The organism is Peribacillus sp. YIM B13472 (assembly GCF_042788005.1).
GTDB classification, from domain to species: Bacteria; Bacillota; Bacilli; order Bacillales; family DSM-1321; genus Peribacillus; species Peribacillus simplex_E.
On sequence record NZ_JBHZPG010000014.1, the window covers coordinates 57672 to 115342 of the forward strand.

58 protein-coding genes, 1 other RNA gene and 1 other annotated feature (1 of these 60 only partly in view) are annotated in these 57671 nt (G+C 40.6%); of the genes, 15 read left to right on the forward strand and 44 right to left on the reverse strand.

Annotated elements, in window-relative coordinates; translation table 11 throughout:
* From ACFX4I_RS12935 to ACFX4I_RS12975, 9 genes are all read right to left on the reverse strand, one after another.
* Positions 1-801, reverse strand: the 5' portion of a protein-coding gene (locus ACFX4I_RS12935; RefSeq protein ID WP_377421072.1) for an O-antigen ligase family protein. It extends 531 nt beyond the left edge of the window; 801 of the gene's 1332 nt are visible here — the first part of the coding sequence; its start codon is at positions 799-801; its stop codon lies off the left edge, out of view.
* A 364-nt stretch (positions 802-1165) separates the two neighbouring features.
* Positions 1166-2224: a glycosyltransferase family 4 protein gene (locus ACFX4I_RS12940; protein WP_377421074.1), complete on the reverse strand. Its 1059-nt coding sequence runs from the start codon at positions 2222-2224 to the stop codon at positions 1166-1168.
* A 48-nt stretch (positions 2225-2272) separates the two neighbouring features.
* Positions 2273-2758, reverse strand: a complete 486-nt coding sequence (pssE, locus tag ACFX4I_RS12945) for a PssE/Cps14G family polysaccharide biosynthesis glycosyltransferase (protein ID WP_377421076.1) — start codon at positions 2756-2758, stop codon at positions 2273-2275.
* Positions 2755-3210: a PssD/Cps14F family polysaccharide biosynthesis glycosyltransferase gene (gene pssD, locus ACFX4I_RS12950; RefSeq protein WP_053347094.1), complete on the reverse strand. Its 456-nt coding sequence runs from the start codon at positions 3208-3210 to the stop codon at positions 2755-2757. Before pssD ends, pssE begins: the two co-directional genes overlap by 4 nt.
* Positions 3211-3276: 66 nt before the next feature.
* Entirely contained in the window at positions 3277-3930 is a 654-nt protein-coding gene (locus ACFX4I_RS12955) for a sugar transferase (protein WP_377421130.1), read from the reverse strand.
* A gap of 49 nt (positions 3931-3979) precedes the next feature.
* Complete coding sequence (galU, locus tag ACFX4I_RS12960; RefSeq protein WP_377421078.1) at positions 3980-4861, reverse strand: UTP--glucose-1-phosphate uridylyltransferase GalU; 882 nt, start codon at positions 4859-4861, stop codon at positions 3980-3982.
* A 110-nt stretch (positions 4862-4971) separates the two neighbouring features.
* A complete protein-coding gene (locus tag ACFX4I_RS12965) occupies positions 4972-5736 on the reverse strand; it encodes a tyrosine-protein phosphatase (protein WP_377421080.1) in 765 nt (254 codons plus the stop codon).
* 142 nt (positions 5737-5878) lie between these two features.
* Positions 5879-6556 carry a CpsD/CapB family tyrosine-protein kinase gene (locus tag ACFX4I_RS12970; protein ID WP_377421082.1) on the reverse strand — a complete coding sequence of 226 codons (678 nt, stop codon included), beginning with the start codon at positions 6554-6556 and terminating at the stop codon, positions 5879-5881.
* A 37-nt stretch (positions 6557-6593) separates the two neighbouring features.
* Positions 6594-7274 (reverse strand): YveK family protein, encoded by a 681-nt coding sequence (locus ACFX4I_RS12975; protein WP_377421084.1) that lies wholly within the window; start codon positions 7272-7274, stop codon positions 6594-6596.
* Positions 7275-7752: 478 nt separating this feature from the next.
* Between ACFX4I_RS12975 and ACFX4I_RS12980 the strand changes: the two genes are divergently transcribed.
* The 3 genes from ACFX4I_RS12980 to ACFX4I_RS12990 all read left to right on the forward strand — a co-directional run bounded on the left by ACFX4I_RS12980 (position 7753) and on the right by ACFX4I_RS12990 (position 11066).
* Positions 7753-8064: a helix-turn-helix domain-containing protein gene (locus tag ACFX4I_RS12980; protein WP_377421086.1), complete on the forward strand. Its 312-nt coding sequence runs from the start codon at positions 7753-7755 to the stop codon at positions 8062-8064.
* A 647-nt stretch (positions 8065-8711) separates the two neighbouring features.
* Complete coding sequence (locus ACFX4I_RS12985; RefSeq protein ID WP_377421088.1) at positions 8712-8900, forward strand: hypothetical protein; 189 nt, start codon at positions 8712-8714, stop codon at positions 8898-8900.
* A 705-nt stretch (positions 8901-9605) separates the two neighbouring features.
* Complete coding sequence (locus ACFX4I_RS12990) at positions 9606-11066, forward strand: right-handed parallel beta-helix repeat-containing protein (protein ID WP_377421090.1); 1461 nt, start codon at positions 9606-9608, stop codon at positions 11064-11066.
* Between the two features lie 76 nt (positions 11067-11142).
* On the opposite strand, the gene ACFX4I_RS12995 is transcribed toward ACFX4I_RS12990, so the two are convergent.
* Positions 11143-12228, reverse strand: a complete 1086-nt coding sequence (locus ACFX4I_RS12995) for an acyltransferase family protein (RefSeq protein WP_377421092.1) — start codon at positions 12226-12228, stop codon at positions 11143-11145.
* Between the two features lie 364 nt (positions 12229-12592).
* Here ACFX4I_RS12995 and ACFX4I_RS13000 point away from each other — a divergent pair, with 364 nt between their 5' ends.
* The 5 genes from ACFX4I_RS13000 (at position 12593) to ACFX4I_RS13020 (ending at position 17167) form a co-directional block, all read left to right on the forward strand.
* On the forward strand, positions 12593-13036 hold the full coding sequence (locus ACFX4I_RS13000; RefSeq protein ID WP_377421094.1) for a VanZ family protein: 444 nt from the start codon (positions 12593-12595) through the stop codon (positions 13034-13036).
* 1468 nt (positions 13037-14504) lie between these two features.
* On the forward strand, positions 14505-15680 hold the full coding sequence (locus tag ACFX4I_RS13005) for an MFS transporter (protein WP_377421096.1): 1176 nt from the start codon (positions 14505-14507) through the stop codon (positions 15678-15680).
* Between the two features lie 186 nt (positions 15681-15866).
* Positions 15867-16016 (forward strand): hypothetical protein, encoded by a 150-nt coding sequence (locus ACFX4I_RS13010; RefSeq protein ID WP_309518672.1) that lies wholly within the window; start codon positions 15867-15869, stop codon positions 16014-16016.
* A gap of 360 nt (positions 16017-16376) precedes the next feature.
* Complete coding sequence (locus tag ACFX4I_RS13015; protein ID WP_034308728.1) at positions 16377-16568, forward strand: hypothetical protein; 192 nt, start codon at positions 16377-16379, stop codon at positions 16566-16568.
* Between the two features lie 125 nt (positions 16569-16693).
* Entirely contained in the window at positions 16694-17167 is a 474-nt protein-coding gene (locus ACFX4I_RS13020; RefSeq protein WP_377421098.1) for a VOC family protein, read from the forward strand.
* A gap of 47 nt (positions 17168-17214) precedes the next feature.
* Here ACFX4I_RS13020 and ACFX4I_RS13025 read toward each other — a convergent pair whose 3' ends face one another.
* Positions 17215-19098 carry a S8 family serine peptidase gene (locus tag ACFX4I_RS13025; protein WP_377421100.1) on the reverse strand — a complete coding sequence of 628 codons (1884 nt, stop codon included), beginning with the start codon at positions 19096-19098 and terminating at the stop codon, positions 17215-17217.
* 508 nt (positions 19099-19606) lie between these two features.
* Here ACFX4I_RS13025 and ACFX4I_RS13030 point away from each other — a divergent pair.
* Positions 19607-19792: a hypothetical protein gene (locus ACFX4I_RS13030; protein ID WP_377421102.1), complete on the forward strand. Its 186-nt coding sequence runs from the start codon at positions 19607-19609 to the stop codon at positions 19790-19792.
* A gap of 15 nt (positions 19793-19807) precedes the next feature.
* Here the strand turns inward: ACFX4I_RS13030 and ACFX4I_RS13035 are convergent, their stop codons facing one another.
* From ACFX4I_RS13035 to ACFX4I_RS13100, 14 genes are all read right to left on the reverse strand, one after another.
* A complete protein-coding gene (locus ACFX4I_RS13035; protein ID WP_230301211.1) occupies positions 19808-20515 on the reverse strand; it encodes an ABC transporter ATP-binding protein in 708 nt (235 codons plus the stop codon).
* Positions 20515-21297, reverse strand: a complete 783-nt coding sequence (locus ACFX4I_RS13040; protein ID WP_034308746.1) for an ABC transporter ATP-binding protein — start codon at positions 21295-21297, stop codon at positions 20515-20517. Before ACFX4I_RS13040 ends, ACFX4I_RS13035 begins: the two co-directional genes overlap by 1 nt.
* Complete coding sequence (locus ACFX4I_RS13045) at positions 21269-22234, reverse strand: branched-chain amino acid ABC transporter permease (protein ID WP_230301210.1); 966 nt, start codon at positions 22232-22234, stop codon at positions 21269-21271. The genes ACFX4I_RS13040 and ACFX4I_RS13045 overlap by 29 nt, the downstream gene beginning before the upstream one ends.
* 13 nt (positions 22235-22247) lie before the next feature.
* Positions 22248-23126, reverse strand: a complete 879-nt coding sequence (locus tag ACFX4I_RS13050; RefSeq protein ID WP_230301209.1) for a branched-chain amino acid ABC transporter permease — start codon at positions 23124-23126, stop codon at positions 22248-22250.
* Between the two features lie 163 nt (positions 23127-23289).
* Complete coding sequence (locus ACFX4I_RS13055; protein ID WP_377421105.1) at positions 23290-24468, reverse strand: ABC transporter substrate-binding protein; 1179 nt, start codon at positions 24466-24468, stop codon at positions 23290-23292.
* Positions 24469-25167: 699 nt separating this feature from the next.
* On the reverse strand, positions 25168-25875 hold the full coding sequence (locus ACFX4I_RS13060) for an ABC transporter ATP-binding protein (RefSeq protein ID WP_283931990.1): 708 nt from the start codon (positions 25873-25875) through the stop codon (positions 25168-25170).
* On the reverse strand, positions 25875-26654 hold the full coding sequence (locus ACFX4I_RS13065; RefSeq protein ID WP_309518667.1) for an ABC transporter ATP-binding protein: 780 nt from the start codon (positions 26652-26654) through the stop codon (positions 25875-25877). The genes ACFX4I_RS13060 and ACFX4I_RS13065 overlap by 1 nt, the downstream gene beginning before the upstream one ends.
* Positions 26629-27600, reverse strand: coding sequence for a branched-chain amino acid ABC transporter permease (locus tag ACFX4I_RS13070; RefSeq protein ID WP_283931992.1), 972 nt, complete (start codon positions 27598-27600; stop codon positions 26629-26631). Before ACFX4I_RS13070 ends, ACFX4I_RS13065 begins: the two co-directional genes overlap by 26 nt.
* Before the next feature lie 13 nt (positions 27601-27613).
* On the reverse strand, positions 27614-28492 hold the full coding sequence (locus tag ACFX4I_RS13075) for a branched-chain amino acid ABC transporter permease (RefSeq protein ID WP_098369668.1): 879 nt from the start codon (positions 28490-28492) through the stop codon (positions 27614-27616).
* Positions 28493-28568: 76 nt separating this feature from the next.
* Positions 28569-29756 carry an ABC transporter substrate-binding protein gene (locus ACFX4I_RS13080; protein WP_377421108.1) on the reverse strand — a complete coding sequence of 396 codons (1188 nt, stop codon included), beginning with the start codon at positions 29754-29756 and terminating at the stop codon, positions 28569-28571.
* Between the two features lie 188 nt (positions 29757-29944).
* Complete coding sequence (locus ACFX4I_RS13085; protein ID WP_230303663.1) at positions 29945-30706, reverse strand: tRNA threonylcarbamoyladenosine dehydratase; 762 nt, start codon at positions 30704-30706, stop codon at positions 29945-29947.
* 111 nt (positions 30707-30817) lie between these two features.
* Positions 30818-31924 carry a M20 family metallopeptidase gene (locus tag ACFX4I_RS13090; protein WP_377421110.1) on the reverse strand — a complete coding sequence of 369 codons (1107 nt, stop codon included), beginning with the start codon at positions 31922-31924 and terminating at the stop codon, positions 30818-30820.
* Positions 31925-32183: 259 nt separating this feature from the next.
* Positions 32184-33155: an NERD domain-containing protein gene (locus ACFX4I_RS13095; protein ID WP_377421112.1), complete on the reverse strand. Its 972-nt coding sequence runs from the start codon at positions 33153-33155 to the stop codon at positions 32184-32186.
* A 99-nt stretch (positions 33156-33254) separates the two neighbouring features.
* Positions 33255-33452 carry a hypothetical protein gene (locus tag ACFX4I_RS13100; protein ID WP_377421114.1) on the reverse strand — a complete coding sequence of 66 codons (198 nt, stop codon included), beginning with the start codon at positions 33450-33452 and terminating at the stop codon, positions 33255-33257.
* Between ACFX4I_RS13100 and ACFX4I_RS13105 the strand changes: the two genes are divergently transcribed.
* Genes ACFX4I_RS13105 through ACFX4I_RS13115 form a run of 3 tightly spaced genes read left to right on the forward strand, consistent with a single transcriptional unit; the run spans position 33359 to position 34022 of the window.
* Positions 33359-33631 (forward strand): hypothetical protein, encoded by a 273-nt coding sequence (locus ACFX4I_RS13105; RefSeq protein ID WP_377421132.1) that lies wholly within the window; start codon positions 33359-33361, stop codon positions 33629-33631. The genes ACFX4I_RS13100 and ACFX4I_RS13105 overlap by 94 nt on opposite strands.
* Positions 33632-33648: 17 nt before the next feature.
* Positions 33649-33816: a hypothetical protein gene (locus tag ACFX4I_RS13110; RefSeq protein ID WP_377421116.1), complete on the forward strand. Its 168-nt coding sequence runs from the start codon at positions 33649-33651 to the stop codon at positions 33814-33816.
* Positions 33813-34022 carry a hypothetical protein gene (locus ACFX4I_RS13115; protein WP_377421118.1) on the forward strand — a complete coding sequence of 70 codons (210 nt, stop codon included), beginning with the start codon at positions 33813-33815 and terminating at the stop codon, positions 34020-34022. Before ACFX4I_RS13110 ends, ACFX4I_RS13115 begins: the two co-directional genes overlap by 4 nt.
* A gap of 22 nt (positions 34023-34044) precedes the next feature.
* Here the strand turns inward: ACFX4I_RS13115 and ssrS are convergent.
* The 4 genes from ssrS to ACFX4I_RS13135 all read right to left on the reverse strand — a co-directional run bounded on the left by ssrS (position 34045) and on the right by ACFX4I_RS13135 (position 37956).
* Positions 34045-34230, reverse strand: a non-coding RNA gene (gene ssrS / locus ACFX4I_RS13120) — 6S RNA.
* An 86-nt stretch (positions 34231-34316) separates the two neighbouring features.
* Positions 34317-36086 (reverse strand): aspartate--tRNA ligase, encoded by a 1770-nt coding sequence (gene aspS, locus ACFX4I_RS13125; RefSeq protein WP_230303667.1) that lies wholly within the window; start codon positions 36084-36086, stop codon positions 34317-34319.
* Positions 36087-36098: 12 nt separating this feature from the next.
* On the reverse strand, positions 36099-37370 hold the full coding sequence (hisS, locus tag ACFX4I_RS13130) for a histidine--tRNA ligase (protein WP_377421120.1): 1272 nt from the start codon (positions 37368-37370) through the stop codon (positions 36099-36101).
* Positions 37371-37467: 97 nt separating this feature from the next.
* Positions 37468-37704, reverse strand: a binding site (T-box leader).
* Between the two features lie 78 nt (positions 37705-37782).
* Positions 37783-37956 carry a hypothetical protein gene (locus tag ACFX4I_RS13135; protein WP_034308777.1) on the reverse strand — a complete coding sequence of 58 codons (174 nt, stop codon included), beginning with the start codon at positions 37954-37956 and terminating at the stop codon, positions 37783-37785.
* Between the two features lie 129 nt (positions 37957-38085).
* Here ACFX4I_RS13135 and ACFX4I_RS13140 point away from each other — a divergent pair, with 129 nt between their 5' ends.
* The gene (locus ACFX4I_RS13140) at positions 38086-39855 is read left to right on the forward strand and encodes an N-acetylmuramoyl-L-alanine amidase family protein (RefSeq protein WP_230303668.1); all 1770 of its coding nucleotides are present in this window, start codon (positions 38086-38088) and stop codon (positions 39853-39855) included.
* Positions 39856-39930: 75 nt separating this feature from the next.
* On the opposite strand, the gene dtd is transcribed toward ACFX4I_RS13140, so the two are convergent.
* From dtd to ACFX4I_RS13170, 6 genes are all read right to left on the reverse strand, one after another.
* On the reverse strand, positions 39931-40374 hold the full coding sequence (gene dtd / locus ACFX4I_RS13145; RefSeq protein WP_098369662.1) for a D-aminoacyl-tRNA deacylase: 444 nt from the start codon (positions 40372-40374) through the stop codon (positions 39931-39933).
* 15 nt (positions 40375-40389) lie between these two features.
* Positions 40390-42588 carry a RelA/SpoT family protein gene (locus ACFX4I_RS13150; protein WP_230303669.1) on the reverse strand — a complete coding sequence of 733 codons (2199 nt, stop codon included), beginning with the start codon at positions 42586-42588 and terminating at the stop codon, positions 40390-40392.
* Between the two features lie 319 nt (positions 42589-42907).
* Positions 42908-43420 carry an adenine phosphoribosyltransferase gene (locus ACFX4I_RS13155; RefSeq protein WP_061464220.1) on the reverse strand — a complete coding sequence of 171 codons (513 nt, stop codon included), beginning with the start codon at positions 43418-43420 and terminating at the stop codon, positions 42908-42910.
* Positions 43411-45786: a single-stranded-DNA-specific exonuclease RecJ gene (gene recJ, locus ACFX4I_RS13160; protein ID WP_377421122.1), complete on the reverse strand. Its 2376-nt coding sequence runs from the start codon at positions 45784-45786 to the stop codon at positions 43411-43413. The genes ACFX4I_RS13155 and recJ overlap by 10 nt, the downstream gene beginning before the upstream one ends.
* Positions 45787-45922: 136 nt before the next feature.
* Positions 45923-48184, reverse strand: a complete 2262-nt coding sequence (secDF, locus tag ACFX4I_RS13165) for a protein translocase subunit SecDF (protein WP_377421124.1) — start codon at positions 48182-48184, stop codon at positions 45923-45925.
* A gap of 195 nt (positions 48185-48379) precedes the next feature.
* Positions 48380-48685 (reverse strand): post-transcriptional regulator, encoded by a 306-nt coding sequence (locus ACFX4I_RS13170; protein ID WP_179890971.1) that lies wholly within the window; start codon positions 48683-48685, stop codon positions 48380-48382.
* 167 nt (positions 48686-48852) lie between these two features.
* Between ACFX4I_RS13170 and spoVB the strand changes: the two genes are divergently transcribed.
* On the forward strand, positions 48853-50415 hold the full coding sequence (spoVB, locus tag ACFX4I_RS13175) for a stage V sporulation protein B (protein ID WP_230303783.1): 1563 nt from the start codon (positions 48853-48855) through the stop codon (positions 50413-50415).
* Between the two features lie 28 nt (positions 50416-50443).
* On the opposite strand, the gene ACFX4I_RS13180 is transcribed toward spoVB, so the two are convergent.
* Positions 50444-51124, reverse strand: a complete 681-nt coding sequence (locus ACFX4I_RS13180) for a DUF421 domain-containing protein (RefSeq protein ID WP_230303784.1) — start codon at positions 51122-51124, stop codon at positions 50444-50446.
* A gap of 169 nt (positions 51125-51293) precedes the next feature.
* Between ACFX4I_RS13180 and ACFX4I_RS13185 the strand changes: the two genes are divergently transcribed.
* A complete protein-coding gene (locus ACFX4I_RS13185; RefSeq protein WP_230303785.1) occupies positions 51294-51665 on the forward strand; it encodes a TIGR04086 family membrane protein in 372 nt (123 codons plus the stop codon).
* Between the two features lie 45 nt (positions 51666-51710).
* Here the strand turns inward: ACFX4I_RS13185 and yajC are convergent, their stop codons facing one another.
* From yajC to ACFX4I_RS13225, 8 genes are all read right to left on the reverse strand, one after another.
* Positions 51711-51995 carry a preprotein translocase subunit YajC gene (gene yajC / locus ACFX4I_RS13190; protein WP_214808143.1) on the reverse strand — a complete coding sequence of 95 codons (285 nt, stop codon included), beginning with the start codon at positions 51993-51995 and terminating at the stop codon, positions 51711-51713.
* Positions 51996-52037: 42 nt separating this feature from the next.
* Entirely contained in the window at positions 52038-53177 is a 1140-nt protein-coding gene (gene tgt / locus ACFX4I_RS13195) for a tRNA guanosine(34) transglycosylase Tgt (RefSeq protein ID WP_076365000.1), read from the reverse strand.
* A gap of 36 nt (positions 53178-53213) precedes the next feature.
* Positions 53214-54242 carry a tRNA preQ1(34) S-adenosylmethionine ribosyltransferase-isomerase QueA gene (queA, locus tag ACFX4I_RS13200; RefSeq protein ID WP_230303786.1) on the reverse strand — a complete coding sequence of 343 codons (1029 nt, stop codon included), beginning with the start codon at positions 54240-54242 and terminating at the stop codon, positions 53214-53216.
* Between the two features lie 38 nt (positions 54243-54280).
* Positions 54281-54487 carry a DUF2905 domain-containing protein gene (locus tag ACFX4I_RS13205; protein ID WP_034308809.1) on the reverse strand — a complete coding sequence of 69 codons (207 nt, stop codon included), beginning with the start codon at positions 54485-54487 and terminating at the stop codon, positions 54281-54283.
* The gene (gene ruvB, locus ACFX4I_RS13210; RefSeq protein WP_034308811.1) at positions 54484-55482 is read right to left on the reverse strand and encodes a Holliday junction branch migration DNA helicase RuvB; all 999 of its coding nucleotides are present in this window, start codon (positions 55480-55482) and stop codon (positions 54484-54486) included. The genes ACFX4I_RS13205 and ruvB overlap by 4 nt, the downstream gene beginning before the upstream one ends.
* Positions 55483-55493: 11 nt before the next feature.
* Positions 55494-56108, reverse strand: a complete 615-nt coding sequence (gene ruvA, locus ACFX4I_RS13215; RefSeq protein WP_230303787.1) for a Holliday junction branch migration protein RuvA — start codon at positions 56106-56108, stop codon at positions 55494-55496.
* A 318-nt stretch (positions 56109-56426) separates the two neighbouring features.
* Entirely contained in the window at positions 56427-56936 is a 510-nt protein-coding gene (locus ACFX4I_RS13220; protein WP_377391631.1) for a BofC C-terminal domain-containing protein, read from the reverse strand.
* Positions 56937-57037: 101 nt separating this feature from the next.
* A complete protein-coding gene (locus ACFX4I_RS13225; protein WP_309518657.1) occupies positions 57038-57637 on the reverse strand; it encodes a YhcN/YlaJ family sporulation lipoprotein in 600 nt (199 codons plus the stop codon).
* Positions 57638-57671 lie beyond the last annotated feature (34 nt).

A 57671-nucleotide genomic window follows, 5' to 3' on the forward strand; every position in this document is an offset into this window, starting at 1 on the left:
ATCTGCTAGATATACTATTATAAGAACAACACAGCAAATTAAAGGTCCTCTAGTACCCGTACTTAATAAAATTAAAAAGTTACTTGCACTTAATATAAATAGTAATAATTTTTTATTAGCCCGTCTCTTTATCTCTATCAAACTAACACAAAACCCCAAAAACGCCAACATCGCTAAATGTGGACCTATGTTAGCACCCTGTAATCTTTTTCCTCCTGAATATTCTTCAGTAATTAATGGGTGAACTCCAAGAATGTCTAATCCCGCACCTACAAATACACTAATTAATGGTAAAAAGGGTATAGTAATTATTATTCTGTTCGACATTTTTTCATCCCATTTAACTATCAAAATTAAAAAGGATGATACTAATCCTACAAAAGATATAAAGGGATCCAATGTATTTAACCTTGGATGTAAATCAGACAAAGTGTAACTTAACATCAATAACAAGAACAGAGCTAATACAGGCAGACCATTTTTTATATTAGCACCGTAATATTTTAAAAATATTAACACAATGAATATTACCAGTAATTTATATAATGTTAGAGTATCAAACCCTAACAAATTAAAACTAAATATAATATTAATAGATATAGAAGATGATATTAATAAGACAATTGGAATCCTATTGTTTTTTTTCAACATCCATATTAAAAATATAATCACATTAAAAAATATTAAAGTAAATACTGGAGATAAACTTACTAGGAAACCAAGTATTATACTTAGAAAAATAATGATTATATAAAATAAGTATTTATGTTGTTGAAAATTTTGCTTCTGTATACCAGCCATATCAAGACACCTTTTCTAACATTTATTATCCACGAAATCTATAAGGAATATTTGTTTGTTTACAACCAAAAAAAGAACTCATTTTGTAATGACAAATATTGAGCACATTTACTGTGCATTTTTTTGTAATTTATATAAGGGAATAGTCCGAAAATCCAAATTTTCCCTAGTCATTCCCTTTATTTTTTCTTTTAAAAAACATTCATTAATAGTGAATTACTTGAACTTGTTCAATCGTATTCCACACAGTAAATTAAAATTCATAGTCGTTCTTTAAATTTAAGATATCTTTTCCCTTGAAATAGCAAAAAAAGCCTGGCACCAATATTCATCTCTTTTATTGGAGATCTTTCCTTACCAATTTCTAGCTTCTTAAGAGGTTTTTATATAAATCAACGATTTTATCGACTGAAACATAAATATTATATTCTATCCTTATTTTTTCGCTATTATTTCTTTCAAACTTCTCAATACTAAATTGGTCATTTAATAGATTAATTAAGCAATTGGTTAAGCTATCTACATCACCAGGTTTAATGACAAACCCATTCTCTTCTTTAACAACAGAAGATATTGAACCAACATCTGTAGAAACTACCGGTAAACCATAACTCATTGCTTCCAAAATCGACATGGGCATTCCTTCATTATAAGAAGGTAAAACATAAATGACACTCTTCCTATAGATTTCATCAATCACCTTTTGATCAGAAATCCAACCGGGTATTACAAACATATCTTCTACGTTTAATTCTTTTATTCTCTTTTTAACTTTATCAATTTCACCATCACCGGCAATTAAAAATTTATATTTGGAATTAATTTTTCCTTTTATTTGCGAAGCTGTCTCAATAAGGTCGTACGTTCCCTTTCTTTGAGAGAGAACGCCCATTGTTGTTATATAGATTTTTTCTTCAGAGCTTTTTAAAATTTCTTTAGGAAATACAGCATTATCTAAAGAAACAACCTTGGTTTTACTAATTGATTGATAGTATTCCTTCCATTGCTCTCCCAGTGCAAGGATAAGAGAAACTTTATTGAGTGTATCCTTAATCTGTTTTTGCTGACCATTTGAACTTTCATTATAAAAGTCCTTAAATTGAGAACCATGCATATGTAGTACAATCGGTATGTTTTTGCGATTTAATAGATGAATAATATACCTTTTACGAACATAGCTTCCTCGATAGGACATATGAATATGTGCCACATCGTATTGTTTTTTCAATAGATTTAAGTTAATGAAAAGTTTGAAATACTGAATAACAAAATAAAGTATATTAATAAAATGATTACTTCCATAATAAGTAGGGAAATATTCGAGATTTACCTTCTTTGGCATTCCAGATTCCAAGTAATTTTTCACCACTCTGGTAATTCCACCGTTCACACGCAGATGAGAGCCTATCATTATTACTTTCATTGATTCACCTTTTTCTTCTTCTTTGTAATCGATAAACTGGTATTAATATTATTTTAAAGTTATTAAGAAGTTCTCTAATATTTTAATAACATTGTTTGTATTAGATTGGTATACTCTAAAGTCCATATTTTTTACTTTTTCTATTGCAACCTCTATTTCTTTAGTATCCGTAACCGCATAGATTATATTTGAATTAGCAAACTGTTCTATTATTTCAATCTGATGGTTATCAACATGCTCTCCAAACTCTTTCATTCTTGGAACGCCAATTACCTTCTTTTCCATTTTGACACCGTTAATTATTGAACCAGTTCCTCCATGTGTAATAATGATAGCGCTCTTCTCCATCACTTCTAAAAATTCCTCTTTATTTAAAAACTGCTTAAAAGAATATAGTTTGGGCTCATATGTTGAGTAACCAATTTGAGCATAAATTTCATCAGATTTAAGAAAATTTTTCGCTACTAAATGGTCTATTTCTTCTAATAATCTATTAAACTGAAATTTTTGAGAACCCACTGTAACAAATATCAATATATTCCGCCTCCGTAGATTGCATTAGGATAAAACTTTTTTAATTCTTCCCATTGAATTAAAAATAAATCTGCAATCCTATACATTATCCTTCCAGTAATCGTTGGAGAACTAATTTTTGAGAAGGATTCAATAAAAATTAGTTTTTTTCTAAACAACTTTGCTAATAAACAGATAGGTACTGTAGCTAATGCACCAGTAGAAATTACAACATCGGGTTTTTCTTTAAAGAAAATAACAAATGATTCAATTATTAATATAAATAACTTAATAATAAACGTTTTTTCTCTTCTATTTATTTGAGTGACATCATAAGCTTTTAAATTTTTTGAATTAAAGTTATATTGAGTTCTTTCTGTCAATATAAAACTGTCGTGTTTGTTCATTAATGGAAAAAGCATCATAAGTTGTTCTAAATGTCCACCCGAAGATGCTGCAAAACAGATTTTCAAAATTTATCCCTCTCTCACTTCTTCACTTAAACTAAAGTAATAAAATTATACAAACACAAACTACTATTAAAAGGCAGCTTTAGATCCAAATAAAACAACAACTGTTTTTAGGACAATTTTTATATCAAAATAAATTGTTCTATTTCGAATATACTGAATGTCTAATTCGACCATTTCTTTAAATCCCACATTGTTTCTTGCAGTAACCTGCCATAAACCAGTACATCCAGGAGTAACTAGTAAGCGTTGTTTATCGTATGATGAATATTCTTCCACTTCTCTTTTTAGAGGAGGCCGTGGGCCAACTAAGCTCATATCACCCTTTAATACGTTCCATAGTTGTGGTAACTCATCAATACTTGTTTTACGAATAAATTTTCCGATTTTGGTAATCCGAGGATCATTTTTCATTTTAAACATAGCCCCTGAGACTTCGTTTAGAGTTAGCAAATCTTTTAATCTCTCTTCTGCATCGGTGACCATTGATCTGAATTTATACATTTGAAATTCATTTTCGTTTTTCCCGACTCGAACCTGTTTGAAAAAAACAGGTCCTTTTGGGTCTTCAATTTTTATTAAAATAGCTACAATCAAAAAAATGGGTAATAAAAGAATAAGTCCTAAAAGTGATCCTATAATATCTATTAATCTTTTCATTCTTAAATAACCCAAATTAGCATTTAATTGATCTGCCGTTAATAAGTGGTCAGATGATGCCACTCTCTGCTCAACTGCTACAGCTTTCAAATTGGCTCCTCCCTTACTCTTATTATTCTTTTATCTTTTGTTTTTCTAGTAGGTTCTCTATAAACTCTAAAACATCATCTTTTAGAGTTATATCATTCAAAGCAAACTCCAATGTCGTTTGGATAAACCCTAGCTTCTCCCCTACATCAAATCGTTTTCCCTCAAAATCATAGGCAAATACTCGTTGAATTTCATTTAATTTTTGAATCGCATCAGTCAGTTGAATTTCTCCGCCTGCTCCTAGTTCTTGTTTTTCCAAGAACATAAATATTTCAGGTGTAAAAATGTATCTGCCCATGATTGCCAAGTTGGATGGGGCTGTTCCATTTGCTGGCTTTTCGACAAAGTTAGTTACTTCATAGCGACGCCCATTTTGGTTACTAGGATCGACAATTCCATAACGATGAGTTTCTTCTTCAGGAACTGTTTGTACACCGATGACAGAAGATAAGGTTTTATCATATTCATTCATTAACTGTTTTAAGCAAGGTGTTTCAGCTTGGACGATATCATCACCCAACAATACGGCAAATGGCTCATTACCAATAAATTTTCTTGCACACCAAACCGCATGGCCTAATCCCTTTGGTTCCTTTTGTCTGATATAATGAATATCTACTTTGGAAGGTGCTTGGACTTTCTCCAACAATTCAAATTTATTTTTCTCCATTAAATTGTTTTCCAGCTCAAACGCGTTATCGAAGTGATCTTCAATTGCTCTTTTTCCTTTTCCGGTAACAATAATAATATCCTCGATTCCAGATGCTACAGCCTCTTCAATAATATATTGAATCGTCGGTTTATCTACTATAGGAAGCATTTCCTTTGGCATGGCTTTAGTAGCCGGTAAGAATCTTGTTCCTAACCCTGCTGCTGGTATTATCGCTTTACGTACTTTTTTCATTAGATATCAGCCCTTTCTAGCTCTTTTATTCAAAAAAAAAACGATATATAGTTTTACATAGGTGAAAGTTATATTATAATGATGAAAGCGTTTCCTAATTATCTATCATTCTAAAAGATTCCTAAAATTTTCTTTTTGAATGGCATGGGTTTTTCAACAGCAGGACTTTGGTCCTTTAATAACTGTTCAGCGTTTTCTTTGAAATAAAATGTACGTTGTATTCCGTATGTTTTAGTGATTGTTTCATAGGCTTGTTGTAACGTGAATCCTCTAGAACCTATATTATGAGCATCTGTTGCAACAAAATGAGCGAGATTATGTTCGATTATTTTTTTTGAAAATGATTTAACATTTTTCCCAAAGAGACCGATAATACTACCAGAGGTAAGTTGAGTTAACGCTCCCTCCTGAACCAATTCAAATAATAGGTTATGATTCGCTATCAATTCCTTATTTCTTTCCGGATGTACGATAATTGGTGTTATTCCTTTAAGCAGCAGCTCATATATCACTTCTTGTGTGTATGTAGGAACCCTTCCCGACGGGAGCTCCAGCAGCATATATGTACCGTTATCGTCTAACGTTAGAATTTCTTCCTTTTCAAGTGAGGTGAATATGTCCCGGTGTATTCTTACTTCTTGTCCGGGATGAAGGGTAAGAGGAATATTTTCTTGTTGATAACTCTCATTTAACCTCACAACTCGATCCATGATGTCACTCTTAACATTTACATATTTCTCATTTAAGTGATGTGGCGTGGCAAATAAATGGGTGATTCCTGCTTCTACCGCTTTTTTTGCCATGTTGAAGCTTTCTTCCATGTCCGCGGATCCATCATCAACTCCTGGGAGGATGTGACAATGTATGTCGATCAAATTTCACACTTCCTTTTTAAAAAAATGGGGTATTAGCCTTAATCACTGAGGAATCAGATAGGAATTAATACCCTGATTAATGGTAGCATATAAAACTCCCATTAAACAGGGTGTTATTTTGTCGAAAATTGTTTTATTTTATTTAAGATTTATAGTAATAATAATTGCCGTTATCCGTTTCCACGCCATTCAAAACGACTCCAAGCAAGGATGTGTTAGCTTTCATTAAAAGGTCCTTTGCTTTTACTGCACTTTGTTTGTTTGTCTTGCCGCTTGCCACTACCATGATCACGCCATCACATTTATTGGCTACAATTTGGGAATCCGGCACTACCAGAACGGGCGGTGTATCAAAAATGATATAATCATAGATTCCTTTTAGTTCATCAATGGCTGTTTCTATCGCTTTGGAATTTAATAACTCTGAAGGATTAGGTGGTATCGGCCCACTTGTTAAAATGTCTAAGTTTGAAACATTTGAATTCAAGATAGTTTTTCTTAAGTCCATTTTCTTTGTCAATACGCTAGTAAGTCCATGTATATTACTAAGGTTAAAAGCATAATGTACCGATGGTTTCCTTAAGTCCGAATCCACAAGTAAAACTTTTTTCTCTTCTTGAGCCAGCACAATCGCTAAGTTGGCAGCTGTAGTCGATTTTCCATCATTAGGCTCCGCGGAAGTAACCACAATGGTTTTGATTTCTTTATCCACTGAAGAGAATTGTATGTTTGTCCTAATTAATCGATATTGTTCAGTTATAGGTGATTTAGGATTAGTCTGCGCAATTAAATTCACTTGTTTTTCATCTTTACTTCTCAAAAATCCCGCTTCCTTTCTTAATGTTACGTATGGTTCTTTATTTATGTTGCGATATTTTTTGAATGGATCCAAGTAATGGCAGGCCAAGGAGCTTCTCAATATCCTTCTCGTCTCTAATCGTATTATCCATGTACTCTAGTAGGAATGCCAGGCCAATTCCAGCCATTAACCCAATTACCACCGCAATAGCGATATTCAATAATGGAGATGGTTTTACAGGAGTAGGATTTTCCTTTACTTCTGCCTTCGCAAGAACGCTAACATTATCGACGTTCATGATGTTCTTGATTTCCTTTTGAAAAGTTTCGGAAACCGTATTGGCAATCTCAACTGCTTTTGTAGGATTACTATCTTGAACCGTTAATGAAAAGACTTGCGAATTTTCTTGGCTGTTGATCGTGATTTTTTCACTAAGTTGTTCTACGCTTTGTTCTAATTCAAGATCATCAATTACTTTTTCTAATATAGCAGGGCTTTTTATAATCACACTGTATGTATTGATCATGTCGATATTAGATTGTATTTGAGTAGAATCTAGTTGGTTCTCCGATTGTTTTTGATTAACTAGAATCTGTGTGGATGATTCGTAAACAGGTGTTAATAAAAAATAAGATATAGTGCCACTAATCAACGCTACACTTAATGTTAGTAACATGATTAACTTCCAACGTTTCTTTAATGTTTGAAAAATGTCTTCAATACTAATAGTTTCTTCCATATTATCCTCCTGATATGTTAAAAATGACCTATTACATTATACCATATATATTACCTATATTTATGTATTTTCAAGGAAATTTACATGAAACTTACAATGAAAGAATACTTTTCAAATCCCTTAGTAATTTTACAAAAAAAAAAATGGCAATACAAAGGAAAAAATTCCTAAATTTGAAATATTGCATTGAACATATATTTATTACCCATTTACCAGAATATTTTTGACTTAAATTTTCAATAAACCTAAGTATACACCCATTCCCAATTTTTGCTAGGTTGTCGTCGCATTTTAAAATATTTACGAAAAATAAACCTATCTAAATGCCTACCAAAACAGAAAAATCCATTTATACATATAGATGTGTTAAGTATTTTAGTGCCTAATTATCATTAAAAGTGATAGGAAAATGTGTAAACTGAAAGTGATAGTTTAAATCAGTATATAATTTTCATATTAATGGTTAGGTGTGTTCAAAATGATAGGTTACCGAGTTAAGTCGCTTAGGGAAGAAAGGAAAATGTCAATTAGTGAACTCTCTACAAAATCCGGTGTGGCAAAATCCTATATAAGCTCCCTAGAAAGAAACCTTCAAACAAACCCTACTATTTTAGTTTTGGAAAAAATCGCAAGTATCCTTTGTATAACTGTTGATGCCCTTTTGTATGAACAAGTTGACCATCTCATGGACGAAGAGTGGAAAGAAATCATGAAAGATATTATTGCTTCAGGAATATCCAAAGAGGAAATGCGCAAATTTATCGAAGTTAGGAAATCTACAATTCGTTAAACATGAGAAATTTTAAATTTTCCTTTTTGGTTCTTTAACATCAAAACCCACTTTACATTCATAATTTTCAACTATACCGGAGAGAGAAAAGTGATTATAACCACTTTTCTCTTATTTCACCTTTTTTAACTACTAATGGAAGCATACAAACTATTAGCTTATACTCCATAACGTAATCATATTTTTGACAGTACTCCCCCTTAAAAATTCGTACAACATCGCACCATTAATATATACTCTCTTCTTTTAGGTTTTTTCAATACCATTCATGCTATTAATTTAAGTCCATATATTATTTTTAATAGCCCTTTCAGAAGCTTTAAATATTTTACCCCTAAGCTATTCTCTATTTTACTATGGGCCAATGGATTCGGTGAAATGATTAGAATCCTTGCTTTCGTTAGCTCTTTTTGCAACTTTGACATATTGTTTTTTTAATCTTTTCCGTCTGTTCCAAATTAATCAATTGATATCCATTATTAATCACGGGATTTTAAAAATTAACCGGATTTGGATTTTTATGAATACTTTAATTTTTGTACCTTCAAACTCCTAACAAGCACCATTATGTAACCTTTATTACTTTTTATTGGCGGTCTTTTTACTATTTCTGTCAGTATATTTCGTTCAAAAATTTGGAGTTAGAAATGTCAAAGCGTCGTGGTGAAGGAATGGCATACTTCACTTTATCAGGAAATTTGGCAATGGCTTTTGGTCCATCCGTTCTTGTTTTTTTCTTTAAGCTATCTTTTAGTGGGATTGCCCCTTTCTTACCGCTTTATACCATGGAAAAAGGCCTGACCGGTATTCAAGTTTACTTTTTTTTTACGCATTAGCACTTATTTCCACACGAAAGTTCGCTGCAAATGTCTCTGATCAAATAGAACATCCAGCCGTCTTCTTTCCATCTACCCTTTTTATCGTAGCGGCGCTAATCCTTTCCTGGATGCCAAGTAACTTGATTCTGTATTTTGCAGCTATTTATTACGGCATTGGATTCCGTGCTGTCCAACCGGCTCTTAGAGTAGTCTCTTGTACAAGCAGCTCGAAATCGAAAAGGCAGTTCCAATGCCACGTTCTATCCCTTCTTTGATCTTTGAATCTATTTCGGTACCATCCACTTTGTGATTGTCTATAGAAGTATTTCTTACATAATGGTAGCAGTCTCAGTTCTAATCTCCATTTTGGCTACTTATGGATTTTAAGAAAAAAAGATATTCACTTGTCGCACAGTTGGAGGAGAATGCGAATATAATAGATATTATTATAGTGTCTCCTCCAAGTAGGTCGAGGATTGCCTCAGAAGGGCAACTCAAGTACAAATTTGCAACGGATTCTTATACATGGGGACAAATATCTGTGTATGTAGGTGGTGTATCACAGTTACCCTAGGCAAACTTTCTTGAAGGCAACCCAACAACTTTACATTGTGATAAGACGCAAATGTGTTGGAATTGAGGCTATCGCGATTTATAGATAAGTAGTTTCTTTGCTTTAGCTGGAAGCTAGTATTGAAGTATAGTTAATGAGAGGTGAGCAAATTGGAACGAAGGAACTTTTTAGTAAACATATTACTATGGATGTTAACTTTCTTTTTTGGATTTACTATCAAAAAAGAGGGTGATATCTTAAATTTATCGAAAACAGATGCAAGAATGGTTCTAGATCGAGATGGGAAGAATATCTCAGATAAAATAGGGAATTTAAATGAACAGTTGGCAGATACTACGGCGAAAGTTACCTACATGACTGCGTTGATAACACCTTCTACATCTATAGCAGACAGACAAAATATATTGAATAGTGGTTATCATGTTACTTTTGCATCAGGTGATTATAGTATAGATCAAGTTATGAATATTACTAAAAGTGATACAAAGGTAACATTTATTCCGGGTGTTACTTTCACAGTTAATACGGCTATAGATTACATTTTTAGATTAAATGCTAATTTAAAAAATATTGAGATTTACGGAAGTAATACAACCATTAATTTAAATAACAAAGCAAATGGGTTGTTAACATCAGCTAAAAATACTATTAAACAAGATAATTATATTATTAAGGGATTTAAAGTTATGAATAATGATGTCCCTTATAAATTCACAGCCGTACTTTATTTGAAAAATGTTAAAAACTTTGTAATTGAGAGTTTCAGTGTTGATAATTATAGTCGAATGGTTACACAATCAACGTCAGCATACTGTATTGGATTGTTCGATTGTGAAGATGGATATATGAGTAAAATAAGTCTTGGTAAAAGTTATATAGGTATACTGACGCATAATGTGTATAACATTAATCTTTCTAAATTTAGCATAAGTAATATGTTAGACAATGGTGTATATCTTTTAGAAAATATAAATGATGCATCAGCAGGGGTTTCATTAACAAATGGACTTATAGAGCAATGTGAGGAAGGCATTGTTAATTATTTAACTGATTTAACAATTGATGATGTGACTATTAAAAGAAACACCAATAAAGGGGTATCATTAAGAAAAGGATTAAATGTAACAATAAGTAAATGTACGTTTAGAGATAATAACACTGACATAGGTGATGACAATAGCTATAACATTTATGATAACAAAATCATAAATAATAATTTCTATAATTCAAAAATAAATTCTATAAATTTATCTAGGGTGTCCAGATCAAAAATTAAAGACAATTTATTCAAATCTGATGTTATAACAGGAACTATGGTTAGAATTGTTGATGAATCAAGTCAAGGTAATGAAAATGAAGTTTCCTATAATCGGTTTGATTCAACCAATCAATCTATTACACTGTTAGGTATTACAGGTTATTACTCTGGTGTATCAGATAATTTGATCGCTTATAATCGTTTTATTAATGCAGGGGTCGGAATAAAACTTTTGCGTTCAGGGGGAACAGGTCTTAACGCAACAAAATTATCTAAAAATATGTATTCCAACGTTGGTAGAAAGAAGTTAATAGGTGCAGGCATTACGTTAGTAGATGAAGATTTTGCTTGAATATTCCCTTTCTTAAAGGGAAAGGGGATTTACTATACAAAAATCGCCTATACAATTTTGTATAGGCGAAAAAAATTCAGACAGCCTTTCTAACATATTTGTGTTCTTTATCAGGACTTTTAAAAGTAGCAGTGTTTCCGACTATATATTTTCCGAAAGGTAATTTATTTATTATTTTCGCTAATGATATTGAGGCACCCAAGCTTATTAGAAATAAAAGTAAAATGTATATAGCTATGTTATTAATAGGTAATCTTTCCAAATAAGTCATAAAGATTTTATGTAGCAAGTATATGTTAAATGAATAATTGCTAATTAGGAAAATGACTGATGGAACTTTTTTAATTTTTGAAGATAAATAGAATAATGAAAGAACTAAAAGTGTTGTAAAAATTAAAATATCCACTCTTTTAGATGAAACGAGATTAGGTAGTCCTAAGAACTGTGATGTTAGAACAACTATTATGCTTATAAACGTGCCAATAAATAAATAAATTTTGTATTTTTGTATGAACGACTTGAAGTATTGAATGTTTTTCCCACTGTAATAACCTAAAGAAAAGTAAAATATCCAACCGACAAAAGGCATCCAACTCAATCTAGTCCACACGTATTCAGAGTGAGGAATAAATTCCATGGGAGGTACGAAATTAAAAAAGGCAAGAAAGGCTCCGTTTATGATAAAGGTTATAGGTAAAACGTATTTTGCTTTCCATCTGTAAAAGTATTTTTGAAAGAACAAGTGTAAAAAGTAAAATTGAAAAATGATTATTATAAAGTATCCTACGTAATCTGCAAGAATGATGTTTCTAAGAATTTCAATAATAAGAGCGTTTAAACTAAGGCTTCCAGCATCTATAATTCCGTATATTACAGCCATAGATAAATATGGTAAAAGTAAGAACTTAAACCTTTTGATAAAGAATCCTTTTGGAAGATGTTTAGGATAAGACTTTGATAATAAAAATTCCGAAATAAAAACAAATACTGGTGTTCCAAAAATAAGTATCATTTGTAGTCCAACCAATATATCTTGAGACGTTGAATCGAGGTTTGAAAATTTACTTAAACTAGATGTTACCGAGTGTAAAAGTACAATAGCTAAACAAGCTATAGCCCTAATAATAAATATTTCAGTTACTTGTTCTTTTTTTGTTGACATTAAAGTTTATCCTCCTGTAAATTTTAATCTTACAAATTGTATCACAATGCCAAAAGGAAAATAGTCAAATTGTAAAATAAAGCCTTAAATGACACCTTAAAATAAGTAATTAGTAATCTGTAGGACTCAAACTGGCAATTTTATATTAAAGTAGGAAGAAATTGTGTGTAAAGCACTACGTTAATTGATATCATATTTGCTGTAGCCAAAGTTCTTCTGTATTAGTATTTTGACTATTTGTAAGAATATAGATTTGCGCTTGCTGTTTTAATTTGTTCATTCTTGAAGGATGATGAAATTCGGGTAGAAAGTCTTCTAGTTTGAAAAAGGTTCAAATAAGTCGGACATGCTAAAAGGGGAAAAATTGCGGATTTACAAAAAAAAAGCATTAAACATATTTCTTGCTTCATCAATTCTCTTTATTTTTTATTTCACGATATTCAATCATCAATCTTTGGGAATAGGGAGTAATGCGGGCGGTATTAATTTAAAGCCATTGGTAACTATAAAGATGGTTCCTTTCAAGGAAATGATAATCAATACATTAGGTAATTTAGTATTATTTGTTCCTTATGGCATCTGTATTTCGTTTAAATGCAAAAAACAATACCGGATTTTTAAAGTTATAATTACTGGTTTTTTGTTTTCTTTAACAATTGAAGTTTTTCAATTGTTTCTTTCCAAAAGATGGACAGATGTAGACGATATTATTTTAAATACTCTAGGATCATTTTTAGGATATCTTATATTTTTAATAATAGATACAAGGGTCAATCATAAAAGAAAGGTTAATACCATTTTGGAATAAATTGTGTGCTAAAGCACTACGTAAATTGAAATCATATTTGCTGAAGCCGAAGTTCTTCTGTAAAAGTACTTTGACTATTGGTGAGAATATAGATTGGCGCTAATTCTGTTTTAACGGTTTCAAATTGCGGATTTACAAAGAAAAGCATTAAATATATTTCTTGATACATTAATTTTATTTATTTTGTATTTTACGTTAATCGATTATCCATCTTTTGGGATAGTAAGTATTACGGGCGATATTAATTTAAACCCAATTGTAACTTTAATGTGATTCCCTTCTAGGAACAAATAATACTATATTAGGTAATTTAGTATTATTTGTTCCTCTAGCCAAACATTATCTGAAGAATCTTGAATAACATAACTTTTACCATCATCCAACAAGGCTTTAGAAGAGATAGATGCATTCTCTAAAACAATATAGTGGCTAAATTCACCGAAATTTTTAAGATTAGAGCTAATAATACAAGAAATGTAAAAATTTATAACGCAACCAAATAATATTATCCCCTTTCATTTTTGGAGTATCTAGGTAGCTTAGTGTTTGTAGCGACTTTTTAATTATTTGTAACAGAGTTGGGAACAGTGGGAAAAAAACTAGTAGGAACGGAAATTTAAAAAGTAACAACCATTCAGAAATGTCTTTTAAGAAATTGTTCAAGCCTCTTGGCCTACTTAAAATCCTAATCCCCTATACCATGAATCCCTATCATGCAATTTCTTAAATCCATTGTAAAGTATGTAATGATTTTTTACTTGTATGATAGAAAAAAAGGAGTTTTGGGAATAATTATTCTGCAGTATATTGAAATTCTGGTGCAGCAATTAAGTGTTATAAGCAAGGTTTGGGAATCAAGTTATTGGGAAATCCCTTTCCGGTTGGTGCAGGTGATGCAAAAAAAACAAATATGACGCATGATCTTCTTGCTGATCATGTTAAAAAGATGTGTAATGCTAAAACATCTTTTTAGATGATCTTAACAGCACAGTTGGCTGTATTTCGAAAAAGTTAAAAATCCAGCATCATATCAAGATCCTGGTTAGATGTTTAAGATTTATTTTAATTTCATGAGCAAACCGAATGATTCAACTTGTCTGCTTAAACTATGGATTTAATTGTAAAGTAATTGCATCAAATGCCTCATATAAATAGAAAGCGCTTTCATTTATAATAATCACAAGAAAACCAAGCCGAGAGGTGTGTTCAATATGGTAGGTGAAAATGATGGGAATTTCTTTAAAGGACTTTTGTTTGGTACATCTTTGAGCATACCGTTATGGATTTCTTTTTTTGGATGGATAAAATTGATCATTAATGGTTTATTTTAGAGCCCTAGGGCTCTTTTTATTTTGTTGTAGTCAATATTACTTAGATTTATAGTGATCTCTTAATTTTTATAGATTGTTCTCTATAACTTTAGTAAAATGAGAATGATAATTACTATCAATTAAGGAGAATGGCTGTTATGGGTGTACCTTTGTTAAAAGAAGAACTTCCGGTTGTTAATCAAATCTGGTCGCGTGATTTTATTATGATTTTCTTGGCTAACTTTTTTGTTTTTTTATCCTTTCAGATGACTTCCCCGACCCTCCCGCTTTTTGTAAAGGAGCTTGGCGGAAATGAACGGTATATTGGGTTAGTTGCTGGCATGTTTTTATTTTCTGCCCTGATTGTCCGCCCTTTTGCTGGACAGGCCTTGGAAACAAAAGGCAGACGTTTTGTTTTCCTGTTCGGTCTAGCCCTTTTGGCTGTATCGATTGGTTCGTTTGGATTTATGATGAGTATTTTCCTTCTATGTGCCATAAGGATTGTACAAGGGATTGGCTGGGGATATACGACCACCGCAACAGGTACGATTGCCTCCGATCTTATCCCAGCAAGGCGTCGGGGTGAGGGAATGGGATACTTCACTTTATCGGGGAATTTGGCGATGGCTTTTGGTCCTTCATTTGGGCTTTTCTTAGCGGATGTTTTAACCTTTCAACATTTGTTTTTATTTTGCGGTGTATTAAGTCTGGCAGCTTGGATCATGGCTTCAACAATTACTTATAAAAAAGTAGATCATGCTTCTGCCCCAGTTAAAACTAATAGGTTTGACATTTATGAAAAAAGCGCTGTTGCTCCGTCCGTTCTTGTTTTTTTCATTACGGTAACTTTTGGCGGGACTGCTACCTTCTTACCGCTTTATACAATCGAAAAAGGTCTGACAGGTATTCAAGGATACTTTTTTCTTTACGCTTTAGCTCTTATATTCACACGTATGTTTGCTGGAAAAATCTATGATCAAAAAGGACATCAAGCTGTTTTCATTCCATCCACTCTTTTTATCGTAGTGGCGATGCTATTGCTAGCCTGGATGCCAAGTAACATGATTCTGTATATGGCAGCTATTTTTTATGGCATTGGATTCGGTGCTGTACAACCGGCTCTTCAAGCGTGGTCTCTTGAACACGCTGCCCGAAATCGAAAAGGCATGGCCAATGCCACTTTCTATTCCTTCTTTGATCTTGGAATCGGTTTCGGGGCCATCCTCTTCGGACAAATCGGCTATCTGTTTGGGTATATAAGCATTTACATAATGGCAGCAGTCTCTGTGGGGATTTCAATAGTGGCTTACTTATGGATTTTGCGAAAAAAATAGTTAAATATCTGGATTAGAATACTTCTATAAACACCTAAATCCGTTGCATACACAGGTAATTCTTCATTCCCATGAGGTTATAAAACCAGCTCAATACCTACGAAATGCTAATGGATCATTTCTGGAATCTAAAGATCTTTCCAAATTAACCAATAATATTTGTAGAGAACAATTTGGAGGAATTACATGAAAAAGTTATGGCATACATTTAATATACGCTATTATGAAACCCTTTTTAAGGATTGTTTAGATGATCAAATGAAATGGAAATTACAAAAAAAAATATCTTACCATTTATTTAAACTGGCTGAATTAAATGATTCACACACTTCCTGAAGATTAAGGAAGTTCGGCCGTCCATTTGGGCGGCTTTTTTCATGTAATAAATAGAGAGAGAGTTAAATGGAGAGTGGACTAAATCAATAAGAATAAAATGAAAAAGCAAAGTTGTATCAGAATATACGGCAACGAAAAATTAAATAAGTAACCACCATTTATACATGTCTTTAAAGGAATTGTTCACGCCTCTACCCCTACTTTACATCCTAATACACTAGTTCATGCTTTCATATCAGGTTAATTTTTTAACCCTATGTAAACTATGTTATGGTTTTATTTGTTTTAAGTAATGTTATTGTATTCCCTGTTTCCTTCTCTCTTTTTCGTTGTATGATAGAAAAAAAAGGAGTTTTGGGAATGATTATTCTGCAGTATATTGGAAAAGCTTTTTCATTCATGCATAAGGATATACCGGAAACTCATGTTAAATGCCATGTTTGTGCAGGTACAGGTGCTTACGATATTTATACAGATTGTCTTACCTGTAATGCAAAGGGATTAATTAGTAAAGTTGAGTATAATAGGAGGCTTGAAGAGGGTGAGATTTAAAGAATTTCATGAGGTCGATATATGTAACCAGAAGCAATATTGGCTATTGCTTCTTTTTTTTGTCCAAAAACGGTGCCGTTTGCCCCTAACATTAATAGGATATTTTATGATCAGGGGGGATACATATGACAGCAATTACTCAAGTTGGATTGGCTGTACCTGATTTGGATGCTGCGATTAAGTGGTATGAGCAGGTGTTGGGATTCAGGTTATTGGCGGGTCCCTATTCGTTTGATGCAGGTGCGGAGAATGAACATAATATGACGAATGATCTTCTTGGTGATGATGTTAAAAAGATGCGTAATGCTCATTTGATGGCGGATAATGGAGTGGGGATTGAGCTTTTTGAGTTTGAGGAGCCGAGGATGCCTAAAGGGGAGAGTCGCGGGTATGAGGGCTTTTTTCATATTTGCTTAATAGCGGATGATATCGAAAAGCTAGCTGAAGATATTGCTGCTTCTGGCGGAAGAAGGCGAAGCGATATATGGAATACTTGGGAGAACAAGCCCTTTTATTTAATATATTGCGAAGATCCTTTCGGCAATATCATTGAACTCTACAGCCGAAGCACGGAATTGATGTATGGAAACAAAGATTGACAAGAACAGCCCCCAATTTGAGTTTGGGAGTTGTTCTTGTTTTTCTATCACTTTTTAACCGTTACTTTTCTTGATTCGCTTACGTTTTTCGCTTTGTCTTTGGCAGAGGTATATAGGTTCTGCCCGGCTTTTTGCTTGGGGATTTTAACCGAGAATGTGCCTTTGGCCGTTGCAGTGGCAGAGCCGATCACTTTTTTTGATGCTTTGATGGATACTGTGGAGTTGGCTTCTGCTTTGCCTGTTACTTTTGTCGTTTTTGTCGTTACTGTGTTGACCGTCGGTTTACTTGGCGCTGTTTTGTCTGCGACGGTCACGGTTTTGATTGAGCTAACATTTCCTGCTTTATCGGTTGCTGTAACGGATAGGACTCTTCCGGCTTTTTGTTTTTTTGACATCGTTACGGTGAAATTCCCTGCGCTGTTGGAATTTGCTTTGCCGAGAACCGTACTGCCAGTTTTGACAGTGACGGAAGAGCCCGCTTCCGCTTTGCCGGTTACTTTGACGGTATTGTCCCCTACCGTATTTACGGAAGGTCTTGCAGGTGCCGTTTTATCTGCCACTTTAAATGAAACGGGTATACTTTTATTTCCCGATTTATCGATGACTCTAGTAGAGATGGTCGTGCCGGCTGTTTGTTTTGCGATAGTCGCCGTAAAGGTTTTTTCGCCGTTGATTTTCACTGTGGCTAGTTGCTTATTACCGGTATAAATGGAGACGGTCCCCGTTTTAAAATCATCCGGGATTTTCCCATTGATCTTGGTGTCCTTATCGGATATCCCAGTCACGGCCGGTTTGGTCAGCGTCTTCATCTCGAGTGCTTTTTTGGCATTGACCCGCCCGTTTCCATAGTATATGTCTTTCCCTTTTGCACCTAGGTCCACGGCTGAATCATAGAGGCGGTATTCGACCTCCGTTTTGTTGAGTTTGGGCTCATTGGACCAAATCAGTGCCGCTACACCCGCCACCATCGGCGTGGCCATCGATGTTCCGCTCATCCAGCCGTATCTACCATATGGCAAGGTTGAAAGGATATCATCTCCTGGGGCCGCGATATCGACTGTTGAATGGTAGTTGGAATAACTGGGACGCCTGTCCCTTGAGTCAGTGGCAGCAACGGAAATGACGTGGCTGAATGCGGCTGGGTACACACGCTGAACATTTTTCCCCATATCCCCTTCATTCCCGGCCGCCGCGACGATCAGTACGCCTTTTTTATAGGCTTCCTGGACGGCATTGTTCAAGGCCTCCGAATAACTGGTGTCTCCTAAACTCATATTGATGATGTTTGCCTTTTGCTGTACGGCATAATGGATCGCCTCAATGATATCGGCCGTATCGGCATACTCTCCATCAAAGACGTTGATCGGCATTAGTTTAACATTCGGGGCAACACCCGTTCCGCCTATGCCGTTGTTCGCAGAACCGGCAATGATGCCTGCGATATGCGTTCCATGCGCCCCTTTTGGTACGATATGCTTCCGATTTTTTATCGTATCATAGGCATTGACGATCTTCCCTTTTAAATCTTCGTGGTTGCGATCGATGCCGTCGTCAATGATGGCCACGATCAATTCCTTCGATCCCATTGATTTTGTCCACGCTGCACTCGTACCAAGCCTTTTATGATGCCATTGGTCTATGTAGGCTGGATCGTTCGGGCTTCCCATCTTCTTGAAAAGATAGTTTGGTTCTGCATATTCCACATCCTTCTGTTCTTCAAGTTCCTCGATCAGGTTGTCGGTCGTTTCCCCTGTAGGAACCTCCACCTTCTCTATCAACTCGTTGATCGGCTCATCATTCGTCTCTTTATATTTGACGATGACACCATCAGATTGCGGGGTCTCCTCTGCAGATGCAGTTTCTTGCTGGTAGATTGGCAGAATCATAAACAATAATAATGCCGGCAGCAAAACCTGAATAAGTTTGTACATACAATCACTCCAAAAAATATGATTAAGAATAGCTATCGATGAGGTTATATCATGAACCAATTCTACTATTATTCCTAACTAGATTGTATACCGTCCGATTTGGATTTACTAACCTTTTATCTAGTAAAAATAACTTATTTGAAAAAGAAAAAAACCGCTATAAAGCAGTTTCAGTTTGTCGACAAATAGGGTTCTATCTAATTTTAAAACAAAGCGGTTGACTGTAGACAAACTTGATAATAATTGATTACTTTAAATTTGATTTCCACTCCAGGCACTCGCTTTCCGCGGGCGGTCCGGGAGCCTCCTCGCCGCTTCGCGTCTGCGGGGTCTCCCCTGACTCGCTTTTCCCGCAGGAGTCTCGCGCCTTCCGTTCCAATCAACTTATTCAGATAAAAACACTTTTGTCTAAAAAAGGGGGGCCGAAGTATCTCACCCCGAATCCTTTTCTAAAAGAAGACTTGTTTATCTTCATGTTTTTTACTTTTTATATGGATGAAACACTAAATTGAAGAAATTTGCGACACTCCTGCCGAATTACTGGCTAGCCGAGACCCCACAGCCGCTTGCGGTGAGGAGGCTTGGCAGACAGTCGGCGGAAAGGGAGCGGATTTCTGAAATCAACTGGCACTTTTTTGAAATAAAAAAACTGCAGGCAAACTCGCTTTTCTTCGAGTTTGCCTGCAGTCTGTAACCGCTATAAAGCGGTTTAATGTCCACCTAAATAGGCATTCTTGATTTCTTCGCTTGCGGTCAGTTCCTCTGATTTGCCTGATAGGACGATTCGGCCGGTTTCGACAACATAGGCTCTGTCCGCGATGGATAGTGCTAAGTTGGCATTTTGTTCAACCAGCAGGATCGTTGTACCTGTTTTGTTGATTTCTTCGATGATGTTAAAGATTTGCTTCACCAATAATGGCGCAAGTCCCATCGATGGCTCGTCCAAAAGCAGGAGCCGTGGCTTGGCCATGAGGGCCCTGCCCATTGCGAGCATTTGCTGTTCCCCGCCGGAAAGGGTTCCGGATTGCTGTTTCAGGCGCTCTAGCAAACGCGGGAATAATTCATAGACTTTCTCCATATCCTGCTTGATGCCTGCCTTGTCTTTACGTAAATATGCACCAAGCTGAAGGTTTTCTTCAACGGTCATGTTAGCAAAGACACGCCGGCCTTCAGGGACATGGGATATGCCCATTTTCACGATGGATTGTGCTGCCTTTCCGCCGATGGATTGCCCTTCGTAGATGATCTTCCCTTGTTTTGGTTTTAATAGGCCGGAAATGCTTTTCAGCATCGTGCTTTTCCCGGCTCCGTTCGCCCCGATAAGAGTCACGATTTCGCCTTCGTTAATAGAAAGCGAGATTCCTTTCAAGGCTTGAATGTTTCCGTAATAGACGTTGATGTCCTCGATTTTTAACATTATGAAACCTCCTCGCCCAGATAGGCCTCGATGACTTTTGGATTGTTACGGATTTCCTCTGGCTTTCCTTGAGCGATCAGTTGTCCGTGATCGAGTACGTATATGCGTTCGCAAACACCCATGACGAGCGGCATATCATGTTCTATCAATAATACGGTCAAATCAAATTTCTCACGGATGAGGGCAATCAGGTTCATGAGTTCGTGCGTTTCCTGGGGATTCATCCCCGCAGCCGGTTCATCCAGTAAAAGCAGTTTCGGGTTGGCTGCAAGTGCGCGGGCGATTTCCAAACGTCTTTGTTTACCATATGGCAGGTTCTTCGCCTTTTCGTCCTTATATTGATCAAGGTTGAAGATCTTCAGGAATTCAATCGCCTTTTCATCCATTTCCTTTTCGCCTTTAAAATGGATCGGCATGCGGAAGATCGAACTTAAAATGCCATGCTTCGAAAGCGAATGATAGGCCACTTTAACATTATCGATCACGGATAGTTCACTGAATAAGCGAATGTTCTGGAATGTCCGGCTGATCCCTTTTTGCGTGATTTTATATGGAGGCAGTTTTCTTAAGTTCTCACCTTCCAAAGAAATGGTGCCTTCTGTCGGGACGTAAACTCCTGTCAGCAAATTAAAGAAAGTTGTTTTTCCAGCGCCGTTCGGCCCGATCAAGCCAATTAATTCCCCTGGATATAACTCGACGTTAACATCAGAAACGGCTTTAAGCCCTCCGAACTGGATGCCGACTGAATCGACTTTAAGCAGCGGTGTTTTTATTTTTTTCATGGCTGCTTCCTCCTTTACGTTTGAACATGGATGTTATTTCTTTTGTCCCCATTAAACCTTGTGGACGATAGAGCATCATCACGATAAGCACAAGGCTGTAGATGATCATGCGTGTTTCCGGATAATCCTGAAGGAAAGTCGTGACTAGCGTCAGTAATATCGCGGCCAATACGGCACCGGAAAGACTTCCAAGACCGCCAAGTACCACTAGGATCAAAATATCGAATGATTTCAAGAATCCGAAGTTCGATGGCTGGATGATATAGAAGTTATGAGCGTAAAGCCCTCCAGCAACACCGGCAAAAAAAGCACCGATTGCAAATGCGACAACTTTGTAATACGTCGTGTTGATTCCCATCGAATCGGCAGCCGTCTCGTCCTCGCGGATCGATATGCAGGCCCTGCCATGGGTCGAGCTAGTAAAGTTCCGGATGACGATGATCGTAACGATGACGGAAGCGAATACCCACGGCCAAGTGGTCAAATGGGAAACCTGCATGCCGCTCGCCCCGCCGACATAATCGATATTCAAAAGCATGATCCGGACGATTTCCCCAAAACCGAGGGTCGCAATCGCCAGGTAGTCACCTTTTAAGCGTAAGCTTGGAATCCCGATGATCAATCCTGCCAACGCTGACGCCAAACCTCCGACTATCAATGCCGCATAAAATGGCATTTCCAGCTTCATCGTCATAACGGCTGAAGCATAGGCACCGACTGCCAGGAATCCGGCATGTCCGATGGAGAACTGCCCGGTTATCCCGATGATCAAGTGCAGGCTCGCTGCCAGAATGATATTGATCCCGATGAACATGAGCGTATTTTGATAAAAAGGATTTAGCGATCCGCCGCCGATTAACACTTGAACTACGGCGAAAAAGATCAATGATAGTGAAATCGAGAGCCAAAAACCTTTTGCTCGCTTAATTGTAGTCATTGCTTTGTCTCCCCTATACTTTTTCTTTTTTGTTTTTACCGAATAAGCCTTGTGGCATGAAAATCAAGATAAGAATCAGTACGACGAAGGCTACAGCATCACGCCATAATGAGTAACCGGCGGCACTGACCAAAGCTTCGATGACACCTAGCAATAGGCCACCGACCATAGCGCCCGGTATAATCCCGATTCCTCCAAGTACGGCGGCAACGAATGCCTTCAATCCCGGAAGCACACCCATGAGCGGCTCGATCTTAATATAGTAAATACCGAAAATGACGCCCGCTGCCCCAGCCAATGCGGAACCAATTGCAAAGGTGGCAGAAATCGTGTTATCGACATTTATTCCCATCAGCTTAGCTGCATCCGCGTCGAAGGAAACGGCACGCATCGCTTTTCCTATTTTTGATTTATGAACGATGATTTGAAGGATGATCATTAGAACTACGGCCACTCCAAAAATCAAAACCGATTGACTATTGATGGAAACTCCAAAAATATCGAACTTTTCTGTCGGCAATACATCATTCGGATAAGCTTCCGGCTGTGCACCGCGGACGTAGATGAATCCGTATTCGATCAAAAGGGAAACACCGATGGCAGTGATAAGTGCAGCAATACGTGTTGCGTTACGCAATGGCTTGTACGCGATACGCTCGATCAAAACCCCAAACAGCGCACAGATCGTCATCGAGATTAATAGGGCGGGAATGAATGACAGATCCAGAACCGTTATCGAGTAAAACCCAACGAATGAGCCGACCATGAATACATCGCCATGTGCGAAGTTTATCAATTTAACAATCCCGTAAACCATCGTATATCCGAGAGCGATAAGGGCATAAATACTTCCTAGTGAAATCCCGTTTATTAACTGTTGTATCAATTCCATGTTCGACTCTCCTTGAAAATCTAATTTTATGAGTGATTAGTCCAGACTCTTTTCATTCCGCAATGGGGAAGTTCAGCGACCTGGTTTGCTTTGAAAATGAGAATTCGCCAGCACCTTCATATTGACGAAGGGCCGGCGAAAGGGTTGGAGTTTTTCTCCGAAATTAAGGATTGATTTTTGTGTTGAACACTTGTTTTCCCTCTTTAAATTCAAGGATGGTAGCAGATTTGATTGGATTATGTTTTTCATCCAATGTGAATGTACCTGTTACAAGCTCAAGGTCCTTCGTTTTTTCCAGCGCTTCTTTGATTTTTTCTGAATCCGCTGAACCAGCACGTTTAATCGCGTCTGCAAGGAAGTATCCTGTGTCATATCCTAGAGCATTAAATGCATCCGGGGATTTATCTTTGTACTTCGCTTTAAATGCTGACACAAAATTCTGAATTTTCTTATCAGGGTCACCTGAAGAATAATGGTTCGTGATGAACGTGTTATTTAGAGCTTTTGCACCGGCAATTTCAACTAGCTTAGGAGAATCCCAGCCGTCGCCGCCCATGAATGGTACGTCAAGTCCAGTTTCGCGTGCCTGCTTCACGATCAGACCAGCTTCCTCATAGTAACCAGGAAGGAAAATGAAATCAGGTTTTGCCGATTTCAAACGAGTCAATGTGGAACGGAAATCAGTATCCTTCGCAATGTAAGCTTCCTCAGCCACGATCTTTCCGCCATTTTTTTCGAATTGTTCTTTAAAGGCTGCGGCTAATCCTTTTGAATAATCACTTGCGCTGTCAATATAGATGGCTGCACTTTTCGCTTTGATTTCTTTAGTGGCGAAATTCGCAGCAACCGTCCCTTGGAACGGATCGATGAAGCTTGTCCGGAAGATGTAATCGTTCAATTTATCCTTGCTGAAAGTGATTTCAGGGCTTGTACCAGATGGTGAGATGACCGGCACTTTATTATCTTGGGCAATCTGCACTTGTGCAATCGAGTTCGTGCTTGTCGCTGCACCGACGATCGCTGCAACCTGATCTTGTGATGTCAGCTTGATCGCTCCGCTTGTCGCTTCAGATGCTTCAGATTTATTATCGACTTTTATAAGTTTGATTTTTTTACCGTCAATGCCTTCTTTATTGATTTCTGCAGTCGCAAGCTCAAGGCCTTCTGCAATTGATTGTCCATATGAGGCTACACCGCCAGATAATTCAAGGTTGACACCGATCTTGATCGTATCTCCATCCCCGCTTGATTTTTCTGATGAACCAGAGCCGGAACAACCTGCCAGCACTCCTGCAGCAAGTGTTAGAGAAAGGAATGCACCTGCTAACTTTTTCTTTTTCATAAATAATCCCCCCATTTTGTAATCAAGCTCTGATGCATGAATATTTATTCAAGATGCCTCAGAAAAAATTGATTAGATGAAATATTTAAAATTAAATTAATATTTCGAAAAATAGTTTACCGCATAATTTTGATTCCGTCTATACAATAATTGCGAGTAGATTTCGCCAAATAGGATATTTTTCACAGGGAGTACTATATCATTTTTATCTTTATATATTTTTAATATTGCGAAAATTGGCGGTATAATAAGAAAAAACTGATAATTTAATTATATTGATATTGTAAACTCTTTAATTATTGCACCAAAAATTTTATTCATTTTCTTATTATTTTAATCCTATTACTTACATTTTTTCCAAAATACAAGTATATTGATAGGGAATTAAACCCAGTTTTTTCGTTGTTTTTTAGTCTTAATTCCTATATCAAAATTGAATAATACTATACTGGATGTATAAAATCATGCATGAAGGTCCTCTGCTTTTATCTTCCTGTATATTATGCATATCTCGATCATCAATCAAAAAAACCGCCAAACGGCGGTTCTTGACTGTAGACAAACTAGATAATAATTTGATTGGAACGTAAGGCACTCGCTTTTCCCGCAGGAGTCTCGCACACCCGTCCCAATCAACTTTTACTTTGAAGTTTAGTTACAACTCCTTTTGTCTTCAAACTCAAACTGCCGAACGGCGGTTCAATGGCCTCCTAAATAGGCCATTTTTATTTCTTCACTTGAAGTGAGTTCATCGGCATTGCCCGAGAGGACAATTCGGCCCGTTTCAACGACATAAGCCCGATCTGCAATGGATAGAGCAAGGTTGGCGTTTTGCTCGACCAAAAGGATCGTTGTGCCGGACTCACTGATTTCCTGGATGATGTTGAATATTTGCTTCACCAGAAGCGGTGCAAGGCCCATCGAAGGTTCATCGAGCAATAATAAACGTGGTTTCGCCATCAAAGCCCGGCCCATTGCAAGCATCTGCTGTTCTCCGCCTGAAAGCGTGCCAGCCTGCTGTTTGATTCTCTCAAGCAGTCTCGGAAATAACTCATAGACCTTTTTCATGTCTTTATTAATGTTCTCTTTGTCTTTCCGCAAATAGGCCCCAAGCTCCAGGTTTTCGGCAACCGTCATGTTAGCAAAGACACGGCGGCCTTCAGGTACATGGGATATGCCCATTTTCACGATGGACTGGGCAGCTTTTCCCCCTATCGAATTGCCTTCGAACAGAACTTTTCCTTGCTTTGGTTTTAACAGACCGGAAATCGTTTTGAGCAACGTGCTTTTTCCCGCTCCGTTCGCCCCGATCAAAGTCACGATCTCCCCCTCATTTATCTCCATGGATACCCCTTTTAACGCTTGGATATTGCCATAATAAACATTGATGTCCTCTATTTTCAGCATCAGGAAACCTCCTCCCCTAAATATGCCTCGATAACCTTAGGATCGTTGCGGATTTCTTCCGGCTTACCGTGAGCGATAAGCTGTCCATGATCAAGGACATAAATCCGTTCGCATACCCCCATGACCAATGACATATCATGTTCGATGAGCAAAACGGTAAGATTGAATTCCTTCCGGATAAAAGCAATGAGGTTCATCAATTCTTTCGTTTCATGCGGGTTCATCCCGGCTGCGGGTTCATCCAGTAAAAGAAGTTTCGGATTGGCGGCAAGAGCACGGGCAATTTCCAGCCGCCTTTGCTGTCCGTATGGAAGATTCTTCGCTTTTTCATCCTTAAAATGATCAAGGTTGAAAATCCTCAAGAATTCCAGCGCCTTTTCATCCATTTCCTTTTCCCCGGAAAAATGTCCCGGCACCCGGAATATGGAGCTTGCCATTCCATGCTTGGCAAGCGAGTGGTAAGCAACCTTCACGTTATCGATCACGGATAACTCACTGAAGAGGCGAATATTTTGAAAGGTCCTCGAAATCCCTTTTCGGGTAATTTTATATGGCGGCTGCTTATTTAGATTTTCCCCGTTCAAGGCAATCGTTCCTTCTGTAGGGACATACACACCCGTCAATAAATTGAAGAAAGTCGTTTTCCCAGCTCCATTCGGACCGATCAAGCCCACTAGTTCCCCTGGAAATAATTCGACATTCACATCGGACACCGCTTTCAATCCGCCAAAACGGATACCCACCGAATCTACTTTAAGCAACGGTATTGTGGCTTCCATCCTTTGGGCCCCCTTTCGTTTTATTATGTTTGAACAATGATGTGATTTCTCTTGTTCCCATTAAACCCTGCGGGCGGAAAATCATCATCAGGATCAGGACAAGACTGTAGATGATCATCCTCGTTTCCGGATAATCCTGAAGGAATGTCGTCACGATCGTAAGTAGAATGGCGGCCAAAACCGAACCTGAAAGACTTCCAAGACCGCCAAGTACGACGAAAATCAGTATATCGAAGGATTTCAGGAAACCGAAATTCGATGGTTGGATAATATAAAAATTATGGGCATAAAGCGATCCGGCAATTCCGGCAAAAAAAGCTCCGATGACGAAAGCCGCCACTTTATAATAGGTCGTATTGATTCCCATCGCATCAGCCGCCGTTTCATCTTCCCTTACGGATATGCATGCACGCCCGTGAGTCGAATTGGTGAAATTCCTGATGACTAAGACGGTGATCATGACACAGGCAAAAACCCATGGCCAAGTGGTCAGGTGGGATACCTGCATCCCGCTTGCCCCGCCTACATAGTCAATATTCAAAAGGACGATCCGGACAATTTCCCCAAACCCAAGCGTAGCTATCGCCAAGTAATCCCCCTTCAGACGCAAGCTGGGTATCCCGATCACCATACCCGCAACAGCGGCGATGACGCCCCCAGCCAATACAGCTATGATGAAAGGAAGTTCCAGCTTCATTGTCATGACGGCGGAAGCATAGGCCCCCACCGCTAAAAAACCTGCATGTCCGATCGAGAACTGCCCGGTTATTCCAATGATTAAATGAAGGCTCGTCGCCAGCATGATATTGATGCCGATGAACATGAGCGTGTTGATATAAAATGGATTAAGGATACCGTTTGAAATGGTGTACTGCATGATTCCGAAAAAAATAAGTGCGAGCACGATCGAGAGCCAAAAACCCTTTGAATTCTTTAAAGTAGTCATCGCCATGTCTCCCCTATACTTTTTCTCTTTTATTTTTACCGAACAGTCCCTGCGGCAAGAAAATCAAAATCAAGATAAGTACGACGAAAGCCACACCATCGCGCCATAATGAGTAACCGGCTGCACTGACCAAAGCTTCGATCACTCCAAGCAGCAGACCGCCGACCATCGCTCCCGGAATGATGCCGATGCCGCCCAAGACGGCTGCAACAAATGCTTTAAGGCCAGGAAGGACACCCATCAACGGTTCGATTTTAATATAGTAGATTCCAAAAATGACACCAGCCGCCCCTGCCAGGGCCGAACCTATGGCGAACGTAGCTGAAATCGTATTATTCACATTGATTCCCATCAGCTTTGCCGCTTCGGAATCGAATGAAACGGCACGCATCGCTTTGCCGATTTTGGTTTTATGGACAACGAATTGCAGGATGATCATTAATATGATGGAAACAGATAAGATCAATATCGATTGACTGCTGATGGAAACTCCCAATATATCGAGTTTATCCATCGGAAGGACATTATTTGGATAGGCTTCCGGCTGGGCGCCCCGGATGTAAATCAGCCCATTTTCGATCAGAAGGGAAACACCGATGGCCGTTATCAAGGCCGCAATCCGTGTTGCATTACGAAGGGGTTTATAAGCAATCCGTTCAATTAAAACGCCAAAGATGGCACATGTGACCATCGAAATCAATAAAGCTGGGATGAAGGATAAGTCCATTACGGTAATGGCGTAAAAACCTACAAATGAACCGACCATGAATACGTCGCCATGGGCGAAGTTTATGAGCTTGACGATTCCATATACCATCGTATAACCAAGCGCGATCAAAGCATAAATGCTTCCGAGTGAAATGCCATTTACCAATTGCTGAATCAGTTCCATATTGCACTCTCCCCGTTAAGGTGTTTTTTAAGTGAATATAGAATAGGGGGGACTTGCCCCCTATCCACGTAAGGTATTATGGATTGATTTTTGTTTTGAATTTTTGTTTGCCATCCACATATTCCAAGATGGTCGCCGATTTGATCGGATCATGATTTTCATCAAGGTTCAGTGTTCCGGAAACTAATTGAAGATCTTTGACATCTTCCAACGCTTGTCTGATTTTTTCGGGAGAAGCATCTCCAGATCTCTTGATGGCATCTGCCAGGTAATACCCAGTGTCATAGCCAAGTGCTGCAAAGGCATCCGGTGTTTTATCGTATTCCTTTTCGAAGGCTGCAACGAAATCCTGGATTTTGGCATCTTCATCTTCCGGGGAATAGTGATTCGTGATATAAGTATTTTTCAAAGCATCCGCTCCGGCAATTTCAACGACCTTCGGGGAATCCCAGCCGTCCCCACCCATGAATGGAAGGTCTATGCCGTCTTCACGTGCCTGTTTTAAGATCAATCCGACTTCTTCATAATAACCAGGAAGGAAAACGAACTCTGGTTTTGCGGATTTGATACGTGTCAATGTAGAGCGGAAATCAGTATCTTTCGTTACATATGCTTCTTCCGCCACGATTTTACCGCCCTTGGCAGTGAACGCTTCTTTAAAAGCTGCGGCCAATCCTTTAGAATAATCACTTGCGCTATCCACATAGATCGCAGCCGTCTTTGCCCCTATTTCGTCAGATGCGAAATTGGCTGCCACCGTACCTTGGAATGGATCGATAAAGCAAGTTCTGAACACATAATCATTTAATTTTCCAGCTTTGTTGGTAATGTCGGGATTTGTTGCAGTTGGTGTGAGTAGAGGAACTTTATTATCCTGTGCGACTTGAACCTGTGCTAATGTATTCGTGCTTGTCGCAGATCCGACTACAGCCACAACCTTGTCCTGGCTGACTAACTTGATCGAACCGCTTGTAGCTTCTGCTGCATCTGATTTATTATCAACCTTCACGATTTCCAGTTTTTTACCGTCAATGCCCTCTTTATTAATCTCATCGATGGCCAGTTTCAATCCGTCTGCAGCCGATTGGCCGAATGATGCCGTACCTCCAGACAATTCAAGGTTGGCCCCAATTTTAATTGTGTCACCCGATTTTGATGACCCCCCGCTTGAACTGCTAGTTTTCGAGTCGCCGCTACAACCTGCCAGCGCCCCTGCAACCAATGAAAGTGATAGAAACACTCCTGCTAGCTTTTTCTTCTTCATTTGAAACCCCCTTGTTTTGTGTGTTCCTTTAAACAAATAGAATATCTGAATAAAAATAATATTCTGAAAATATAGTGTATCTCATTCTTTCGACCCCGTCTATATGATATGGATAAAAAAGTTATTTAAAGGAATATCTACTATTCGACAAAAAAAAACTGACCCTTTATAGAGTCAGTTGAATTTTATCAATCGTTTACACGGCGAACTTCAATGTCTTTCAATATATCATTGATCACCCAGCTTGCCGCAATTAAGCCCGCAACGGATGGAACGAAAGCATTCGAAGACGGAGGCATTTGGGCTTTACGGATTTTTGCCTCATCATTGCCGACTTCTTTTCGGACATCCTCACGAATGACAATAGGGCTCTCGTCGGAGAAAACAACGGGAATTCCCTTTGTTATGCCCTCTTTACGCAATCTAGTACGAATGACCTTGGCAAGCGGGTCGGTATGCGTTTTGGAGATATCGGCAATTTGAAAACGCGTCGGGTCCATCTTATTGGCGGCGCCCATGCTTGAAATCACCTTGATATTCCGTTTCAGGCATTCCTTCATCACATGCATCTTATAAATGACCGTATCCGATGCATCAATGACATAGTCCAGGCCATAACTGAAGAATTCTTCAAACGTCTCTTCTGTATAGAACATTTTAAGAGAGATCACTTCGCAGTCAGGATTGATGTCTTGAATGCGATTTTTCATCAATTCCGCTTTCGGTTGACCGACTGTTGATAATAGAGCATGGATCTGCCTGTTTACATTTGTGATGTCGACATCGTCTTTATCCACAAGAATAATACGGCCTACCCCGGAACGTGCCAATGCTTCGGCTGAAAATGAACCAACGCCACCTACACCCAGGACAGCAACGGTCGTGTTTTTCAGAATATCGATTCCTTCCTTGCCAATTGCCAATTCATTTCGTGAAAACTGATGCAGCATATATATTCAACTCCAATAAATTCTGTTCTTATTTAGCTTCCCAATAAACAATATATCATAAACATCATTAATGACAAGCGAAATATGAGCAGTCTAATCGGAATTGGTGCACTAGGTCATTTTTGATAATTTTTGAATGACGGTTGCCAATAGAAGGGTCCTTTCCGTCAGGCTTGGAATTTCCATATACTCCTCTTCACTATGTGCATTGCCCCCAATTGGCCCGAGTCCATCCACTGTCGCGATTCCCAAATCAGAAGTGATGGAAGCATCCGAACCTCCACCCGTGGCCGTATCCGTGATTTCGATGCCGATTTCCTTCCCAGCCTGACGGATCGTCTCTAAAAGCAAGTTCGTTTTCTCATTCTTTTCCATGGGAGACCGGTCCATTTTTCCGCTTAATGTCGTTTTCGTTCCTGTAATATAGGTTTCAGCACAGATTTTTTTCAGTTGCTTGAGGATGATGCCTTCCTGCCTTTTTTCCGAAATCCGCACATCCACAAAAGCAGCAGCATGGGAAGCGATCGTATTGACAGCGGAACCTCCTTCAATCATGCCGACATTGACGCTGATTCCTTTCTGTTGATCATTCAATCGGTGTAAGGCGATGATCTTATGGGCCAATTCTTCTATCGCACTTCGTCCCTTTTCCGGTTCGATTCCTGAATGGGCGGCCACCCCGACGATATCCACTTTAAACTGACCGCAGCCCCTTCTTGCCGTGACAAGCGAACCGTCCGTCCTAGCCGGTTCAAGAATTAACGCGAACTTCTTATTGGCCGCTTTTTCCGATATGAGTGAAGCGGACGAAGGAGAACCGATCTCCTCATCACTATTAAGAATGATTTGGATATGCTTATAGCCTGTCTGCCCCGTCTGTTTCAAGCAAAGGGTCGCATAAAAAAGCTCAACCAAACTGGACTTCATATCCGCTACACCAGGACCGTATGCCCGACTTCCTTTCACTTTAAAAGGACGTTTTTGCACTGTGCCTTCCGGAAAGACCGTATCCATATGGGCGACGACCAGAATATGCGGTTGATGCGCCTCACGATGCTGGATGACCAGCTGATTGCCATAATTCTGTTGCTCAACGGTATTCACAATAAAATCCAGACTTTCAAATTTCGTTTTTAAAATCGAACCAATTTCATCAATACCCTTTTTCGTAAGAGAACCACTATCTATATTCACTAGCCGCTCCAATAATTGAAGCATTTCCATCCTCTTTGCATACAATAAATCTTTCAAAGCCCTCACTACTTTCTATCCTTGGCTGACTATTGCTCAACCTTATTATAATTTACGAATCTATATTGCGGAATGTTACTTAAATAGGAATATTTGAAGTTTATTCGATGGTTTTTGGGGCTTTTTCATTAATTTGGGGTACTTACTCGTGAGTTTGGATTGTTTACTCGTGAGTTTTGGGACTTTACTCGTGAATTTGACTTGTTTACTCGTGAGTTCACACGATTTACTCGTGAATTAATCCATCAAGTTTATAAGCTCTATTTTTAAATTGCCCCGAATAAGGCAATTCCAGTGCAGATAGCATCCGTTGCATGATATCAATTGAATCGATTTGTAAAAAGTGCCGTGCTTGTTTATTTGTTATATTGGGTTTTATGAGGAGAGCAAAATCACGAAGAGTTTGAATGTGGGCATCTTTGGAAGTGTAAGCACATGGACTGCATGACCATTTGCCCCAATGATATTGCATATGGGGAGCAGAGCATTCAGGACATTGAACGCTTTTGAGCAGATCTTGCTCATCGATTTGATACAATTCGAGTATATCAGGATTATGCGGAGTGTTTTTTTGCAGAATCGTGTTCAAAAGTCTATTGCTCTGCCTTTGGGTTAATTGCTCAGAAGGATACTTTTCTTCAAGGCTGTGAATTTTGGTTATCAGGGTTTCTTTTCCCGTGATTTTTTTGAAAATGGGCGTAAAACCTGGAGTAGTCCTGATGATGGTATTAGAGTTTGCATTGGCAATGAGCGTTTCAATCGGCAGCGAGGGGAATTTGTTAAAAGTAAGCCAATCATTTAATTGGGATTTTTGCACGTCAACCTGGATAAGGGGATCCAGATATGCCTGTTCCTGTCCATCTTTTGTCCGAATCAATTGGGGATAAGTGCGGTCAAAATAGAGCGTTCCCGCAAAATTTTTCACTTCAATGATGATACAGTAATTCCGGGTGAATATTAGGAAATCCATTTGAAAATAACGGTTCCCATCGTAGCTTAACCTCAAATCATGAAATACACGATATTCTTTCGGAAGATTCTTCAACTCTTTTCCGATACTCCGCTCCCCGTTATATCCTGTACGGATTTTCCGGAAATCGTTCCTGATTCTTTCCTGTTTTGGATGATTTGCTGATAGCCTCCTGCTTAATGCCTCCAGTTTGAGCATTTTCATAGGCATTTCACACGTTTTTAGCATCCATACACCAACTCCTTCTCCTTTAGCTTCTTTGTAAATGCCCTTTTTCCTGCTAGGATCTGAAATCAGACGTTTTACCGTGAGTTTGCTCTGTTTAATTCATGAGATTTGTAGCTTACTCGTGTGTTTGCGCCATTTACTCGTGAATTTGCGCCATTTACTCGTGAATTTGCGTTTTACTCGTAGATTCGGGCCATTTACTCGTGAATTTACGTCATTTACTCGTGAATTTGCGTCATTTACTCGTGAATTTGCGTCATTTACTCGTGAATTTGCGCAGTTTACTCGTGAATTCACGTCATTTACTCGTGAATTCGCGCCATTTACTCGTAAATTTACGTTTTACTCGTAGATTCGGGCTATTTACTCGTGAGTTTACACCATTTACTCGTGAGTTTGCACCATTTACTCGTGAATTTGCGCTATTTACTCGTGAATTCGCGCCATTTACTCGTGAGTTTGCGTTTTACTCGTAGATTCGGGCCATTTACTCGTGAATTCGCGCCATTTACTCGTGAATTTGCGCAGTTTACTCGTGAATTCACGTCATTTACTCGTGAATTTGCGTTTTACTCGTGAGTTTGCGCCATTTACTCGTGAGTTCGCCTCATTTACTCGTGAATTCGCGTCATTTACTCGTGAGTTTACATTTTACTCGTGAGTTCGCCTCATTTACTCGTGAGTTTACACCATTTACTCGTGAATTTACGTTATACTCGTGAGTTTGCACCATTTACTCGTGAATTCGCGCCATTTACTCGTGAATTTACACCATTTACTCGTCAATTCGTGTCATTTACTCGTGAATTTGCGCCATTTACTCGTGAGTTAACTATTTTGACGCACAAAAAAACCCATGTTGTTTAACATGAGTTGCTTTGTTAGGTGTAAGAGTCCCAATTGTGCCGTTTACGCCTTTGTTTTGAACCCGCTCTCCGCAGGTGGGTGCTCGGTTCCTTGCGTTTGTAAGTCCTCTTCGAGGGAGGCTTTTACGCGGCCAGGAAACTAGTGCTCCCGGTAACTATAAGTGTTCGGTCAAAACTTATAGGTTAAAGAACGAACACATCAGGACTCTTACTTATTGAAGACATCATATCATAAAGCTTAACTCTGTTTCAAGAAAAAACACCTAGGTATTTTTTCATATTTTTGCCAAATGAATTATTTTTTAAGTGCAGCAAGTCTTAGGTTAAGTTCGGCCAATTGCTTGTCACTTACAGTACTCGGTGCGTCAACGAGCAGGTCGCTTGCGCTTGCTGTTTTCGGGAACGCGATGGTGTCGCGAAGGTTCGTGCGGCCTGCGAGCAGCATGACCATGCGGTCCAGTCCAAGGGCGATCCCGCCGTGTGGCGGCGTTCCGTATTCGAATGCGTCCATCAGGAAGCCGAATTGTGCGTTTGCTTCTTCTTCGGAGAATCCAAGTACTTTGAACATTTTTTCCTGAACGTCGCGTTCGAATATCCGCAGTGATCCACCGCCAAGTTCGTAGCCGTTCAAGACAAGGTCATATGCTTGTGCACGGACGCTTGATGGGTCTGATTCCAGTTTGTCCATGTCTTCACGGAATGGCATTGTGAATGGGTGGTGTGCTGCATAGTAGCGTCCTTCTTCTTCGTCATATTCAAATAATGGCCAGTCCGTCACCCATAGGAAGTTGAATTTGCTTTGATCGATCAAGCCTCTTTCTTTACCAAGCTTGTTGCGAAGTGCTCCAAGTGCATCAGCGACTATGCCTTTCTTATCCGCGACGAATAAGATTAAATCGCCCACTTCAGCTTCCAATGCAGATACTAATTGCTCTTGATCTTCTGCGAAGAATTTGGCGATTGGCCCTTTTACGCCGTCTTCTTCAACTTTCAGCCATGCAAGGCCTTTTGCACCGTAAATCGCTGCAAATTCAGCCAATCCATCAATATCTTTACGGGAATAATCCGCATTTCCGTCCTTAACGACGATTGCCTTAACTTGTCCGCCGTTTGCAACAGCGCCGGTGAACACTTTGAAATCACTGTCTTTGACGATTTCGGAAACATCTTTAAGTTCCATTCCGAAACGAGTATCCGGTTTGTCGGAACCGTAACGGCTCATCGCTTCATTATATGTCATTCTAGGGAATGGCAGTGTTACGTCCAATCCTTTTACGTCTTTCATCACTTTAGCCATCATGTTTTCAGCGGTGTTAATGATATCTTCTTGGCTCATGAAGCTTGTTTCAATATCGATTTGCGTGAATTCAGGCTGTCTGTCAGCACGTAAGTCTTCATCACGGAAACAGCGGGCAATTTGATAATAACGTTCGAAACCGGATACCATCAATAGCTGCTTGAAGATTTGCGGTGACTGCGGAAGTGCATAGAACTCACCTTCGTGTACACGGCTAGGCACTAAATAATCACGTGCCCCTTCAGGTGTGCTTTTCGTTAAGATAGGTGTTTCGATATCAAGGAAGCCTTCACCGTCCAAGTAATCACGGATCGCTTTTGTTGTTTGGTTACGCATTTTCAACGTTTCGAACATCGCTGGACGACGCAGGTCCAAATAACGATATTTCAAGCGGATGTCTTCTGATACATCCGTTCTTTCATCAATGACGAATGGAGGGGTCTTTGCTTCGTTTAAAATTGTAACGTTTTCAGCTTGAACTTCGACGGTCCCTGTTGTTACGTTCGGATTGAAGTTGGCTTCATCACGTTTGATGACCGTTCCTTGGATATCAAGGACGTATTCATTACGAATTTTTTCGGCTGTGGCCAGCGCGTCTGCCGAGATGTCCGGATTGAAAACGACTTGGACGACCCCGCTTCTGTCACGTAGGTCGATAAAGATGACCCCGCCCAAATCGCGGCGTTTTTGTACCCATCCTTTTAATGTAACTTTTTCACCAATAGCTGCTTCTGTCACTTCACCATTGAAGTATGTTCTGCCAAACATGGTATTTCCCCCTTAAGCCTGTAGCTTTTTGAATTGTTCAACGAATGTAGCAAGATCCATTTGGACTTGTTCACCGGTTTCCATGAACTTCACATTGATTTTATTATTTGCCAATTCATCCTCCCCGAGTGTCGCCACATATCTCGCTTCAAGGCGGTCGGCTGATTTGAATTGTGCTTTCACTTTACGGTCTTGATAATCTTTTTCGACGGTAAAACCGGCATTCCGCAATTGATGGGCAAGTTTGACGGTGTAATCCTTGGCTGTTTCACCTAATGAGACAAGATAGCAGTCAATTCCCTTTTTAATCGGAAGCTCGATGTTCTCTGCTTGGAGGGCAGCAATCAGGCGTTCAATGCTAAGTGCAAAGCCGATTCCAGGTGTTTCCGGTCCGCCAAGTTCTTCAGAAAGCCCGTTATAACGGCCGCCTCCGCAAAGGGTGGTGATGGCGCCAAAGCCTTCTGCATCACTCATGATTTCAAATGCGGTATGATTATAGTAATCCAAGCCCCGCACTAGGGTCGGATCTTCTACGAAATCGATTTCCAAATCGGTTAAGTGCTGTTTCACCTTTTTGAAATAAATACGGGATTCATCATTTAAATATTCAATGATGGAAGGTGCCGTGTTCATCAATTCGTGATCGTGATCCTTTTTGCAATCCAGGATACGCAAAGGATTTTTTTCGAGACGGTTTTGACAATCGCCGCAAAACTCGCCGATGCGGGGTTCGAAATGTTTGATTAACGCATTGCGATGCGCTGTCCGGCTTTCCTTATCTCCAAGGCTGTTGATCACAAGTTTCAGCTTTTTCAAACCAAGTTCCTTGTAAAGGTTCATCGCAAGTGACAGAACCTCTGCATCAATTCCGGGATCCTTACTTCCTAAAGCTTCGATGCCGAATTGAACGAACTGGCGGAACCGACCTGCTTGCGGGCGTTCGTAACGGAACATCGGCCCGATATAATAAAGCTTGACCGGTTGATTGGCCCACCCGAACATTTTGTTCTCGATATATGAGCGTACAACCGATGCTGTGCCTTCCGGACGAAGGGTTAAGTTCCTTTCACCGCGATCTTGAAATGAATACATTTCTTTTTGGACGATATCGGTTGTATCCCCTACACCACGTAAAAATAATTCCGTATGCTCAAAAATCGGTGTGCGGATTTCTTTATATTGGTAACGGTGACAAATCTCACGCGCTGTGTTCTCGATATACTGCCAAATCTCCGTTTGGCCAGGCAATAAATCCTGGGTACCTCTAGGAATCTGAATAGACATGTGTGTTTCCTCCTTTAAAGCAAGACGCCCTTTCTGATACGGCGCTATACTGATTTTTTCCAAACAAAAAACTCCCGCCCCTTGTAACTTATCCGTTACAAGGGACGAGAGTTTGGATATCCCGTGGTGCCACCCTAGTTGAAGCACAAAAAAAGTGCCTCCGCTCAAAAACAGTTAACGCCTGTTTTACGTCCATCTCCTATTAAGTAAATCCGTTCGGAGTGAAGCCTACGGAGGGTTCTTTCATTAAGTCATCATGTGGAATGCTTTCAGCCTCGGCATTTCCTCTCTTTTCATGTGTTTCTTAATTACTCTTCTCCATCATTGGTTATTGCAGTAATAAGTCTGATATTTTATAATCATACGGACGTTAACATCAAATGTCAAGGCAGACTGAGGATTTTGTCGCATTTTATTGGTTCAAACGTTTTTTCAAATTTTTGATCGTCCGGACATTGACCCCGAATTCGGATGCCAATTCAACAAGGTTTGCGCTTTGTTCCTTTTGAATGAAATCGTGAAAATCGACACCCAGTACTTGATTGCCCCCGCTTAAGCTCGTTTGATCTTTTTCGCTGAATTTCATGTGGTTTCCCTCCTAGAGTTATATAAGCTTTATTCTTTCCTAAAAAAAATGTTTTTTGCACAGGGAAAGAGGGAAATTTTTATTGAACGAGAATACATACATATAGACATTTAAAGGGAGAGACAACTTATGAAGAAGAAATCGGGTTTATTCGGACTGACACTGATGCTGATATTCTCAGCGATTTTCCCCGTCAATCATGCTTTTGGAAAAGATGAAGGGGAAAATATCGTGACGACCCAAGTGGTCAATGTCCGTGAAGGTGCAGGTCTCAGTTTCCCTATCGTAAAAAAACTGGAAAAAGGGGAATCGTATCCCATTCTGAATGAAGATGGCGACTGGATCGAAATCCGGATCGGAGCCGGCAAAACGGGATGGGTTGCCAATTGGTTAGTGGAGAAACAAACGGGGTCTGAAACCAATCAGGTCAAAAAAGAATCCGGACAAGGCATGATAACAGGCAGCTCCGTCCGCGTCCGTACAGGTCCCGGCACTACATTTCAAACGGTTGGGTCCTTGAGTAAAGGAACGGCAGTTGACATCATTGAAAAGAATGAAAATTGGATAAAGGTCAAAACGGCTGATATCGAAGGCTGGGTCTCATCTGACTACTTGAAGCTTCCCGCCGCATCAGGAAATGCAGCGAAGAAAGATTCAACTAAGGAAAAAGGAACGAATCAATCCGTAAAAACCGGTGTAACTTTGGTGGACCGGCTCAATGTCCGTTCGGAACCAACGACAAGCAGTGCCTCGCTCGGAAAGCTGAATAAAAATACGTCAGTGACCGTTTACAGGGTTGAAAATGAATGGGCTGAAATTGATTTCCAAGGAGTCCGCGGTTGGGTAGCTGAACCCTACATACAAGTAAGCGAAGATAAAGATGATATGAAAAGTGATACGGCAGGCGCCACTGCAAGAGTGACCGCTGCGGGTTTAAATGTCAGGAAAGAAGCCTCTCTCTCAAGCAAGGTCATCGGTTCGGTGAACAAGGATGAGACTTACGCCGTGCTGCAAACAAAGGGAAATATGACACAGATAAAGCTCTCCGGTTCAAAAAAGGGCTGGGTCGTGAGTTGGTACCTGGAAAAAGAGAATGTTGAACAAACTGCGAAGGAAAAAAAGGTTGATGTAACAGGAAACAAGATTACCATCATTCATGATGGTACGATCCTTAGAAGTGAGCCTGATGGCAACTCAGAGATTGTAGAGCAGGCCAATGCAGGTGAAACGTTCTCCGCATCAGGTATGGAAGGCGACTGGTATTCCATTAAACTTAAGGGCGGAAAAACAGCTTATGTGGCCGGATGGATCGTGACGATCGAAGGGAATCCCGAGCAGATCCAACGGCCTGGCGTTGAGAAATACTTAAAGGATAAAACCATTGTGATCGATCCCGGCCATGGCGGCAGGGATAGCGGTACAATCGGCGTCGGTGGAACACTTGAGAAAAACCTGACGACTCGAACGGCAGAATTGCTGCGGGACAAACTTCAGGCGGCAGGAGCTAAAGTGATCCTGACCAGAAGCGGAAATACCTATGTTCCACTCCCTTCCCGGGTCAGCACTTCACATATACATAACGCGGATGCTTTCATCAGCCTCCATTATGATAGCACCAAGGACCAGATCACCAGCGGGGTAACAACATACTACTATCATGACTATCAGCGTGCATTGGCGGCTACACTGGCCAATTCACTCGGTTCTACCATGCAGGTGCCCAATCGTGGATCACGTTACGGGAATTTTCATGTTATCCGTGAAAATAAACGGGTAGCTACACTCATTGAACTTGGTTATTTAAGTAATCCAGTGGAAGAATTGACGTTAACATCAAATGAGTATCAAGAAAAAATCACATCGGCCATCTATAATGGATTGGCGCGGTATTTTAAATAAAGAGCAGAAAAGCCAGCTTCGCATCGAAGCTGGCTTTTCTGCTCTTACCCAAACAAAAAAACCTGCCGCAGCAGGTTATTTTTTGCTTTCAAGTATTAATGTAACGGGACCGTCATTAGTAAGCTGAACATCCATCATGGCACCAAATTGACCTGTTTCCGTATGGACGCCTTTTTTGCGGAGTTCCTCGTTAAATGCTTCATATAATTCATTCGCCTCTTCAGGACGGGCGGCGTCCATGAAGTTGGGTCGACGGCCTTTACGGCAATCGCCGTATAAGGTGAATTGTGAAACGGATAAAATCGAACCCCCCACATCCAATAGTGAATGGTTCATCTTTTCATTTTCATCTTCAAATATTCTTAGATTGACAATCTTATCGGCCAAATAGGCGGCGTCATCGATGGTATCCCCATGGGTGATGCCAACCAACAGGACGAGCCCGCTGTCGATTTGCCCGATTATTTGGTCTGCGACAACGACTTTTGCCGCTTTGGAACGTTGTAAAACAACACGCATGGCAATAAAAACTCCTTAGTTCATGATCCTTCTGACGGAATAAACATCTGAAATTTGTTTGATGCGGTCGACGACTTTTTGTAAATGGGCAATGTTATGAATATAAATCGACATGTGAATGGTCGCCACCTTATTCCTGTCGGATTTACCCGAGACCGCTGAAATGTTGGTCTTGGTTTCATTGACGGCTTGCAGCACTTCGTTTAATAAGCCGCGACGATCATAGCCGCTGATTTCAATTTCAACGATGTATTCCTTGCGTTCGTTAATCGTACTTTCCCATTCAACAGGTACGAGGCGATGATCGGCATCCCCGCTATCCAGGTTCGGGCAATCTTGTCTATGAACCGAAACTCCACGGCCTTTGGTTATATAACCAACGATTTCGTCCCCTGGAACTGGGTTGCAACAGCGTGATAAACGTATAAGCAGGTTATCAATCCCCGGTACCTGTACACCTGAGTCCCGTTTTTTAGATGTATTGGAGAAGGTTTTCAGATCGGCTACCGCTTCAGAAATATCTGCTTCTTGCTCGACCATTTTCTGCTTACGCCATTTTTCGGTAAGGCGGTTAGCTACCTGAAGGGCTGTTATTCCGTTATATCCGACTGCTGCATACATATCCTCTTCATTCAGGAAGTTGAATTTATCCGCAACACGCCTGATATTCTCGGCAGTCAGGATTTCCTTCAGGTCGAACTCCATATCCTTGATTTCCTTTTCAACAAGCTCTTTGCCTTTTTCAATATTTTCTTCCCGGCGCTGCTTCTTGAAAAATTGGCGGATCTTATTTTTCGCTTGAGATGTTTGCGTTAGCTTAAGCCAATCCTGACTTGGACCATATGAATGCTTCGATGTTAAGATTTCAATGATGTCGCCAGTTTTCAGTTTATAATCCAGCGGTACCATTTTCCCGTTCACTTTGGCACCAATCGTTTTATTTCCGATTTCCGAGTGAATCCGGTAAGCGAAATCAATCGGGTTGGATCCTGATGGCAGTTCGATGACATCGCCTTTTGGAGTGAAAATGAATACCATATCAGAAAAAAGATCTATTTTAAGGGATTCCATGAATTCCTCGGCATTAGTCGCATCATCCTGGAATTCAAGAATTTCCCGGAACCATGTCAATTTTTCTTCCAGTGAAGGCTGTTCACCGACATCTTTTCCCTCTTTATAAGCCCAGTGCGCGGCAACCCCGAACTCGGCAATGCGATGCATATCGGAAGTACGGATCTGCACTTCCAGCGGATCGCCTTTCGGTCCGATCACCGTCGTATGAAGTGATTGATACATATTCGGCTTCGGCATCGCGATATAGTCTTTGAATCGGCCAGGCATCGGCTTCCAGCATGTATGGATGATCCCTAAAACGGCATAGCAATCTTTTATGCTATTGACGACGATCCGAACTGCAAGCAAATCATAAATTTCGGTGAACTGCTTATTCTGCAAAGCCATTTTGCGATAAATGCTGTATATATGTTTCGGCCTGCCAGATAGGTCAGCCTTAATGTTGACTTCCTCAACGTCTTTACGCACTTCATCAATGACTTCTTCCAGATACTTTTCACGTTCTGCACGCTTTTTCTTCATCAGGTTGACGATTCGGTAATACTGCTGAGGATTCAAATACCTTAGTGCAGTATCCTCCAATTCCCATTTAATCGTGCTGATACCAAGACGATGGGCAAGCGGTGCGAAGATTTCCAACGTCTCGTTCGATATCCTTCTCTGCTTTTCCTGCGGCAGATGCTTCAATGTCCGCATATTATGCAGTCTGTCCGCAAGCTTGATCAAGATGACCCGTATATCCTGGGCCATCGCCACGAACATTTTTCGATGGTTTTCCGCCTGTTGCTCCTGCTGTGATTTGTATTTGATTTTCCCTAACTTGGTCACGCCATCCACAAGCATGGCGACTTCAGGACTGAAATTTTCTTCAATATCCTTCAAAGTGATCTCCGTGTCTTCAACAACATCATGTAAAAAACCTGCCGCAATGGTTGCAGGGTCCATTTCAAGATCAGCCAGAATGCCCGCCACTTGAATCGGATGAATAATATACGGCTCTCCCGATTTACGGAATTGTTCTCGGTGAGCATACTCTGCATACTTATACGCTCTATGGATAAATTCAGCTTCTTCCGGCTGAAGATATAAGCTGGCCCGTTCCACAACCTGCTCGGCAGTCAATATTTGATCATTAGCCATTTAATCACCTTAACCCCACTTTAACTGCCACCGGATTTGATCCGGATTGAGTATGATTGGTAGCACTTTCCTCTATTCTGCAAAACGTGACAATTTTTGCGAAAAAAAATAAATCCGCTTAAACGGATAAAAGTGCAAATAAACTTATTAGCAGAAAAACTCTTTATTATTACTATTATCGAAAAAAAAGGCAAGGATGTAAAGAGTTAAACGTGTATTTTATTAAGAATAGTGCATTTTTTCACTGGAAATTCGACAAAATCCAGCTAAAATGAGTAAAAACAGAAAAAGAGCACCCTGGTCAGAGTGCTCTCGTTTATTAAAAGCTCATTAATGTCAAGACATCATAGCCGTCTAATTTATCTTTACCATCCAAGTCGGTCAATTCAATAAGGAATGCAATTCCGGCTACAATTCCGCCAAGCTGTTCAACCAATTTGATCGTCGCTTCGATTGTTCCCCCGGTAGCAAGCAAATCATCCGTAATCAGGATACGCTGTCCCGGTTTAATGGCATCTTTATGGATTGTCAATACATCCTTGCCATATTCTAATCCATATTCGACTTTTATCGTTTCACGTGGAAGTTTTCCTTCTTTTCTCACTGGCGCAAAGCCCACTTCCAATGAGTATGCGACTGGACATCCGATAATGAATCCGCGTGCTTCCGGCCCGACCACCAAGTCGATATTTTTATCGCGAGCGTACTCGACGATTTGGTCTGTAGCATATTTATAAGCTGCGCCGTTATCCATTAATGTTGTAATATCTTTGAAGACAATACCCGGTTTTGGCCAGTCTTGCACAATTGTTACATATTGCTTTAAATCCATTGCTTTGTTTCCTCCTCAAGGTCTGTTGCCTCATGAACTAAATAATGATTGAACCAATCGAATAATTGCTGATAGGAAGAATAAACAAGCTCTTGTTCAAGCTCAAATTGCTCTTTCTTTCTTGTATACGATTCAGATTCACTAAGATCGCGTTTTTTCGCATTGGTTGTGAGCATAATTAACCCATTCTCTATTGTAACAAAATCAAGCTCAAAAAACACCTTAGAAATGAAATCCACGGTATCCCTTGACCAGCCGCGATATTTGGCCAGGTCATCACCGTATCTTTTCACGTCGAGCGGACCCTTTTTGGCAAGGAAGGCATAAAACCATTTAAAATGATCCCTTGTTGGCATCGTACTTAAGAAATGATCCTGTTCATGGGAAAAGTGAGCGTAGATACGCGAAGGGTTCTTATTGGCAATCACCCGCTTCAAATATTCCCTGGACGGCGGCATGTCCATAAATACTAAATGACCTTCGAAGCAGTCGAGCTGCTCTGCATCCAGTTCATTCTTGATATGAACAAGATCTGGATGGTTTTGTAAAAACGGATATCTGGTAAAGACATCTTCCGAGAAAATGACGATCTTCCGGTTTTGTACAGGAATGTCGGCAAGCCACTTCTCTGCCTGTCCCTTGCCCCGATAATCGAATAACTGCCAGTGGTTTACCGAGATATCCTGGACAAAGATCTGAGGCTTTTTCATATTATTCCACTCATTGATGGAAAGCTCTCCAATAACCGAGACTTCAGCGTGCGGAGCTATTTCATCGACAAAATGACCGAGACCGAAGCCCACTCCGTCAAGCTTATGGTTTTCACCATCTTCAAGCGAGACCTTCAAGTGATTTTGGTTGGCACCAATTTTGCGGACACTTGAAAGCTGTACGGAATCTATCAATATCTTCGGCTTCGGATTCGTAACCCCAAATGGCGCCAGCAAGCTCATTTCCTGAATCGTTTGAATGGAAACTTCAGCTAAAGTCGTTGCTCCGTCCAAGTTTGTAATGGGTCTGAAGTCCTCTTCGTTCAGTTGTTCCTTCGCAATCAAGTTCATGCGGTCCCTGAGCTCCTGAACATCTTCAATTTTCAAGGTCATTCCAGCAGCCATCGGATGTCCACCGAAATGAGGTAGCATTTCACGGCAGGCGGAAAGACTTTGAAAAAGATCGAAACCGGCGATGCTCCGGGCAGATCCTTTAGCTAATCCCTTTTCCCGGTCATAGCTCAATACAATCGTGGGCCGGTAAAAGCGTTCTACAAGTTTAGAGGCCACAATCCCCACAACTCCGGCGTTCCAGCCTTCCCTGCCGATGATGAGCACGCCATTGGACTCCGGCGGGAAGTTTTCCTCGACTTCAGCAATCGCTTCTTCCGCCATCGCTGCAACCATTTCCTGTCGCTCTTTATTGATATCATTGATTTCATTGGCAAGCTCCGTCGCTTCTTCCAGACTTTGTGACATCAATAAATCGACAGCGGGATCGGCATCTCCAAGGCGCCCGACAGCATTGATCCGCGGTGCCATCGCAAAGCCGATCGATTCTTCATTCAATGCTTCCTGCTGAACATTCGCCACTTTCATTAAGGCGACAAGGCCCGGGCGGCGCGTCAAACGTAACTGCTCGATGCCTTTCGCAGCAATGACGCGGTTTTCCCCTTGTAAAGGCACTAAATCCGCTATCGTGCCGATTGCCGCTATCTCTAGCAAATCCTCAGGCAATTCCCCAAGCAAGGCGTGTGCCAGCTTAAAAGCGACCCCTACTCCGGCAAGGTCTTTAAATGGATAGGAACTGTCCTCAAGTTTAGGATGGATGATCGCCAATGCCTCAGGCAGTTCCGGTCCCGGTTCATGGTGGTCGGTCAAAATATAATCCATGCCAAGCTCGCCGGCAAGTTTCGCTTCATCGACTGCAGAAATTCCGGTATCGACGGTTATTAATACCTTCACCCCTTGCTCGGCTGCAAGGCGGAACGCCATCGGATTCGGACCATATCCTTCTGTAAACCGATTGGGGATATAAAAGTCAACATCGGCCCCCAATCTCGTCAGCGCCGTCATCATCACTGTGGTCGATGTCACGCCATCCGCATCATAATCACCGAATATACGTATTTTTTCTCCATTTTGAATCGCTTCTCTTATTCTATATACTGCTTTATCCATATCCTTCAATAAAAATGGATCATGAAAAGTTTGATTTTTTACAAATAAAAATGATCGGGCACTTTCAATCGTATCCAGGCCTCGATTCACAAGCAGGGCTGCAACCAAAGGTGTGATATGAAGCTCTTCAGCTAGTACAGCAACATTGTTTTCATCGGCAGTTCGTAAGTTCCACCGGGTTTTTGGCTTTAACATTTATTCACCCCTCAACTTACTCATTATACAAAACGAATATACCAGTTTCAATTTTATTTTAAACTCATAATTGGCTGTAATTCCCTATTAGCTCAACAAAAAGAAGGCTGGCATCATGCCAGCCCCCTCTCACCTATTAAACTTGTCCTTCAAGACTTTGTTTCTTTTCTTTCGCGGTATTCAGCGGACCTTTCTTCTTCAATTCCCTGATTTTCAAATCAAGCCAGAATTGGGAAGCGATCAATAGCGATGAATACACGCCGCATATTAAACCGATAAACAGGGCAATTGAGAAGTTACGGATAGCTTCACTGCCGAAGATCATCAACGCGATGACCGTAATGAGAACGGTCAGTACCGTGTTAATGGATCGGGTCAAAGTTTGCCTGATACTGATGTTCACAATGTTCTCAAGCTCTTCGACGGTTTTGATTTTACGGCTGAAGCGCAGGTTTTCACGAATTCGGTCAAAGGTTACAATCGTATCATTGATCGAATATCCGACGATCGTCAGAACCGCAGCAATGAAGGTGATATCCACTTCGAGCCGGAGCAAGCTAAAAATCGTGATGATGAAGAATGCATCATGTATGAGCGCGACCACGGCAGGTACGGCCATTCGCCATTCAAATCGTATCGATACATACAATATGATTCCGATTGATGCAATCGCTAAGGCATACATGGCATTTTTCGCAAGCTCTTTTCCTACAGTCGGTGATACGGTGCTGACATTCGGTTCCGCCCCGTAATCCTTCTTGAAATGGTCCTTCAATTCAGCGATTTCCTGTTTATCGAGGACACCGACTGTCCGAACGACAGCATTTTTATTGTCTTTTCCAGCGAGCCTGACATCCTTGATATCATCCGCGTCGATACCGACCTTTTCTATTTCGGTTTTGACTTGCTGAGTCGTCAAGACGTCTTTGGACGCAATCTCGATTCGGGTACCGCTCGTGAAATCAATCCCAAGATTCAATCTGAAGACGAGCAGGAAAATGATCCCGATAATGGTGACACCGATTGAAATGCCATAAAAAACCTTCCGATGTTTGACGAAATCGATTTTATCAAAGCGTGTTGGCAATGACATTAAATCCATTTTCTCGGATAAATCGTGAATGTATTTCTTCTTCACGCCAAACCATGATGCACGTTTGTCCAGGAACCCGCTATTCACCCACATGCTCATGAAGAGGCGTGTACCATAGACGGCTGTTATGAAACTCATTAAAATCGAAATGATCAAAGTGGTGGCAAACCCTTTAACCGAGCTTGTTCCATAATAGAACAGAACAGCTGCAGCCAGCAGGGTCGTTAAGTTGGCATCCGTGATTGTAGCAAGTGAATTCTTGGTACCTTCTTTATAAGCCGCTTTAACCGATCTGCCAAGTTTCAATTCATCCCTGATTCGCTCATAGGTTATGATATTGGCGTCGACGGCCATCCCGACCCCGAGTACCAATGCTGCAATACCAGGCAGCGTAAGGACCGCATTCATCCAATCAAACACTAAAAGCGTCAAGAAAAGGTATATGCTTAAAGTGACGACCGCAATGAATCCCGGGAAGCGGTAATACACAAGCATGAAGATAAAAACAAGTGCAATTCCGATGATTCCTGCAAAAATAGTATCATGCAGTGCACCTGCACCGAACTGGGCACCTACAGAAGTGGAATACTTTTCTTTTAAATCTACAGGCAAAGCACCGGCATTAAGAAGGGCGGCAAGCTCTTTCGCTTCTTCCACCGTGAATTGACCGGTAATATACACCTTCTTCGTATTGAAAACTTCACTGACAGCCGGAGCGGATATCATATTGTCCTGTGAGGCTGTATCCTTAATGGAATCTTTTCCTTCCTCGAAATCCAACCAGATTGCAAGTACATTTGTCGGACTTTCCATCGAGGATATTTTTTGAGTGATGTCCTTAAATTTATTTACGTCTTTCAATGTAACTTCGACAACCGGTTTATTATCTTGGAACGTTTGTTTCGCGCCGCCTTCTTTCAGGTCGGCACCGGTCATCATTTCCTTATCGTTGTAATCACGGAAAGATAATTTAGCTTGTGTCGAGAGGATTTCGCGGGCGTTGTTTTGATCTTTGACTCCAGCCAATTGAACGCGGATCCGGTCTTTCCCTTCGATTTGAATGTTAGGTTCGCTAACGCCCAAAACATTGACACGCCGCTCAAGTGAGCTTACTGTAGCCCGTAATACATCCGGGGTGATCTTTTCCCCAGACAGCGGTTTTACTTCATATAGCACTTCAAAACCGCCTTGTAGATCAAGACCCAGCTTGATATCCTTTAGGATTCCTTTTGAAGTCGTCCCCATCGCTGCGAAAATCAATAGTGCGATTAGAAAAAACGCAACGATCCTGCTTCTTTTTACCATTATGTAGTAGGCCCCTTTCTATAATACGCCTGTTCCTGAAGTTAAAAAAACTGTCATTTTTAGTTTATATGATAACTGCATACCCTTGCTTCTTGAGAAAAAGGACACAGCTTCCCTGCTTTTTCCAAAAAAAAGCATAACCATATCTATTATGAGTCATATACAAACAGCTGTCAATTTAAGTATATCTTTGCTTTATTCTTTAAAAAGTTCCTTCAGTTCTTCTTCAGAAAGCGGCTCTAATAGGTTTGGTGATTTATATGCTTCAACCATTTGGAAGGTCATGAACTGGTTGCTCGAAAATGTCACGATATCTGCGACAAGTTCATGAAGGTGAATGTTTTCCTGAGGACGCTTCCATTTATTTTTGGTTAAGGTTCCCCAAATGTCTTCCTCCGTTACGGCATTCAATCCGACCATTTGGAATTCCTCACGCTTGCTCTTCAAAAATGGACGTACCTTTAGATAATACCTTTGATAGGGATGATTCTTTTTTGCCATCACTTTGCCTCCAGTAAAAATGATTCTCAAATAAATGCGCATTTTCTTCGAAGGGTTTCTTATCAATTGTTAGAACGCAAACAAACACTTTTGTCATGCTTTGTCCAAGTACAAGCATATAGATAATTGTATAGCATAACCGCTTTTTTGAGAAGGGAGGGAGTTCAATGTCCAAATTTTTAAAAGGGACGCTGATATTATTAATCGCAAGCCTGATTACAAGGGTTCTTGGTTTCATTAACCGCATTGTCATCGCCCGCTTCATCGGCGAAGAAGGCGTTGGTTTATATATGATGGCTTTACCGACCCTCTTTCTCGTCGTGAACATAACCCAGTTAGGCCTGCCAATTGCCATTTCGAAATACGTGGCTGAGGCCAATGCCAGAGGCGATGAGCGAAAAATCAAGAAAATCCTTGTCGTCTCTTTGGCCTGCACTTTTACTCTATCGATGATTTTCACCCCTGCGATGCTGCTTTTCGCACCGGTTCTCTCAGAATACCTATTCACTGACAAACGGACGGTATGGCCTCTAATGGCGATTGCCCCTATCGTACCGATCATAGCCATTTCATCCGTACTGCGAGGTTATTTCCAAGGCAAGCAAAATATGAAGCCCTTCGCTTTCTCACAAGTTATCGAACAGGTGGCCCGAATCACTTTCATAGCCGTCCTGACGAAGGCCTTTTTGCCATATGGAATCGAATATGCTGCAGCCGGGGCGATGTTCGCATCGATTATCGGTGAACTTGTCTCTCTCTTCTACTTATTGACAAGCTTTAAATTAAAAAAACATTTTAAGTTCAGAAAGGGTTTCTTCAAGAATGTCAAATCCGGAAAAGGAACGTTCACGGAATTGATGGGGATCGCCCTTCCTTCCACCGGAAGCAGGATGATCGGATCGGTTTCATGGTTTTTCGAACCGATAGTGGTCGCCCAAAGTTTGGCAATCGCTGGAGTCACCGCGGCCGCAGCCACCAGTCAATACGGGGAGCTGACAGGATACGCACTGCCTTTACTCATGCTTCCATCTTTCGTTACATCATCACTGGCGACGGCACTTGTCCCGGCAGTGAGTGAAGCCCGTACGACCGGAAACTTTTTACTCGTTGAACACAGGCTTCAGCAGGCCCTGAAAATCACATTTATCACAGGCTGTTTAGCTATCGTCATTCTGTTCATCTTTGCCGAACCGATTTTACAAGTCATGTATGGCTCTTCACATGCTGCTGTTTTCATTAAATTCCTGGCACCTTTTTTCATCCTTTATTACTTTCAATATCCGCTGCAATCCATGCTGCAAGCACTGGATCTTGCGAAGGCCGCAATGTTCAACAGCCTGGCTGGGAACATCCTTAAAATCGGTGTGATCTGGCTGCTGGCGTCAAAGGAAAGTTTCGGGATAATGGGTGCCGCAATCGGGATAGCTGTCGGTACGATGCTCGTTACCTTCCTGCATTTTTCAACCGTGCTGAAGGTCGTCCCTTTTACGCTTCATTTCCGCAGCTATATATCAGCTTTGGTCCTTGCTTTAATTTCAGGATGGGGCGGTTATTATCTTTATCAATTCCCACTCTCGTCACTGCCACTTGGCACACGGCTAATGTTTTCCGTGACGGTCGTTATCCTGCTGTTCACATTTTTCCTGCTCATGACCGGCAGCATAAAAAAGGCGGATCTGATCAGGATTCCTGTAGTGGGCGGCTTTTTATCAAAATTCGCTTGGAAATAAAATGAACCGAAGCATTAAATGGCTTCGGTCATTTCTTCGTTTCATTTTTATCGATATAAAATTGGCCATCTATGTACCCACAAATCGAAATCTCTTTAATCTTCGTTTCTCCCAGTTTTTTCAACTGGTGCCGGAGCCAAAAATGATTTTTGCCAATTCTATCGAGATTCCTCTCCTGTATCTCCCCGTCGATTATAAGAGGATAAGGTGTTTCTTTAGTTTTAGACCTTTTGTCTTTGGTATTCTTGATGATCGAAAGCTTTCCGGAGGATTCGAGGATTGCGAATTGTACGTCATTTAAATCATTAATCCCCTGTTCACGCAGCTGGGTCAATAAATCATCGAAATTATATCGTTGCTTACGCATCGCTTTTTCATCTATTTTCCCTTGATTGATGATGATCTGCGGCGTACCGTCCACGATGTTTCGAAACCTTATGCTTTTCAATGAAATGTAAGCCATGATTATCTGGATGAAAGCAAGTACGAACATCGGTATGATTTGCCTGAAAAATGGTCTATCCAATTCTTCAAAGGATAGGACGGCAATGTCCCCTATCATGATGGATACCACTAAATCCAGAATGCTCAGTTCCCCAACTTCCCGCTTACCCATCATTCGGAAAAGTAATAATATGACTAGATAGATCACTGTTGTTCTAAAAATAATAGCCAGGATATCCAATTGAATAACACTTCCTTCATCCATAGCATGGCTTGGGAACTGAAATATTACTCCATAATCTTTTCTAATTTTACGGGAAGCTTCTTAAACCTGGTCTAAAGGTTCGATACGGGGAATATGCTTGTACAAACACATAAACAGGCTATACGTATCAGCCTTTTAAAAAGGAGGAATACCCATCGAAACTAAAAAAATGAGTGTCGCCGTAATTTATGGCGTAGGCTCCATCTTTGCCATAGCGATGATTGCAAGTTTAATCGTTTCCACCCTTCTTCGTTTTACTTCACTGACGGAATCATCCCTGACATACGTGATCATGATCGTGTCCTTTTTATCGCTGTTCATTGGTGGATTCATTTCAGGAGGCAAAGGGAAAAAGCAAGGACTATTCTTGGGCGGGAGCACTGGGCTGCTTTATCTGTTGGTCGTGTTCCTTTTTCAATATTTAGGCCACGATGCACTTTTCACCATCAAGCAATGGATATACTATGGCTGTTTTGTGATTACGGCCATGATGGGCGGCGTGCTTGGGGTCAACATGAGTTCCGACTCCCGCACCGATTAAAAAACACAGCAAAAAACCGGGCACATGGCCCGGTTTTCGTTTGTCTTATACGGATACTTCTTTATTCGGTGCGCTTTCCGTAATTTCACGGATTGCTGCACGGTCAAAAGTTAGTTTTGTGCCGTCTGGTGATTTAATGACGATTTTCAGGTCATCGATTGCATCGATTGTTCCGTGCATGCCGCCGATAGTAGCAACTTTATCACCTTTTTTCAAACTGCTTTGCATATTTTGCGTAGTCTTTTGGCGTTTTTGCTGTGGGCGGATCAATAAGAAATAGAACAATACGAACATTAAAATCAACGGAAGTATTTGTGTTAAAGAACCCATTTTGTATATTCACTCCTTTCGTTCATTAAAATATGTATGGAATTAGAAGTTTCTCGCATTTGGTTCATTGAAACCATACTGCTCAAAAAACTCTTCCCTAAAGTCTCCAAGGCGATCTTCTCGAATAGCTTGTCTGACCTGTTCCATCAAGTTTAACAGAAAATGAAGATTATGGTAAGTCGTAAGACGAATCCCAAAGGTTTCTTCACATTTAATCAAATGGCGGATATATGCCCGGCTATAATTCTTGCAAACATGGCAATCGCAATTTTCATCGATTGGACCGAAATCGCGTGCATACTTCGCATTTTTCACAACCAGCCGCCCATTGCTCGTCATGAGCGTACCATTACGCGCAATTCGCGTCGGCAGTACACAGTCAAACATATCGATACCGCGGAGTGCACCATCGATCAATGAGTCCGGTGAACCGACCCCCATAAGGTAACGCGGTTTGTCAGTTGGCAAAAGCGGACTTGTAAACTCAAGGACGCGGTTCATGATATCCTTCGGTTCCCCTACGGATAGTCCTCCAATAGCATAACCCGGAAAGTCAAGGGAGACAAGGTCTTTTGCACTTTGTTTGCGAAGATTTTCAAACTCCCCGCCTTGAACGATTCCGAACAGACCTTGGTCATTTGGCCGCTCGTGAGCATTCAAACAGCGTTCCGCCCAGCGCGATGTCCGTTCTACCGACTTCTTCATATACTCTTCAGTCGCCGGAAATGGCGGACATTCATCAAATGCCATCATAATATCCGAGCCAAGCGCATTTTGTATTTCCATCGCTTTTTCCGGAGATAAAAACAATTTATCGCCATTCAGATGGTTCCTGAAATGCACGCCCTCTTCTTCAATTTTGCGGAACTCGCTCAAACTGAAGACTTGAAAGCCGCCTGAGTCGGTCAGAATCGCCCGATCCCAGTTCATGAACTTATGCAATCCGCCGGCTTCCTTGATGATTTCATGCCCCGGACGCAACCATAGGTGGTACGTATTGCTCAGGATGATGCCTGCCCCCATTTGTTTCAAATCTTCCGGGGACATCGTTTTGACAGTAGCCATCGTTCCAACCGGCATAAATGCCGGCGTTTCAAAAGAACCATGCGGCGTATGGACCCGGCCCAGCCGTGCCCCTGTCTGTTTACATGTTTTGATTAACTCATATCGTATTGCAGTCAACGCAATAACTCCCTTCAAGAGCTTCACACTCTTATATTACTTAATTAACATTGCATCTCCAAAACTAAAGAATCTGTATTTTTCTTCCACAGCCGTTTCATAGGCATGAAGGACATGCTCCCTGCCTGCAAGTGCAGAAATAAGCATGATTAAAGTCGATTTGGGCAAATGGAAGTTCGTTATCATCGCATCGATCCCTTTGAACTCATAACCAGGATAAATGAAGATGCTCGTCCAGCCATTCTCTTCCTTGAAAACCCCATCATTGCGGGACGCAATCGTTTCCAATGTCCTTGTGGACGTTGTGCCGACCGTAATGATTTTCCCGCCTTTATCTTTCACATCATTCAGCAATCTGGCTGTGCCTTCCGTCATTTGATAAAATTCCGAATGCATTTCGTGGCTGTCAATATCGTCGACACTTACTGGACGGAATGTACCAAGCCCGACATGCAGCGTGATGAAGGCGATGTGGACACCCATCCCTTTAAGTTTCTCAAGTAAATCCTCCGTAAAATGCAGGCCAGCGGTAGGTGCCGCCGCAGATCCCCGTTCACGCGCATATACCGTTTGATAGCGATCCTGGTCGTCGAGCTGTTCCTTGATGTATGGAGGTAACGGCATTTCGCCAAGCTTCTCCAGTATTTCATAAAATATGCCGTCATATTTAAATTCAAGGATTCTGCCGCCATGCTCGAGCACGCCTGTACAGACGGCACTCAGCTTACCATCGCCAAAAACGATTGTCGAGCCTTCTTTAATCCGTTTGGCCGGCTTCACAAGCGTTTCCCATACATCATCATGCTCTTGCTTAAGCAGCAATACTTCGATTTTTGCACCGGTTCCTTCTTTACTGCCGTATAGTCGGGCCGGAAGCACCTTCGTATCATTCAACACCAAGCAATCTCCCGGTTTGATATATTCCGTGATATGGCTGAATACATCATGCTGGAGCTTACCGGTTTCTTTGTCCAGCACCATCAATCTGCTGGCTTCCCTATCCTCCAAAGGAACTTGGGCAATCAGTTCCTCCGGTAAATGAAAATCAAACATATCCAATTTCATCTGTTCCACTTCCTTACGTGTCTATCAAGCTGTAATCATTATTTAAAACGGCCGATCAAATAAAAAATGGCGGACAACACAACACTGACGATGATTGATGTAACGATAGGAAAGTAAAACGTCGTATTCCCCTTTTTCAGAAAAATATCTCCCGGCAGCCTGCCGAGATGAATATATTTCATCGCAAAACCAATCACGAATATAATCACACCCAGAATCATAACCATCTTTGGTATATTCATCATTCAGGCATCTCCATGCCGAAATGCTCATAAACTAGCTGTGTTGCCATCCGGCCTCTTGGGGTACGCTGAAGAAAACCTACTTGTAACAGATATGGTTCATACACATCTTCAATCGTATGTGCCTCTTCGCCAATCGTTGCCGCAATCGTTTCCAGACCCACTGGTCCGCCACGGAATTTTTCAATGATCCCTTTAAGTAATTTATGGTCAATATGATCGAGTCCTAAACGGTCGACCTGCATTAATTCAAGTGCATAATCGGCAAGTTCGGCCGTTATCGTACCATCCCCGCGCACCTGGGCGAAATCCCGGACCCTCCGTAAAAGCCGATTGGCGATTCTCGGGGTGCCCCTTGACCTTCTTGCAAGCTCGGCCGCTGCTTGATCATCCATTTCCGTATCCATGATTCTTGCTGTACGGATGATGATATCAGTCAAATGGTTTTCCGTATAATATTCAAGACGGCTCAAAACGCCAAAACGGTCCCTAAGCGGTGCAGACAATGAGCCTGCACGCGTCGTGGCCCCAACGAGGGTGAAAGGCGGCAAGTCGATCCTAATCGAACGGGCTTCCGGTCCCTTACCGACTACAATATCCAGACAGAAGTCCTCCATAGCCGGATATAGCACTTCTTCAACGACACGTGGAAGACGGTGAATCTCATCGATGAACAATACATCACCTGGTTCAAGTGCACTCAAAATGGCCGCCAGATCTCCCGGCCGCTCAATGGCGGGACCGGAAGTCGTGCGGATATTTACACCCATTTCATTGGCGATGATGACGGCAAGCGTCGTCTTCCCAAGACCAGGCGGTCCATATAAAAGTACATGATCGAGCGTTTCTTCACGCATCCTTGCCGCTTCGATGTATACACTTAAATTCGCTTTCACTTTATCCTGTCCGATATATTGCTTTAAGTTTTGCGGCCGCAGGCTTTGTTCAAAGGACAGTTCGTTCAAATCGGCTTCCTGATTGAATATTCTCTCCTCCATTGCGCCACTCCTTATCTTAACATCATTTGCAATGCTTTCTTAATATATTGCTCGGTCGTCATATCTTCAGCCTGCAATTTCTTGGCAACCTTTTGGATTTCCTTTTCAGAATAACCAAGAGCCTTCAATGCAAGAATGGCTTCATCCAATTCTTCCGTATAGCCATTTGGACTGAGTGCAGCCGTTACGCCTTCATTAAACAAGCTTGGAAACGCATCCGGAATAATGTTCTCAAGTTTCCCTTTTAAATCGAGAATCATCTGCCGTGCCGTTTTCTTTCCGACACCCGGGAATTTCACCAAAAACGATTCATCTTCATTTTCGATCGCCTGTACCACCTGATCAACCTTGCCTGATGCCAATATGGCTAGAGCACCCTTCGGCCCGATTCCCGTTACATTCAATAATTTTGTGAATAACGCCTTTTCTTGACGAGTCTGAAACCCGTATAATGCGGCCATATCCTCACGAACATAATGATACAAGAAAACTTGAATTTCTTTCTGGTATTGAGCGGAAAAAATAAAAGGATTCGGTGTCATCACTTGATATCCGATCCCCCCATTTTCCACAACTATGTATTCAGGCCCAATATAATCGACCTTGCCTTTTATATAATCATACAAATTAATTCTCTCCCTGATTTTGCTGTACCTCTCATTTTATCATAAAAAGGGGGTGTTGTTCATTAAAAGTTGTTTAGTAGGCGCAAAGACTTTTACAGTGAAGGATATCCCGTTTTATTACATTTGAGGTATTATCCCTTCCTTCAGTTTGTAGTCAAATGGTGTTCTATCTAAATTTTAAACAAGGTGATTGTGACTCCTGCGGGAAAAGCGAGTGCCTGGAGGCAACGTTCAAATTGTACAAACCCTAAAAAACTGCAGACAAACCCGATTTTCATCGAGTTTATCTACAGTCTGGAGGATGGGTGTCATCCCATCCTAGTTTACCGAATATGGCTCATACTCTTTAATGAGCTGTTTATATTGGTCTTTATTCATGATCGGAATCCCTTTTTGCAATTCCTCCTGCTTGTATGCTTCAAGTTTACCAACGTCTATTTGGTAGAAAGTATGAATGATTTTGGCGTGCTCGGGCCTTCCGATAAAAATGGATAACGTACCATCTTCCCTCATCCCAAGGTAACCATTCGCTTTTAAAAGCGGAGATATGTCATTTTCAATTTTCTTCATGACAATCTGCTCTTCATTTTGATCGACCACTTTCCATCCTTCATATTTTGACCAAAAGTCCTCCATCGACCAAATGGTTTCTGTCAATTTCTCTTCACTTAATTCGCCATCCAGATACATACGCTGAAGAATGACCTTCCTTTCAATAGGATCATTTTCCTTTTGAACGGTTTCTTCGGCAAAAACGGTTAAGCAAATTGGCAATATGAAAAGCGTCATGAAAAATTGGATTCTAAGTTGATTAATCAATATATTCACCTCTTAAGGCGTTTACTTTTTATGTAGTTTGACCCCAAATAAGGATTATTAACCAGAAAAAAATCAAAAAGAGCTGACTCCATATCGGGTCAGCCCACTAATTATTTTAAGTGATTTTCGTGAATGTTAAGGTTATCGAACATGTCATTGGCATCCAAAATGATCATTTCCCTCGTATCGCCATCCCGAAGATTGTTATCAAGCGTCATCGTCCTGAAATAGACACCTTCATCGGTGGTTACATATAGGGTGCGGCCATTGGTAAGGGGTCCGATTTCGGTCTTGATTCTTTCTTTAACATCTTTTGCTTGGCTGTAGTCATCAAGCCGCAAGGCTACCAGCATTTCATCTTTCATGATGATTGTCCTGGCATCGTTGACCGGCTCCTCTTTCTTGGCGATACCATTTACTTTATCGGCAAAAGCGCCTTCATAAGAATTATAATAAGATGATTTTGCCTTAAGCGGTATACTTTCATGTCCATGGTAGTTACGGTCACTCTTACTGTACGCATCATCTTTATCATATAAACCTTGCACCATATTCTCATAATTGATGTTGCGTACCAATGCATCCTTTTCATGGTACCCTGTATCATTGGTGATTTTTTCATTTTCCGCTGTATCATTATTAGCACATCCAACCAAACTGACGGCGGCCAATACAGTACAAAGCGGATGTGCCCATTTTATTTTCTGCACCAATAACCCTCCCATTGCAATAGAATGAGCTATA

Coding starts and splice junctions, on each gene's coding strand:
- ACFX4I_RS12975 (WP_377421084.1), bottom strand. CDS start 7,274: ATGGAAGAAACTATTAGTATTGAAGACATTTTTCAAACATTAAAGAAA.
- ACFX4I_RS12995 (WP_377421092.1), bottom strand. CDS start 12,228: ATGTCAACAAAAAAAGAACAAGTAACTGAAATATTTATTATTAGGGCT.
- ACFX4I_RS12985 (WP_377421088.1), top strand. CDS start 8,712: ATGTCAAAGCGTCGTGGTGAAGGAATGGCATACTTCACTTTATCAGGA.
- ACFX4I_RS13090 (WP_377421110.1), bottom strand. CDS start 31,924: ATGCTTCAATTATTGGAGCGGCTAGTGAATATAGATAGTGGTTCTCTT.
- ACFX4I_RS13205 (WP_034308809.1), bottom strand. CDS start 54,487: ATGATGAATATACCAAAGATGGTTATGATTCTGGGTGTGATTATATTC.
- yajC (WP_214808143.1), bottom strand. CDS start 51,995: ATGGGTTCTTTAACACAAATACTTCCGTTGATTTTAATGTTCGTATTG.
- ACFX4I_RS13055 (WP_377421105.1), bottom strand. CDS start 24,468: ATGAAAAAGAAAAAGTTAGCAGGTGCATTCCTTTCTCTAACACTTGCT.
- hisS (WP_377421120.1), bottom strand. CDS start 37,370: ATGTCTATTCAGATTCCTAGAGGTACCCAGGATTTATTGCCTGGCCAA.
- ACFX4I_RS13075 (WP_098369668.1), bottom strand. CDS start 28,492: ATGGAACTGATTCAGCAATTGGTAAATGGCATTTCACTCGGAAGCATT.
- secDF (WP_377421124.1), bottom strand. CDS start 48,184: ATGGTAAAAAGAAGCAGGATCGTTGCGTTTTTTCTAATCGCACTATTG.
- ACFX4I_RS13135 (WP_034308777.1), bottom strand. CDS start 37,956: ATGAAATTCAGCGAAAAAGATCAAACGAGCTTAAGCGGGGGCAATCAA.
- galU (WP_377421078.1), bottom strand. CDS start 4,861: ATGAAAAAAGTACGTAAAGCGATAATACCAGCAGCAGGGTTAGGAACA.
- ACFX4I_RS13005 (WP_377421096.1), top strand. CDS start 14,505: ATGGGTGTACCTTTGTTAAAAGAAGAACTTCCGGTTGTTAATCAAATC.
- ACFX4I_RS13070 (WP_283931992.1), bottom strand. CDS start 27,600: ATGACTACTTTAAAGAATTCAAAGGGTTTTTGGCTCTCGATCGTGCTC.
- aspS (WP_230303667.1), bottom strand. CDS start 36,086: ATGTTTGGCAGAACATACTTCAATGGTGAAGTGACAGAAGCAGCTATT.
- ACFX4I_RS13040 (WP_034308746.1), bottom strand. CDS start 21,297: ATGAAAAAAATAAAAACACCGCTGCTTAAAGTCGATTCAGTCGGCATC.
- ACFX4I_RS13060 (WP_283931990.1), bottom strand. CDS start 25,875: ATGCTGAAAATAGAGGACATCAATGTTTATTATGGCAATATCCAAGCG.
- ACFX4I_RS13140 (WP_230303668.1), top strand. CDS start 38,086: ATGAAGAAGAAATCGGGTTTATTCGGACTGACACTGATGCTGATATTC.
- ruvB (WP_034308811.1), bottom strand. CDS start 55,482: ATGGAGGAGAGAATATTCAATCAGGAAGCCGATTTGAACGAACTGTCC.
- ACFX4I_RS13035 (WP_230301211.1), bottom strand. CDS start 20,515: ATGTTAAAAATCGAGGACATCAACGTCTATTACGGAAACATTCAAGCC.
- ACFX4I_RS12980 (WP_377421086.1), top strand. CDS start 7,753: ATGATAGGTTACCGAGTTAAGTCGCTTAGGGAAGAAAGGAAAATGTCA.
- dtd (WP_098369662.1), bottom strand. CDS start 40,374: ATGCGTGTTGTTTTACAACGTTCCAAAGCGGCAAAAGTCGTTGTCGCA.
- recJ (WP_377421122.1), bottom strand. CDS start 45,786: ATGTTAAAGCCAAAAACCCGGTGGAACTTACGAACTGCCGATGAAAAC.
- ACFX4I_RS13025 (WP_377421100.1), bottom strand. CDS start 19,098: ATGTACAAACTTATTCAGGTTTTGCTGCCGGCATTATTATTGTTTATG.
- ACFX4I_RS13045 (WP_230301210.1), bottom strand. CDS start 22,234: ATGACTACAATTAAGCGAGCAAAAGGTTTTTGGCTCTCGATTTCACTA.
- ACFX4I_RS13155 (WP_061464220.1), bottom strand. CDS start 43,420: ATGGATTTAAAGCAATATGTAACAATTGTGCAAGACTGGCCAAAACCG.
- ACFX4I_RS13170 (WP_179890971.1), bottom strand. CDS start 48,685: ATGGCAAAAAAGAATCATCCCTATCAAAGGTATTATCTAAAGGTACGT.
- ACFX4I_RS13150 (WP_230303669.1), bottom strand. CDS start 42,588: ATGGCTAATGATCAAATATTGACTGCCGAGCAGGTTGTGGAACGGGCC.
- ACFX4I_RS13085 (WP_230303663.1), bottom strand. CDS start 30,706: ATGCTGCATCAGTTTTCACGAAATGAATTGGCAATTGGCAAGGAAGGA.
- ACFX4I_RS13010 (WP_309518672.1), top strand. CDS start 15,867: ATGAAAAAGTTATGGCATACATTTAATATACGCTATTATGAAACCCTT.
- queA (WP_230303786.1), bottom strand. CDS start 54,242: ATGAAATTGGATATGTTTGATTTTCATTTACCGGAGGAACTGATTGCC.
- spoVB (WP_230303783.1), top strand. CDS start 48,853: ATGTCCAAATTTTTAAAAGGGACGCTGATATTATTAATCGCAAGCCTG.
- ACFX4I_RS13050 (WP_230301209.1), bottom strand. CDS start 23,126: ATGGAATTGATACAACAGTTAATAAACGGGATTTCACTAGGAAGTATT.
- ACFX4I_RS13020 (WP_377421098.1), top strand. CDS start 16,694: ATGACAGCAATTACTCAAGTTGGATTGGCTGTACCTGATTTGGATGCT.
- ACFX4I_RS13080 (WP_377421108.1), bottom strand. CDS start 29,756: ATGAAGAAGAAAAAGCTAGCAGGAGTGTTTCTATCACTTTCATTGGTT.
- ACFX4I_RS13185 (WP_230303785.1), top strand. CDS start 51,294: ATGAGTGTCGCCGTAATTTATGGCGTAGGCTCCATCTTTGCCATAGCG.
- ACFX4I_RS13180 (WP_230303784.1), bottom strand. CDS start 51,124: ATGGATGAAGGAAGTGTTATTCAATTGGATATCCTGGCTATTATTTTT.
- ACFX4I_RS13015 (WP_034308728.1), top strand. CDS start 16,377: ATGATTATTCTGCAGTATATTGGAAAAGCTTTTTCATTCATGCATAAG.
- ACFX4I_RS12940 (WP_377421074.1), bottom strand. CDS start 2,224: ATGAAAGTAATAATGATAGGCTCTCATCTGCGTGTGAACGGTGGAATT.
- ACFX4I_RS13065 (WP_309518667.1), bottom strand. CDS start 26,654: ATGGAAGCCACAATACCGTTGCTTAAAGTAGATTCGGTGGGTATCCGT.
- ACFX4I_RS13095 (WP_377421112.1), bottom strand. CDS start 33,155: ATGCTAAAAACGTGTGAAATGCCTATGAAAATGCTCAAACTGGAGGCA.